Genomic DNA, 57,469 nt, shown 5'->3' with positions numbered 1-57,469 from the left:
ATCAACCCGCACGTGGACGCTTCCCGGGAGTACGTCGTCCGCTGGTCCCACGAGTTCGGCCTGCTCGACCCGGAACCCGGCGTCCCCGCCTCCGACATCTGGACCGAACAGAAGCTCCGCGACTACGACTTCCCGCTCTGCGCCGCCGGCATCGACCCCGACGGCACCGCCGCCGAACTCGACCTCAGCTCGGCCTGGCTGACCTGGGGCACCTACGCCGACGACTACTACCCCCCGGTCTTCGGCGCCCCCCGCGACCTGGCCGGCGCGAAGCTCGCCAACGAGCGGCTGTACGCGCTGATGACACTCGACGGCAGCCTCCCCTTCGAGCCGCGCAACGCCCTCGAAGCCGGCCTCGCCGACCTCTGGCAGCGCACCATCGTGCCCTTCTCCACCGCCGCCCGGGCCAAGTTCCGCAAGGCCGTCGGCGACATGATCGACAGCTGGCTCTGGGAGCTCGCCAACGGCGCGCAGAACCGGATCCCCGACCCCGTCGACTACATCGAGATGCGACGCGCCACCTTCGGCTCCGACCTGACGATGAGCCTGTCCCGGCTCGGTCGCGGCGAGACCATCCCCGACGAGGTGTACCGGAGCGGCACCATGCGGGCGATCGAGAACTCCGCGGCGGACTACGCCTGCCTGGTCAACGACCTGCACTCGTACCAGAAGGAGATCGAGTACGAGGGCGAGGTCCACAACCTGGTCCGGGTGGTGGAGAACTTCTTCTCCTGCGACTACCCCGTCGCCGTGGACATCGTCGCCGACCTGATGGGCTCCCGCCTGAGCCAGTTCCAGCACGTCGTGCAGGGAGAACTGCCGCTGCTGAAGCAGGACTTCGCCATCGACGGCGAGGCGTCGGAGGCGCTCGACGGGTACGTCCACGAGCTGGAGGACTGGATGGCCGCCGTCCTCCACTGGCACCAGCAGTGCCGGCGGTACTCGGAGGACGTGCTCAAGCGCCACTTCGCCCCGGAGGTCCCGGTGACGGCGGAACTGGGGATGTCGGCGATGCGGATCCTGGCAGAGCTCAGGGCGTGAACGGACAGGGGCGCGTGGGATACCCCCACGCGCCCCTGGTTGCAAGCCCTATTCGGACAGGTGCGGGTGATGGTGGTGCGGCCGGTGCCCGCGCGGGTGGCGGGTGAGGGTGTAGCCGAGGACGCCGGCGAGGGCGGCGAGGATGCCGCCGGCGACGGTCCACCACCAGCGGGTGTTCCAGCCGGAGAAGAGATCCGAGTACCAGTGGGTCTCTTCGGCGACGGGGGCGGCCGCGTAGGCGGCGCTCGAACTGGGGGCCGGGGTCGCGGCGGAGCCGCTCGCGGTGGATCCGGCGTTGACCGGCGGCACCAGCGGGGCCTTGAGCGAACCGCCCTCGGGCTGGGCGTCGTTGACGCCGCCCTTGGCGGCGACGTGCACGTGGACCTGGGAGGCGAGGCCGAGGTCCTGCTGCGGGATGTCGCTGGTGGAGAGCCGGATGTAGTAGGTGCCGGGCAGCGGGTCGCCGGACCAGGGCTCGGCCCAGGAGCGGATCTGGCGGAGCGTGCAGCTGAGGGCCACGGTGGTGGCGCTGTCCGCGGCGGTGCCGTTCTGCGGGCCGGAGGTGCAGGCCTGGCGGCGCCGCAGGCCGTCGAAGAGTTCGACGGTCCAGGTCTGCGGGCCGTGCCGGTCGGCGGCGTCCGGGAGGGTGACCTTGACCTCGACGGTGGCGGTCTGGCCCTCGGAGGCCGGGAACGCCCAGTACAGGTAGTCACCGGTGGAGACGGGGACGTCCGCGTCCTGGCCGGCGGCCAGCGTGGTGGCGGTGAGGAAGCTGGTGCCGACCGAGTTGAGCACCGGCTTGGCGGTGCCGCTCGCGGACGGCGACGGCGAGGCCGCCGTCGCGGTCGGGGCCAGCAGGAGCAGGCCGGTGAGCGCGGCGGCCGGGGCCGCGAGGGCGAAGAGCTTGCGCATCGTCAGTTCTCCCGCCAGACGGCGATCCGCCAGCGTGCCAGCCAGCCGAAGATCAGACCGGCGAGCAGGCCGGCCAGGGTGAGCACACCGAGCAGGATCCAGCCGCGGCCCAGGCCCATCGCGGGGCCGTCGGGCGCGGGGGAGGCGGCGGCGACGTCGACGGTCAGCTCCAGCGGCAGGCCGGCGTCGGCCTGGACGCCGGCCTGGCCGGCGAAGGAGTTGCTGACGATCAGGCAGACGGTGCGGTCGGTGCTCGCCGCGGCGCCGGAGGTCGGCGAGGGGGTGGCGGACTCGGTGCCCGGCGCGGACCAGCGGACGCCGGTGGACGCCACGTCGGTGCGGCCGGAGCCCGCGTCGCTGCCGCGGACCAGTTCCTGGCCGCTGCTGTCGGTGGCCTGCAGCAGGACCCCGTAGTCACGGGCGACGGCCCGGTCGGGGGTGACGCTGACCGAGGCGCGCAGTTCCTGGCCGGCCTTCACCGGCACCCGGTAGACGCGGTGCTCGGAGAACTTCTCGCGGTCGCTGTACACGCCGGGGGTCAGGATCGGCGCGCTGCTGCACTGCTCGGCGCCGGTCACCTTCGCGGGGGTGACGGTGTGGGTGTCCTGGGCCCGGGTGACGATCTGCTTGACGCGCTGGGTCAGCTGGTCCTGGCTGCGGACGTCGGTGAAGGTGCCGCCGGTCGCGTTGGCGATGCACAGCAGCTGCTGGCGGGTCTTGTCGTCGTGCGCCAGGCCGAGGGTGTCGATCACCAGGTGGATGCCCTGGCTGGCGAGTTCGCGGGCCACGTCGCACGGGTCCGGCGGGGCGCAGGTGTCCTCGCCGTCGGTGATCAGCACGATCCGGCGGGTGGTCGGGCCGGTGCCGAGGTCCTGGGCGGCGGCGCGCAGCGCCACGCCGATCGGGGTCCAGCCGGTCGGGCGGACGGTGGCGACGGCGGTCTTGGCCTCGACCTTGTTGGTCCTGCCGACCGGGAAGAGCTGCTTGGTGTCCTTGCAGCCCTCCTTCTGGTCGTTGCCCGGGTAGGTCGCGCCGAGGGTGCGCAGGCCGAACTCGGTCTCGGCGGGCAGCGCGTCGATGACCTCGTTGATGGACTGCTGGGCGACCGCGATCCGGCTCTTGCCCTGGATGTCGGCGGTCCGCATCGACCCCGACCCGTCCAAGATGAGGTCGACCTTGGGCGCTTCGGTCGCGGCGGGCGGTGCCCCGGGCTCGTCGGCGTGCGCGGGCAGCGTGCCGAGCACGGTGCCGGCGACTATTGTCAGCGCCCCGAGCAGGGCGGCTCCGCGGGCCGTCCGTCGTTTCTTGGTATGGGTGATCACTGCCGCATCCTAGGGACCGTCAGTTCCAATCGCCCAATGCGGGTGGTGAGCGCGACGTACCCTGAACTGGTCGACGGAGCAGGCGGGGAGAGCGCATGACGGTGCGTCTGGCGGGCGTCGGGAAACGCTACGGACGCGGGGGTCCGTGGGTGCTGCGGGAGGTCGAACTGACGCTCCGTCCGGGCGGCCTGGTGCGGATCGAGGGGGCCAACGGCAGCGGCAAGTCGACGCTGCTGAAGCTGCTCGCCGGGATCGAACGCGCCGAGCGGGGAACGGTCGAGGCGCCGGACGGCCGGGCGTACGTCCCGGAGCGGTTCCCGCCCGCGCTGCCGTTCGACGTCCGCGACTACCTGTGCCACCTGGGCCGGATCCGCGGCCTGGCTGCCGGGGAGGCGCGGCGGCGGGCCGACCACTGGCTGGAGCGGTTCGGCATCACCGGGTACGCGGGCACCCCGATCGGGCGGCTCTCCAAGGGCACCTGCCAGAAGGTCGCGGTGGCCCAGGCGCTGCTCGCCGAGGCCGAGTTGCTGCTGCTGGACGAGGCGTGGACGGGGCTCGACCAGGCCGCCCGCGGCGAACTCGACGGCGCGGTCGCCGAACGCGCCGCGGCAGGCGCCCTGGTGGTGTTCGTCGACCACGACCCGACCCGGCTGGCGGGCCTGACCACCGCCGTCCACCGGGTCGACGGCGGCACGCTGCACGAGGTCCCGCTGCCGGCCGCCGACGGCGACGGCCCGCGCACGGCGCTGGTGGTCGAGGCCGAGACGCTCCCCGAGTGGCTGCCGGGCCGGCCCGAGCGCAAGCCGCTGGCCGACGGCGCCACCCGGCTGGACGTGCCGGCCGCGCACTCCGACGCGCTGCTGCGCCGACTGCTGGCCGCGCACCCGCCGGTGCACATCAGGTCCGTCCAGGAGGAGGCGTCATGACGGTGCGGACGCTGACGCGCTACCACCTCGAACTGCTGCTGCGCTCGCAGCGCTGGCTGCCGCCCGGGCTGGTGTACCTGGTGCTGATGGGTCTCGGGGTGTCCGGCGGCGACGACGCGCTGTCGGCGGCGGCGTTCTCGGCGGGCCTGCTGGTGCCGGTGACGGGCTGGCTGGTGCGGGCGGCGGTGACCGCGGAGCCCGCGCAGTCCCGGGCCTGCCTGGTGGCGGCCGCGGGCTGGCGGCGGGTGCACCTGTCGGCGCTGGTGGCGGCCGCGCTGGCCGGGCTGGCCCTGGGCGTGGCGGGCCTGGCCGGGGTGCTGCTGGTGGGCAGCGGCGGTGGCGGCGGGGCGGTGGCGGCCGGCCTGTCGGCCACCGTGGTGTGCGTGCTGACGGGCGCGGCGGTGGGCGCGGTGTGCAACCGTCCGGTGGTGACGGGCGCGCAGTACGCGGTGCCGCTGGGGCTGGGCGCGATGGTGCTGGTGCTGCTGCTGCCGGGGTCGCCGGCGAACGCGGTGGTGCGGGCGCTGGTGCTGGGTTCGCGGCACGGCGCGACGGCCGTGCCGTGGTGGACGCTGCCGGGCGCGGCCCTGCTGGCGGGGGCGGCCGGGTGGGCGGCGGTGGCGGTCGCGGTGCGCCGCGGGGAGTGAGCGGCGGGGAACCGGACACACCGCAGGAGATGGGAATAAATATGGCGAATCCTGGCTAGGGTGCTGGGGGACGTGCCCGAAGCCCTGCTGGAAGGAACCCCCGCCGTGAGCAACCTGTTTGCGATCGCCTACCCCGATGTCGCCACCGCGCAGAAGGTCCGGGACGAGCTGATCGGCCTTCAGAAGCAGCGGCTGATCGACCTGGAGGACATCGTGGTGGTCGAGCGCCGCGAGGACGGGAAGATCAAGCTCCACCAGGCGGTCTCCAACACCGGTCTGGGCGCGGCCTCCGGCGCGCTGTGGGGCGGCGTGATCGGCCTGCTGTTCCTGATGCCGGTGATCGGCGCGGCGATCGGCGGCGCGACCGGCGCGGCCGTCGGCGCCTCCACCGACACCGGCGTGGACGACGACTTCATGCGGAAGGTCGGCGAGAAGCTGGCCCCGGGCTCCGCCGCGGTGTTCGCGCTGGTGCGCACCGCCACCCAGGACAAGGTGATCCCGGCGGTCGCGCAGTTCGGCGGCGAGCTGCTGCAGACCTCGCTCAGCCACGAGGAGGAGGAGCACCTGCGGGAGATCGCCCGGGCGGCGAACCCCGCGTCCACGCTCTGACGCCCCCTCAGGCAGTACTGGGCGGGGTGCCGGCCGGCACCCCGCCGTCCCTGCCCCATCGGGCCGGCGAGGACGGGAGGACGGCTGGTGGCCACTGACTCCGCGACCCGTGCGGCGGCCTGGACGCCCGGCGCCCGGCGGCCCCGGCGGTGGACCGAACTGGTGCTGGTGGTGGCCGCGGTGGGGCTGGCCGTGTTCGGCTACGTCGAGGTGGGCGTCGACATCGACGGCAAGGCGCCGCCGGACGCCGCCCAGTACGGCGCCGCGTTAGGGGTCCTGGCGCTGCTCGCGCACGGCGCGGTGCGCTGGCGGGCGAAGTGGGCGGACCCGCTGCTGCTGCCGATCGCGGTGCTGCTGAACGGCATCGGACTGGTCGTCATCTACCGGCTGGACCGCAACACCCCGCACCACGAGGCCGCCCCCACCCAACTGTTGTGGTCCACCCTCGGAGTGGGCCTGTTCATCGCGGTGCTGCTCCTGCTGCGCGACCACCGCCGGCTCCAGCGCTACGCGTACGTCGGGGCGTTCGTGGCCCTCGTCCTGCTGGTGCTGCCGGTGTTCTTCCCGCCGGTGTACGGCTCGCGGATCTGGATCACGCTGGGCCCGTTGTCCTTCCAGCCCGGCGAGTTCGCCAAGGTCCTGCTGGCGATCTTCTTCGCCGCCTACCTGGCGCGGCACCGGGACGCGCTCGCCCTGACCGGCCGTCGGGTGCTGTGGTTCCAGCTGCCGCTCGGCCGGGTGCTCGGGCCGGTGCTGCTGATCTGGGCGGCGTTCGTCGGCGTGCTGGTGCTGGAGACCGACCTCGGCACCTCGCTGCTGTTCTTCGGCCTGTTCGTGGTGATGCTGTACGTGGCCACCGCCCGCACCGGATGGATCGTCATCGGCCTGCTGCTGTCGGCCGTCGCCGCAGTCGGGGTGGGCTGGCTGTCGCCGCACGTGCACAGCCGGGTCACCGACTGGCTGCACCCGCTGGCGTCGATCCGGGCCGGGCAGGGCGCCAACCAGATCGCCCAGTCGCTGTTCGCGTTCGCCTGGGGAGGCCAGCTCGGCACCGGCCTGGGCCTCGGCCACTCCGCGCTGATCGGCTTCGCCACCAAGTCCGACTTCATCCTGGCCACCATCGGCGAGGAACTCGGCCTGACCGGCCTGCTCGCGGTGTTCCTGCTGTACGCGCTGTTGGTCTCCCGCGGCTTTCGCACCGGCATCGCGCTGCGCGACCCGTTCGGACGGCTGCTCGCCATCGGCCTGGCCGCGCTGGTCGCGATCCAGGTGTTCGTGGTGGCCGGCGGCGTCCTCGACCTGATCCCGCTGACCGGCATGACGCTGCCGTTCATCGCGCAGGGCGGGTCCTCGGTGGTCACCAACTGGATCATCGTGGCGCTGCTGGTGCGGATGAGCGACCTCGCCCGGCGTCCCGACCCCGGGGAGGCGGCGTGAGGTTCACCCGGCCCGAGGGCGCCAACGGCGGGCCGCAGGGCCTGCCCGGCATCTCCACCACCGGCCGGCGGGCCGCCACCTTCTGCATGCTGCTGATCATCCTGCTGGCCGTCCAGGCCACCCGGGTGCAGGTCTTCCAGAAGCAGGAGCTGGACCACAACAGCGCCAACCAGCGCGCCACCATCCAGCGGTACGCGCAGCCGCGCGGCAACCTGATCGCCGGTCAGCCCGTCACCGGCTCGGTCGCGACCGGCGGCCGCCTGGCGTACCAGCGCACCTACACCGACGGCCCGCTGTACGCCGCCGTCACCGGCTACTCCTCGCAGATCTACGGCAACACCCAGCTGGAGGGCGTCTACGACGACCTGCTCACCGGCACCGACCCCCGGCTGACCGGCTGGGCGGTCTGGGACGCCATCACCCGCAACCAGCAGCCCGGCGGCGACGTGGTCACCACCATCGACCCGGCCGTGCAGCGCGCCGCCATGCAGGGGCTCGGCGGCCAGCAGGGCGCCGTCGCCGCGATCGAACCCGCCACCGGCCGGATCCTCGCGCTGGCCTCCACCCCCAGCTACGACCCCGGCGCGATCGCCGGCGCCGGCGCCGCCGACCAGGCCGCCTGGGAGAAGCTGCAGGCCGACCCCGACCAGCCGATGCTCAACCGGGCGCTGCGGCAGATCTACCCGCCCGGCTCGACCTTCAAGGTGGTCACCGCCGCGGCCGCGCTGGCCAACGGCACGGTGACGGACATCCAGGCCCCCACCGGCGCGCCCTTCCCGTACGTGATGCCCGGCACCACCACCACGCTCAACAACGACACCAGCGCCTGCGACCGGGAGGGGCTGTCGCTGGACGAGGCGATGACGCTGTCCTGCAACAGCGTGCTGGGCTGGCTCGGCGTGCAGACCGGCCTCGACCCGATGGTCGCGATGGCGAAGAACTTCGGCTTCGACGACGCCAAGCTCGACGTCCCGGTGCGGGCCGCCCGCTCCAACTTCGACACCAGGATGAACAGCTCGCAGCTGGCGCTGTCCTCGATCGGCCAGTACAACACCGCCGCCACCCCGCTGGTGATGGCGATGGTCGCCGCCGGGGTCGCCGCCGACGGGCGGGTGATGCATCCGCAGCTGGTGGACCGGCTCACCAAGGCCGACGGCACCCAGGTCCAGCTGATGCGCCCCGCCCTGTACCGGCAGGCGTTCGGGCCCGGCGTCGCCGCCGAGCTGCGCCGGCTGATGGTGAACGTGGTGAACAACGGCACCGGAGGCAACGCGCAGATCCCGGGCGCCGAGGTCGGCGGCAAGACCGGCACCGCCGAGCACGGCGTCGACAACAGCGGCACCCCGTACGCCTGGTTCATCGCCTGGGCCCGCCCCGCCGGGTCCACCGCGACCCCGCCGGTCGCCGTCGCGGTGGTGGTGGCCGACAGCACGGCCACCGACGTCACCGGGGGACGGCTGGCCGCGCCGATCGCCAAGGCCGTCATGCAGGCCGTCCTCGACCGGTGACCGCCGGACCCGCGACCAAGATCTCATAACTATGCATATCGGCGTATTTGATACAGTCCGTGCCTGATCCCCACCAGAAGGACGACCGATGAGCACCACCCGCCTGCTGCGGCGCAAGCCCGTGGACACCCTGATCGCCGAAGCGGGCGGAACCGGAGCCGGACACCTGCGCCGATCCATCGGGCTGTGGCAACTCTCCGCCATCGGCATCGGCGCCACCGTCGGCACCGGCATCTTCTTCGTCCTCACCACCTCCGTCCCGGTGGCCGGGCCGGCCGTGGTGGTGTCCTTCGTGATCGCCGCCGTCACGGCCGGCCTCACCGCGCTCTGCTACGCCGAACTCGCCTCCGCCATCCCGGTGGCCGGCTCCTCCTACTCGTACGCGTACGCCACCATGGGCGAGCTGGTCGCGTTCGGCGTCGGCGTCTGCCTGCTGATGGAGTACGGCGTCTCCGCGTCCGCGATCGCCGTCACCTGGGGCCAGTACCTCGACCAGTTCGCCGACCTGGCGTTCGGCCTGCACCTGCCTGCGGCGCTCACCGCCCCGCCCGGCGAGAACGGCGTCTTCAACCTGCCCGCCGTGGTGCTGGTCGCCCTGGTCACCGTGCTGCTGATCCGCGGCGTCGGCGAGTCCGCCAAGGTCAACGCCGTGATGGTGACCATCAAGCTGGCCATCCTGGTGCTCTTCGTGGCCATCGGCCTGACCGGCTTCCACGCCGGCAACTTCACCCCGTTCGCCCCCAACGGCTGGGGCGGCGTGCAGACGGCCGCCTCCACCATCTTCTTCTCCTTCATCGGCCTGGACGCCGTCTCCACCGCCGGCGAGGAGGTCCGCGAGCCGCGCCGCACCATGCCGCTGGCCATCCTGATCTCGCTCGGCGTGGTCACCCTGCTGTACATCGCGGTCGCCGTCACCGCGGTCGGCGCCCAGCCCTGGCAGCAGTTCGACGGACAGAAGGCCGGCCTCGCGCAGATCCTCCAGGACGTCACCGGCCAGTCCTGGCCCGCCCTGGTGTTCGCCGGCGGCGCGATCGTCTCGATCTTCTCCATCACCCTGGTGGTGATCTACGGCCAGACCCGGATCCTCTACGCGATGGGCCGCGACGGCCTGCTGCCCCGCCCCTTCACCCGGGTCTCCCCGCGCACCGGCACCCCGGTCTGGAACACCGTCGTGGTCGGCGCCGCGGTCGCCCTGCTGGCCGCCGTCTTCCCGCTCAGGCTGCTGGCCGACATGACCTCGATGGGCACCCTGGTGGCGTTCACCGCCGTGTCCGTCGGCATCGTCGTGCTCCGCCGCACCCGCCCCGACCTCCCGCGCGGCTTCAAGGTCCCGTTCTACCCGGTCACCCCCGTGCTCAGCGCCGGCTTCTGCGTCTACCTGATCACCAAGCTGCACCGCGACACCTTCATCGCCTTCGCGATCGCCCTGGCCCTCGCCGCCGTCCTCTACTTCACCTACAGCGCCAAGCACTCCCGCCTGGCCGCCCCCCGCACCGAGGAGCCCGCCGACCCCAGCTGACCGGGGGTTCCGTCGAGGCGGTCAGTGCCCGCTGGTAGCTTCCGGCTGCCCTGATCAACGGATCGGTGGCGAAGGACCATTACCCGGGGGGTATTTCTCATGGCATCACGTCGTGCACTGGCGGCAGTGTCCGCCGCCGCGATCGCGGGCGCGCTCGTCCTGACCGGAGCGCCGGCCGCCCTGGCGGACGGCGCCGGGATCATCGTCCAGTCCGCCCACAACGACTGGACGAACAACGGCAAGCTGGTGGTCGAGCTCTCGGCGCCGAGCGCGATCAGCAACGTCAAGGTCAGCCTCTACTCGATGGACACGCAACAGACCGTCGCCACCCTGACCAACCTGGAGCTGACCGGCGGCACCACCACCAGCGGCAGCTGGAGCAACCGCGGCCGGGTCCAGTTGCCTGCGCTCGGCTCGTACCGCATGGACGTCTCGGCCACCGACGAAGGCGGCGACACGTTGAACACCACCGGTGTCGGCTACTTCGCCTACTCCGTCTCCACCAACCTCGACGACGCCACGGTGGACCGCACCACGGTCGACTACGAGCACCGCACCGTGACCATCGGCGGCCACCTGATGGGCCGGCTGCCAGGCACCGGAGAGGTCGTCCCGATGGGCGGTCTCGCCGTGGACGTCACCTCGTACGCGGAGTACACCCGGGTCACCACGGCGGACGACGGCAGTTTCAGCGCGACCCTGCCGGTCACCGACCAGTACCAGAACACCATTTTCGCGAAGTTCAACTACGACCCGAAGCACGTCTTCTACGACCAGTCGGAGACGAAGTTCTTCCCGATCCGGATCAAGAAGACCGCGACGAAGATCGTGGCGAACCCGAGCACCCGCAAGGTGCCGTACAAGGGCGTCGTCGACTCCACCAGCGCCACCCTGCTGTGGAACTCGCCGACCGCCGGCTGGCAGCCGCTGGCAGGCCGGACGATCGAGTCCAACTCCTTCGGGGACCACGTCCGGCGCACCACTGACGACCAGGGCAACGCGGTCTTCCCCGCCACCATGCCGCTGTACGGCAACTACCGGATCGGCGTCGGCTGGAGCGCGGACGACCTGTTCCTCGACAGCACCTCGGCCGAGGCGGCGATCACGGTCGTCCAGCCCGCCGCGTTCAACGCCTTCTCCGCAGCCCGCGCCGACGGCGGCAACGTCGAGGTGAGCGGCTCGATGGCGTTCGACGGCAACATGAGCCCCGGCACCATCCCGGTGGACATCCAGTACTCCGCCACGGGCAAGGGCGGCTGGACCACCGTCGCCACCACCACCCGGCTGCAGTGGAACGGCCAGGGCGAGGGGTTCACCCTCACCGTTCCGGGTGCGGCTGCGGGCTTCTGGCGGGCGTCCTACACCGGAGCCCCGCAGTTCGAGAACGCCCGCAGCACGGTCGTGTACGTTTCCGCCTCCTGAACCGCGGCTGCGGAGCGCCGGTCGGCCGTCGGCTGACGCTCCGTAGGCCGAGCGGTGTCGAAATCCGGGCAGAACCGATAAAACGGGCCCGAATCCCGCGACAGGGCGTGGCTTTCGCCCTAGCCTTCGAGCCATGGCGAGCACCCGACGGGCCCTGCGTGTGCTCGGACATCCGGTGGCGCAGGCGGGCGGGTGGGTGGCGGCTGCGGGCTGGGCGGCGGCGTTCCCGCTGATGTCGCACCTGGCCAACCAGGCCGCCTGGGGGCGCTTCGCGGCGCCCGGGTACCTGCTCGCCGCGGTGCTGACGCTGACGCTGCCGTGCGGGCTCGCGGCGCGGGCGGCCGGCGCGGCGGCGGCGCTGGGCGCGGCGCTGCTGCCGCTCGGGGCGCTGGCGCTGACCGGGCACCACCAGTCCGAGGTGACGGTGGTGGAACGGTCGGCGGCGCTGCTGCTGCACACCGGCAGCCCGTACCTGACCGAGACGCCGCACGTCGTCGACTACAACCCGTACCTGCCCGCGATGGCGCTGTTCGGCCTGCCCCGGGTGGTGCTCGGCGAGGCCGGTCCGGCGGCCCGGGTGCTGGGCGACGCCCGGCTGTGGTTCGCGGCGGCGTTCCTGGCCTGCCTGCTGACCGGGTGGCGGCTGCTGCGCCCCGGCGGCCCGCTGCGGGCGTCGGTGCTGCCGCTGACGGTGCTCACCGCCTCGCCGCTGGTCGCGCTCGCGCTGGCCGTCGGCGGCGTCGACCTGCCGCTGACCGGCGTCTGCTGCCTGGCGATGGCGCTCGCCGAACGCGGCCACCCGCTGCGCACCGGCCTGGTGCTGGCGCTGGCCTGCACGCTGAAGTGGACGGCCTGGCCGGCGCTGCCGGTCGCGCTGCTGCTGCTGCACCGCCGGCACGGCCCGCGGTCGGCGCTGCGGGCCGCCGTCCCGGCGCTGGCCGTCGGCGGGGCGGTGCTCGGCCCGGTCGCGGCGCTCCACCCGCACGAACTGTACGAGCAGGTGGTGCGCTTCCCGCTGGGCCTGACCGCCGTCCACACCCCGGCCGGCAGCCCGCTGCCGGGCAAGGTGCTGGCCGGTCTCGGCCCGTACGGCCACACCCTGTCGCTGACCCTGCTGGCCGTCGGCGCGCTGGCCGTCGCGGCGTGGCTGCCGACCCGTCCGCCGGCCACCGCGGTCGCCGCCTGCGACCTGCTGGCGGCGGGCCTGACGGTGGCGTTCGCGCTGGCCCCGGCCGGCCGGTTCGGCTACCTGGCGCTGCCCGCCGTGCTGGTGGTGTGGCCGCGGCTGGCGACCGCGCCCGGGCGGCCGGTTCCGGTGCCCCGGCGGAGGCCGACGCACCGCCGGGCGGCCGACGTGCCTATGGTGTCCCGGGACACCGTACGAACACGGGAGTGATCTTGGGCGCCACCGGACGACGCCGCTTCCTGGGCCTGGCCGCCGGCGCGGCCGCCTCGCTCACCGCCTGCGGCCCGGGCGGCCCGGGCCGCACCGCCGCCGGCTCCGCCGCACCCGGCGGCAGCGCCGCGGCCGCCGCGCCGAGCCCCGCGCCGTCCGCCGCCGCGGCGGAGAACGCCAGACCGGGCAACGCCGACTGGGCGATCACCAACGCCGGCCCGGCCGGTGCGATCGAGGGCTGGGCGGACCGGGCCAGCGTGCTGCCCGGCGAGCAGGTCGGCCTGCACGTCTCCACCACCGCGCCCGGCTTCACCGTCACCGCCTACCGGATGGGCTGGTACGGCGGCGCCCGGGCCCGTCAGGTGTGGAGGTCGGGGCGGCTGCCCGGCGCCAAGCAGCAGCCGTTCACCGTCGACCAGGCCACCCGCATGGTGATCACTTCCTGGTCGCGCTCCACCGCCGTCGACACCACCGGCTGGCCGGAGGGCTGCTACCTGCTGCGGCTGGACGCGGAGGGCGGCGCCGGGCAGCGCTACGTGCCGCTCACCGTGCGTTCGCGCAGCACCGCCGGCACCACCGTGGTGGTCAACGCGGTCGCCACCTGGCAGGCCTACAACGAGTGGGGCGGCTACAACCTGTACAACGGCCCGTCCGGCGGGCTGCCCACCCGCTCGTACCAGGTCAGCTTCGACCGGCCGTACCAGTACGACGACGGTGCGGGCCTGTTCCTGGTCTACGAGGCCCCGCTGGTCGCGCTCGCCGAGAAGCTCGGCATCCCGCTGTCGTACGCCACCTGCATCGACGTCGCCGCCGACCCGAACCTGCTGCGCGGCGCCAAGGCGGCGCTCTCGCTCGGCCACGACGAGTACTGGTCGCCCGAGCAGCGCGCCCACTTCACCGCGGCCCGCGACGCCGGCACCCACCTGGCGATCCTGGGCGCCAACTGCTGCTTCCGGCGGGTGCGGTACGAGCCGTCGCCGACCGGCCCGGACCGCACCGTGGTCTGCTGGAAGGGCGCCTGGAAGGACGACCCCGGCTACCGGGCGGGGCACCCGGCGACCACCGACTTCCGCTCCCCGCCCGGTGCCGACCCGGAGTCCTCGCTGCTCGGCGTGATCTACGACGGCTACCCGGTGGACGCCCCGTACGTGGTCACCGCGCCCGGCCACTGGCTGTTCGCGGGCACCGGCGCGAAGGCCGGCGACAGCTTCCCGCACCTGGTCGGCGTCGAGTACGACCGGGTCAACCCGTCCTACCCGACGCCGCAGGGCATCGAGGTGCTCTCGCACTCCCCGGTGGTCTGCGAGGGCCGGCACTCGTTCGCCGACACCGCGCTGTACCCGGCGGGCAGCGGCGCGCTGGTCTTCGCCACCGGCACCATGCGGTGGGTGGAGTCGCTGGAGGCGACCGGCCCGGCCGGCGGCAGCGCGATCCACGGCATCGACGGCCGGGCGGGCGCGTTCACCCGCCAGGTCACCGAGAACCTGCTGCGGCGCTTCGCGCAGTGAGACGCGGACGGGGCCCCGCTCCCGGGGCCCCGTCCGCCTGCGTCACTTGCGGTTGCCCACCGCCAGCACCTTGGACGAGGCCGGTCCGGCCGCCGCCGAGCCGTGCCCGGCGCCCTGGAACTCGGCGGCGACCGCCAGGTCGCCCGAGTAGGCGGTGAACCAGGAGTTCGCGTCGGTGCTGTTGTCGACCTCGGCGGTGCCGGTCTTCGCGCCGGAACCGGCCGGCAGGGCCGGCTTCACGGCTGCGGCGGTGCCGGACTTCACGGTCTGCGTCATCAGCGACCGCAGGCTGGAGAGCACGTCGGGGGAGAGCGTCCGGGCAGCCTTCACCTGGTCCATGCCGGGCACCAGGATCGGCTGCTTGAACACCCCGGACTGCACGGTCGCGGCGATCGACGCCATGCCCAGCGGGTTGGCGCGCACCTTGCCCTGACCGATGAACTCGCTGGCCGCGCCCGCCATGCTGGTCTCGACCGGGATGTCGGTGTCGAAGTTCGACAGGCCGGTCTTCCAGACCAGCCCGATGCCGAACACGTCCTTGGCGAGCGAGGGCAGCGAGTTCGCCTTGAGGACGTCCTTGCCCTTCTCGATGAAGGAGGTGTTGCAGGAGTTGATGAACGCGTCGGTGAGCGTGTACTCGGGGTGCGCGCCCTTGAAGTCGTTGGCGATGGACTTGCCGGTGACCATGGTGGTCTCCGGGCAGGGCATCGAGGTGGTCGGCGTGATCCCGGCCTCCAGCAGCGCGGCGGCGGTCAGCACCTTCAGGGTGGAGCCGGGCGCGGTCGCCCCGGAGAACGCCCGGTTCTGGCCGGTGGTGGGGGAGAAGGCATAGGCCAGGATGCCGCCGGTGCTGGGCTCGATCGCCACCAGCGAGCCCGGCTTGCCCTGGGCGGCGACCGCGGACTCGGCGGCCGCCTGGAGGTCCGCGTCCAGGGTCAGCTTCAGGTTGGGGACGGGCTTGGGCTCCTTCAGCGTGAAGACCTTCTCCGCGGGCCCGTTGCCGGACGCGGGGGAGATCACCACGGCGGTGCCGGCGTCCTCCGGGCTGCCGCCCTGCGGGGCGGCGGCCTTCAGCTGGTTGAGCAGGCCGGTGAGCGAGGCGTAGCCGGCCAGCGGCTTGCCCTTGCGGTCGGTGACGGCGGCGGGCGCGGCGAACACCGGCTTGACGCCGATGGTCTCGGTGGCGTCCAGCTTCGGGTGGATCACGGTGGGCGCCCAGTGCACGGCGGCGGTGCCGTCGCTCATCTTCACCACCCCGAGCACGCCGTCGTAGTTCCACGGGGAGCCGGCCTCGGCGAACTCCAGCGAGGCCTTGAAGCTCTCCAGCACCCCGGTCGGCCCGGCGGCGGCCGTCGAGGACGCCGACGCCGACGCGGACGGCGCGGCGGACTTGGACGCGGCCGGGCTGGGCGCGGTGGTCGGGCCGCCGACGGTGAGGTGGACGGCGGAGGGCTTCACGTTGTCGTGGAAGGCCTGCAGCGCGGCCTGCGCCTTGTCCGGGTCGTCGGTGAGCTTGGCGGCGGCGGACAGGTCGCCCTTGGCCCAGGCGTCCAGGAAGGCCTTGGCGCCGGACGCGGCGAGTTCGGGGCCGGGGGGCTCGGCGACCACGGTGCGCGGCTTCTTGGCGGCGTCCTTGCCGGCGGAGTCGCCGGAGACCAGGGCGTAGGCACCGTAGCCGCCGGCGAGCAGCAGCACCGTGGCGGCCGAGGCGATGCCGATCTTCGCGCCGTTGTTCACGTCGAGTCCCCCCTGGTGTGTCGTGGCCGCCAGGAATCAGCGGCCACGACACCATAGGCAGACACCATCCGTGCACTCACGACACGCCGCCGGTTTGTGACAGATCCGGTACACGCTCTCCGGTGTGGATCAGATCCACGTACTGAGCCACATCCGGCCGTTCCAGTCCGACATTGGGATCGTCTGACCGGTGAAGATCGGATAGAAGTACAGGAAGTTCCACATGATGCCCACGACCAGCAGTCCCGCGCCGGTGGCGCCCGCCAACCTGCGGTCCGGCGAGGCGTGGGCCGGGCCCAGCATCGCGCCGATCATCATGGTCACCGCCAGCACCAGGAACGGCACGAAGCACACCGCGTAGAACAGGAAGATGGTGCGCTCCTGGTACTGGAACCAGGGCAGGTAGCCGGCCGCCAGGGCGGCCAGCAGCGCCCCCGCCCGCCAGTCGCGGCGCATCAGCCAGCGGTACAGGCAGTACAGCAGCGCGGCGATGCCCGCCCACCACAGCAGCGGGGTGCCGATCGCCAGCACCTCGCGGGCGCAGTCGGAGGTGGTGCAGCCGGCCTGGCCGTTCTTCGGCGACTCGTAGAAGAACGACACCGGGCGGCCGAGGAGCAGCCAGCTCCACGGGTTCGACTGGTAGGTGTGCGGGCTGTGCAGGTTGGTGTGGAAGTCCAGCATCGTGGAGTGGTAGTGCCACAGGCTGCGCCACCAGTCCGGGCCGAACCCGCCCGGGTGCTGCACCGCCCAGTCGCGGAAGTAGCCGCCCTTGCCGGGCTCCGTCGAGGACATGATCCAGCCGGTCCAGCTGACCAGGTAGGTGACCGCCGCGGTGAGGCCGAGGGAGGCCGCCGAGCAGACCCAGTCCACGCAGTGCCGCAGGATCCGCAGGCCCTCGACGATCGGCTGCCCGCCCGGGCCGCGGATCCCGCCGACCATCCGGCGGGCCGAGGTGTCCCAGAAGGCGACGAGCAGGACGAAGACGGCGATCGCCGGGCCGCCGCTCCACTTGGTGGCCGTCATCAGGCCGAGGCTGACGCCCGCCGCCAGCCGGTAGGGCCGCAGGCCGAGCTGCCACCAGTCGGTGCCCAGCCCGGCGTCCAGCCGCTTCGCGATCAGCGCCCGGGTGCGGTCCCGGTCGATCAGCAGCAGGCCGAACGCGGCCAGGAACCAGAACATCACGACCAGGTCGAGGATCGCGGTGCGGCTGAGCACGAAGTGCAGGCCGTCGACCGACATCAGCAGCCCGGCCACGCAGCCCAGCAGCGTCGAGCGGAACAGCCGCCGTCCGATCCGGGCCAGCATCAGCACCGACAGGGTGCCGAGCACGGCCATCATGAACCGCCAGCCGAACGGGTTCATGCCGTAGATCTGCTCGCCCAGGCCGATGATCCACTTACCGACCGGCGGGTGCACGATGTACGCCGGGTCGGTGCGGAACGGGACGGTCGGGTTCGGCGCGGTGATCAGGCCGTTGGCGTCGTCCGCCCAGTTGGTCTCGTAGCCGACCTGCCAGAGCGCGTACGCGTCCTTGGCGTAGTACGTCTCGTCGAAGATCAGCGCGTGCGGCCCGCCGAGGTTCACGAAGCGCAGCACGCCCGCGAAGACCGCCACCGCGATCGGGCCGAGCCAGCCGGACCAGCGGCACAGCCACGACCACAGCGCGTCCGGCAGCCGGATGCCGAGCCGGGCCAGCAGCGGCGACGGCGGGACCACGTCCGGGGTGACGCCGGGGCCGTCCGGCATCGGCGGCACCAACTGCTCGTCCAGGGGCGTGCGCCGCGGCGCGCGGTAGCCCGCGCCGGACAGCGCCCGGGCCCACCGGGAGGCCGGTTCGGGATCGGCGCGCGGCCTCGGAACGGCGGCCGGATCGGCCGATTCCAGCACGGTCACGCCACCCCGCTCGGGGTGGTCCACACCACTGTCCATGTCGCCGCTCACGGGCCACATCGTAGGGGCAATGGCTGAAGTCACAAGGGGTCCCCGCACGGCTCGCACCGCACCGGGCCGCGTCCGTCCCGGTGAGGACCCCCGCCGGTAGGGGAGGATGGTGCCGTGACTGGTGTTCTCGTACTGGCAGGTACCCCCATCGGCGACGTCGAGGACGCGCCGCCCCGACTGCGCGCCGAACTCGCCGAGGCGGACGTCATCGCCGCCGAGGACACCCGGCGGCTGCGCCGGCTCACCCAGGCGCTCGGCGTGACGCCGACCGGCCGGGTGGTGTCCTACTTCGAGGGCAACGAGGTCGGCCGCACCCCCGAACTGGTCGCCGCGCTCCAGGGCGGGGCCCGGGTGCTGCTGGTCACCGACGCCGGCATGCCCTCGGTCTCCGACCCCGGCTACCGGCTGGTCGACGCGGCCGTGGCCGCCGGGATCAAGGTGACCGCGGTGCCCGGCCCGTCCGCGGTGCTCACCGCGCTGGCGCTGTCCGCGCTGCCGGTGGACCGCTTCACCTTCGAGGGCTTCCTGCCCCGCAAGGCCGGCGACCGCTCCCGGCAGCTCGCCCAGATCGCCGCCGAACCGCGCACCATGGTGTTCTTCGAGGCCCCGCACCGGATCGCCGAGACCCTCGCCGCGATGGCCGAGGCGTTCGGCGCCGAGCGGCCCGCAGCGGTCTGCCGCGAGCTCACCAAGACCTACGAGGAGGTCAAGCGCGGCCCGCTCGCCGAACTCGCCGCCTGGGCCGCCGACGGCGTCAGGGGCGAGATCACCGTGGTGGTGGCCGGCGCCCCGCCCGCCGCCCCCGAGGAGGTCGGCCCCGCCGAGCTGGCCCGCCGGGTCGCCGCCCGCGAGGAGGCCGGCGAGCGCCGCAAGGAGGCGATCGCCGCGGTCGCCGCCGAACTGGGCCTGCGCAAGTCCGTGGTCTTCGACGCCGTGGTGGCCGCCAAGCACGCCGGCTGACCCGTCGAGTGCCCATGGCCGGATTCGGTCGTACGTTGGAATGAGCAACCCCAGCGGAGGGCCAATTCGGAACCAAGACTTGGCAAGCCGGGCATCGGACGGACCCTCCCGGGCATTCCCTGGGATGGAAAGACCCGCGCCGGGCCCGCCAGGTCGGGCGACGGGCTCCGAGCGAAGCGAGGTGGCGCATGAGCGACACGATCGACAGCCCCCTGGACGGTGGAGCGCCCAGCGGCCTCGGGCTGACCACCCGACCGCGCATCCCCGTGGAGACGGTCCGCGAGGCCTACTCCTTCGTCTGCCTCAACTGCGGCTACGGCTGGGAGCAGGCGTACGACATCGAGCACCACACCGGCCGCGACGGACACACCGTGGTCGAGTACAAGGCGAACGGGGTCAAGGTCCCGTCCCCGCTGCGTGAACTGGTCTGCCCCGGCTGCGGCGGCGAACGGGTCCGGATCATGCGGGCCGGCCGGGTCGCCGAGGTGGCCGCCGGCGTCGCCCCCGGCTACGCCCCCACCGCCGAACCCGAGGGCCCGCAGAAGCCCCGCAAGCCGCGCGTCCTGCACTGGTGGAACCGGTTGTTCCGCCGCCACCGCGCCGCCTGACCCCGCTCCGACGCCCGCACCGGCCCCGGACCGCCGCCGCGGTCCGGGGCCGCGGCGCGCCCGGCGACTAGGATCCCCGCTATGGCGGCCTTCGCAGAGCACCCCAGCACCGACGCGTACTACGTCACCACGCCGATCTACTACGTGAACGACCGCCCCCACCTGGGCCACGCGTACACCACCGTCGCGGGCGACGTGCTGACCCGCTGGCACCGCCAGCGCGGCGAGGACGTCTGGTACCTCACCGGTACCGACGAGCACGGCCAGAAGATCCTGCGCACCGCCGAAGCGCACGGCGTCACCCCGCAGGAGTGGTGCGACCGGCTGGTCGAGGAGGCCTGGAAGCCGCTCTGGCAGCACCTGGAGATCGCCAACGACGACTTCGTCCGGACCACCCAGGCGCGGCACACCGACCGCGTCCAGGAGTTCGTCCAGGACCTGTACGACAAGGGCGAGATCTACCGGGGCAGCTACACCGGCCCCTACTGCGTCGGCTGCGAGGAGTACAAGCTCCCCGGCGAACTGCTGCCCGGCGCCGGCGAGGACGAAAAGCTCTGCCCCGTCCACAAGCGCCCGGTCGAGTGGCTGGAGGAGGAGAACTACTTCTTCAAGCTCTCCGCGTACGGCCCGAAGCTGCTGGAGTTCTACGCCGCCAACCCCGGCTTCATCCAGCCCGCCGCCGCCCGCAACGAGGTGCTGCGCTTCGTCGAACAGGACCTCAAGGACCTGTCGATCTCCCGCTCCACCTTCGACTGGGGCGTGCCGCTGCCCTGGGACGACAAGCACGTCCTGTACGTGTGGGTCGACGCCCTGCAGAACTACATCACCGCCGCCGGGTACGGCGCCGACCCCGAACGGTTCGCCCGGCTCTGGCCCGCCTCCGTGCACCTGGTCGGCAAGGACATCCTGCGCTTCCACGCCGTCATCTGGCCCGCCATGCTGATGGCCGCCGGGCTGCCGCTGCCGAAGCGGGTGGTCGCCAACGGCTGGCTGATGGTCGGCGGCGAGAAGATGTCCAAGTCCAACCTGACCGGCATCGCGCCCACCGACCTCACCTCGCACTTCGGCGTCGACGCCTACCGCTACTACTTCCTGCGGGCCATCCCGTTCGGCACCGACGGGTCGTTCTCCTGGGAGGACTTCACCGCCCGCTACACCTCCGAACTCGCCAACGACTTCGGCAACCTGGCCTCCCGGGCCGCCGCGATGGTCGGCAAGTACTACGACGGCGTGCTGCCCGCGGCCGCCGCCCACGGCGAGGCCGAGCAGGCCGTCGCGGACGCCCTGGTCCGGGCCGCGGAGGAGGCCGACCGGAGGATCGGCGAAGAGCTGGACTTCGCGGGCGGCATCGCCGCGATCTTCGAGTTCATCAAGACCGTCAACGGCTACCTGACCGCGCAGGAACCCTGGAAGATCGCCGGATCCACCGCCGAGGACGACCGGGCCCGGCTCGCCACCGTCCTCTACACCGCCGCCGAAGCGCTGCGGGCCACCGCCGTCCTGCTCAACCCCGTGATGCCCGCCGCCGCGGCCAGGCTCTGGGACTCCCTGGGCGCCGAGCCCGCGCTCGGCCCGCTCGCCGACCAGCGCATCGCCACCGTCGCCGACTGGGGACGCCTGCCCGCCGGCGTCCTCGTCACCAAGGGCGACGTCCTGTTCCCCCGCCTCGAAGAGAAGACCGCCTCCTGATGGCCGCCAACGCCAAGAAGAACGACGACCGCTCGACCCCGCCGCCGCTGCCCGAGCCGCTCGCCGTCCCCGTCGCCGACTCGCACACCCACCTCGACATGCAGTCCGGCACCCCCGCCGAGGGGCTGGCCCGCGCCGCGTCCGTCGGCGTCACCACCGTCGTCCAGGTCGGCTGCGACGTGCCCGGCTCGCAGTGGGCCGCGGACCTCGCCGCCGAGTACGAGCAGGTGCACGCCGCCGTCGCCCTGCACCCCAACGAGGCCCCCCGGATCTTCCTCGGCGACCCTGGGGGCACCTCCCAGCCCCCTGGGGCTGGGGGAGGCTGGTCCGGGCAGCGGCGCACGCCCGGCGGCCGGGCCGCGCTCGACGCCGCCCTCGCGGAGATCGACCGCCTCGCCGCCCTCCCGCACGTCCTCGCCGTCGGCGAGACCGGCCTCGACTACTTCCGCACCGGCCCCGAGGGCGTCGACCTGCAGAAGGAGTCCTTCCGCCGCCACATCGAGATCGCCAAGCGCCACGGCAAGGCCCTCGTCATCCACGACCGCGAGGCCCACGAGGACGTCATCGCCGTCCTCCTCGAAGAGGGCGCCCCCGAGCGCACGATCTTCCACTGCTACTCCGGCGACGCCGCCATGGCCAGGACCTGCGCCGAGCACGGCTGGTACCTCTCCTTCGCCGGCCCCGTCACCTACAAGGCCAACCACCCCCTCCGCGAGGCCCTCACCGCCACCCCCCTCGACCGCGTCCTGATCGAGACCGACGCCCCCTTCCTCACCCCCCACCCCTACCGCGGCCGCCCCAACGCCCCCTACCTCATCCCGGTCACCCTGCGCGCGATGGCGGCCCATCTGGCCCTGGAGGAGGACGTGTTGGCGACGGCGATCGCGGCGAACACGGCACGGGCGTTCGGTTACTGACCGTGCCGGTCCGGCTACGATGAGGGCGGGTGGAGCAAGTGGATGAACGCGCCCTCGCGCGGTTGGACCGGCGACGAGATCGGTGACGTCGAGTTCCCGTTCAGCTGGGAGCTGGTGGACGGGGTGATCACCCCGGTGCCGCCGAACGACATGTGGCACTGCCGGGTGCGGGACCGCCTGACGGTGGCCACGGACCGGCAACAGGTGCAACCGCTGGTCGTGATGGGCTCCGCAACGCTCGTGTTCGACCCGCGCAACTGGGTTCGACCCGACGCGGTGGTGTACGACAAGTCCGGGCTCGATATCCGCACCATGGACACCCTGCCGCTGCGGTCGGTGCTGCTCGCCGTCGAGGTGGTCGTTCCGGCCACTCGCACCGCCGACCGTCTCCGCAAACCGGCGCAGTACGCCGAGGCCGGCGTTCCGTCCTACTGGCGCATCGAACGGGGCGAGGACGACATCCCTGTCGTGCACGAGTTCCGGCTCGACCGGGAGCAGGGCGGCCACCTGCGGGTCGCCGTGCACGAAGGACGGCTCCGCACCGACCTGCCGTTCCCCGTCGAGATCGATCTCAAGCAGTTGGTGGAACTCTGATCCCCGTATCCTTGGCGGGTGAGCACCACCGAACCCACCTCCGACGGCCACCTGCTGGGCGCTGCCGACATCCGCGCGCTGGCTGAGGCGTTCGGCGTGAAGCCGACCAAGCAGCGCGGGCAGAACTTCGTCATCGACGGGAACACCGTGCGGCGGATCGTGCGGGCGGCGGAGGTGACGGAGCAGGACGCGGTGGTCGAGGTCGGGCCGGGGCTCGGGTCGCTGACGCTGGCGCTGCTGGAGGTGGCGCGGCACGTGACGGCGGTGGAGATCGACCCGGTGCTGGCGCGGCACCTGCCGGACACCGTCAAGGGCCGGATGCCCGGCAAGGCCGACAACTTCGACCTAGTGCTGAGCGACGCCATGGACGTCACCGAGCTGCCCGGCCCCGAGCCGACCGCGCTGGTGGCGAACCTGCCGTACAACGTCGCCGTGCCGGTGCTGCTGCACATGCTGGAGACGTTCCCCAGCATCGAGCGCACGCTGGTGATGGTGCAGAGCGAGGTCGCCGACCGGCTCGCCGCCAAGCCCGGCAACAAGGTCTACGGCGTGCCGTCCGTGAAGGCCAACTGGTACGCGGACGTGAAGCGGGCCGGCGCGATCGGGCGGAACGTGTTCTGGCCCGCGCCGAACGTCGACTCCGGACTGGTCTCGCTGATCCGCCGCGACCCGCCGTCCACCACCGCCACCCGCCGCGAGGTGTTCGCCGTCGTGGACGCCGCGTTCGCGCAGCGCCGCAAGACCCTGCGGGCCGCGCTGGCGGGCTGGGCCGGCTCGCCGGCCGCCGCCGAGGAGGCGCTGCGCGGGGCGGGCATCGACCACACGCTGCGCGGCGAGATGCTGACGGTGGAGCAGTTCGCCGCGATCGCCGAGCACAAGCCGAAGACTCCGGAGCAGTGATGGTCACCGTCCGCGTCCCCGCCAAGGTCAACGTCCAGCTCGGCGTCGGCGGGGTCCGCCCCGACGGCTACCACGACCTGGCGAACGTGTTCTTCGCCGTCGCCCTCGGCGACGAGGTCACCGCGACGCCCGGCGACGGCGTCACCCTGACCTGCACCGGCCCCGACGCGGACGCCGTCCCGCTGGACGACACCAACCTGGCCGCCCGCGCCGCCCGCCTGCTCGCCGCCCACCACGGCCTGCCCGCCCCCGGCGTCCACCTGCACATCGCCAAGGCCATCCCGGTGGCCGGCGGCATGGCCGGCGGCAGCGCCGACGGAGCGGCCGCGCTGCTCGCCTGCGACGCCCTCTGGGGCCTCGACACCCCCCTCGACACCCTGCTGGAACTCGCCGCCGAACTCGGCTCCGACGTCCCGTTCGCACTGCTCGGCGGCGTCGCCCTGGGCCGCGGCCGGGGCGAGATCCTGGAGGCGCTGCCCGTCTCCGGCACCTTCCACTGGGTGTTCGCGGTCGCCGACGGGGGACTCTCCACCCCGGCGGTGTTCCGCGAGTGCGACCGGCTGCGCGAGGAGTCCGGCACCGGCGCCACGATCGAGGACGTTCCCACCCCCGACGCCGACCCCGAGCTGCTCGCCGCCCTCGCCGACGGCGACCCCGTCGCGCTGGCCGCCGCCCTCAGCAACGACCTGCAGGCCGCCGCCGTCTCGCTGCGCCCGTCCCTCGCCGACACCCTGCACGCCGGCACCGAGGCCGGCGCCCTCGCCGCCCTGGTCTCCGGCTCCGGCCCGACCTGCGCCTTCCTGGCCAAGGACGCCGACGCCGCCGCCCACATCGCCGCCGCCCTCCGCGCCTCCGACACCTGCCGCACCGCCCACGCCACCCACGGCCCGGTGCCCGGCGCGCAGGTGGTCAGCGCACCCAGGCCTTGAACGGCTCGGTGTCCAGGCTGATCCCGACCGGATCCGGCAGCGCGACGGTCTTGCCGAACGGACGCCGGATGAGGCTCACGTACTGACCGTCCTCGGGTTCGCTGTGGACCAGCACCTCGCAGCTGTCCCGGTCGACCAGGAGGTAGACCGGGATGCCGGTCTCCGCGTAGGCCCGCGGCTTCTCATTCCGGTCGCGGCGATCGGTGTCGGTGTCGTACGAGGTCACCTCGACCACCATGACGGCCCGGTCGGGGTCGGCCCATTCGCCCTGGCCGGCGAAGCTGCCCTTCGGAACGAGCACGCCGTCCGGCTTGGCGTGGCCCTTGCGGTAGGTCTCCACCCGCAGCCCGCGTTCGGGGTACAGCCACAGGTCGGGGCGCTGCTGCATGCACTGCTCCATGACCCAGCGGATGATCTCGTCGTGGTCGCCGTCGGGCACTGCCTTGACTCCGATCCGCCCGTGGATGAACTCCATCCGCACGCCCTCACGCTCGGCCGCCAGGGCGATGCGTTCGAACTCCTCGACCAGCATCTGCGGCCGGTCCTCCACTGCCGTCATCGCACACCTCCCGCTCTCCGCTTCGCCGTTGTGCTCTTCGCACGGTACCGCTCCGCACGAGCGGGCTGGGAGCTTACGGGCGCTCGCCGTGCGCCGTGCGGTGGTACGGCGCCGCCACGCGCCCTCGCAGGTCGGTGCCGGGGGCGCAGGTGGTTCAGACCTCTGCTTGACCTGGAGCGCGCTCCGGGTTCCAGACTCCTGTTCGCGGCCCGCACCGGGCGGGCTGCGAGACGAGGGGAACCCGGATGCGCAAGCGCACCATTGGAACCGACCCGCGCACCCGTCGCGAGGTGAGTGTGCTCAGCCTCGGCGCGATGCTGTTCGGCACGCTCACCGACGAGGCCACGTCCTTCGCGGTGCTGGACCGGTACGTCGAGGCCGGGGGCACGTTCATCGACACCTCCAACAACTACGCGTACTGGCAGGACGGCAGCCAGGGCGGCATCAGCGAAGAGGTGCTGGGCCGGTGGCGGGCCAGCCGGGGGATCACCGACGAGGTGGTGATCGCGACCAAGCTCGGGGCGCGGCCGAAGGCCCCCGGCACCGGGTTCGTCGAGAACGGCGAGGGACTGTCCGCCGAGGTGGTCCGGGCGTCCTCCGAGGCCAGTAGGAAGCGTCTCGGCGTCGAGAAGCTCGACCTGCTGTACGCGCACGTCGAGGACACCGAGGCGCCGCTCGCCGAGACCGTGCAGGCCTTCGGCGAACTCGTCGAGGAGGGGACGGTCGGGCTGCTCGGCGTCTCCAACCACTGGTCCTGGCGGGTCGAGCGGGCCCGCAACCTCGCCGCGCAGGCCGGGCTGCCCGGGTACGAGGTGCTCCAGTACGGCCACACCTACCTGCGGCGGCGCGGCGACTGGCCCGGGCTGCTCAACCAGGACGGCGACCAGGCCGCCGTCCAGGGCGACCTGATCACCTACCTCAAGGAGAGCCCCGAACTCACCCTGGTCGCCTACTCCCCGCTGCTCGGCGGCGGCTACGTCCGCGACGACAAGCCGCTCGGCCCGTCCTTCGACCACGCGGGGACGCCGGCCCGCCTCGCCGCGCTCGATACGGTGGCCCGCGAGACCGGGGCGACGCGCAACCAGGTGGTGCTGGCGTGGCTGCTCGGCGGCGAGCTGCCGGTGATTCCGCTGGTGGGGGCTTCGTCGGTGGCGCAGCTGGAGGAGAGCCTGGGGGCGCTGGACCTGGAGCTGACGGCGGAGCAGCGGGCACTGATGGACGCGGCCAGGTAGCGGCGCGGCCGGGCGGGAACCGCGGGTGGGTGCGAGGACGTGGGCGCCTTCCGCTGCGCGCACCCCGCGGCCGCTGGTCGTGTGCGCTCCCCGGTTTCGCACCGCCACTAGGCTGGGGGTGTTCTTCCCCCTTTCCCCAGGAGCGCAGCTTCGTGGCCGTCAACCTCGCCACCATCGAGTCCGTCACCAAGGTGTACGGCACCAGGGCCCTGCTGGACGGGGTGAGCCTCGGCGTCAGCGAGGGCGACCGGATCGGGGTGGTGGGCCGCAACGGTGACGGCAAGACGACGTTGATCCGGATGCTGGCGAAGCTGGAGGAGCCGGACAGCGGGCGGATCACCTGGTCCGGGGGGCTGCAGCTGGCCGTGCTGACGCAGCACGACTCGTTGGACCCGAAGGCGACCATTCGGCACGAGGTGATCGCGGACCGGGCCGACCACGAGTGGCTGGGCGACGCCCGGATCCGGGACATCATCCAGGGGCTGTTCGGCGGGCTGGACCTGCCGGGGTTCGCGGACGGCCTGGACACCGTGATCGGGCCGCTCTCGGGCGGTGAGCGCAGGCGAATCGCGCTGGCCAAGCTGCTGCTCGGCGAGTGGGACCTGATCGTGCTGGACGAGCCCACCAACCACCTGGACGTGGAGGGCATCGCCTGGCTGGCGAAGCACTTGCAGGGCCGCCGTTCGGGGCTGGTCTGCGTCACCCACGACCGGTGGTTCCTGGACCAGGTCTGCACCCGGATGTGGGACGTCCAGCGCGGTGAGGTCCGGGAGTACGAGGGCGGCTACTCGGACTACGTGTTCGCCCGTGCGGAGCGCTCGCGGATCGAGGCGACGGAGGAGCAGAAGCGGCAGAACCTGGCCCGCAAGGAGCTGGCGTGGCTGCGCCGCGGCGCCCCGGCCCGGACGTCCAAGCCGCGGTACCGGATCGAGGCGGCGAACGCGCTGATCGCGGACGTGCCGGAGCCGCGCGACAAGTCCGAGCTGATGAAGTTCGCCAACGCGCGGCTGGGCCGGACGGTCTTCGAGCTGGAGGACGTGACCGTCAAGGCGGGCGAGAAGCTGCTGCTGGAGCGGCTGACCTGGCAGCTCGGCCCGGGTGACCGGATCGGTCTGCTGGGCGTCAACGGCGCGGGCAAGACCTCGCTGCTGCGGGCGATGCAGGCCGCGTACGCGACGGACGGGGACGTGCAGCCGGCGGGCGGTGTGATCAAGGTCGGCAAGACGGTGCGGCTGGCGTACCTCTCGCAGGAGGTGGCCGAGCTGGACCCGACCACCCGGGTGCTGCAGGCGGTCGAGCAGGTCCGCGGCCGGGTCGACCTCGGCAAGGGCCGGGAGATGAGCGCCGGCCAGCTGTGCGAGCAGTTCGGTTTCGGCAAGGACAAGCAGTGGACGCCGGTCGGCGACCTGTCCGGTGGCGAGCGCCGCCGGCTGCAGCTGCTGCGGCTGCTGATGGACGAGCCCAACGTGCTGTTCCTGGACGAGCCGACCAACGACCTGGACATCGAGACCCTCAACCAGCTGGAGGACGTGCTCGACGGCTGGCCGGGCTCGATGGTCGTGATCAGCCACGACCGGTTCTTCATCGAGCGGACCACCGACACCGCGTACGCGCTGCTCGGCGACCGCCGGATGCGGATGCTGCCGAACGGCGTGGACGAGTACCTGGAGCGCCGGACCGCGATGGCGGAGGCCGCCGCCGCGGCCGCGGCCGCGCAGGTTCCGGCCGTCGGTCCGGAGACCTCCGGGCTGTCGGCGGGGGACCTGCGGGCGGCGAAGAAGGAGCTGCAGAAGCTGGAGCGGCAGATCGCCAAGCTGGACCAGCAGGAGTCCAAGCTGCACGCCCAACTGGCCGAGCACGCCGCCGACTTCTCCAAGGTCGCCGAGCTGGACGCGCAGCTGCGCAAGGTCCGCGAGGAGAAGGAGGAGCTGGAGCTGGCCTGGCTGGAGCTGGCCGAGCAGGTCTGAGCACGGCGAGGGCCGCGCACCACGGGTGCGCGGCCCTCGGTGTGACGGCGGGTCAGCCCTTGCGGAGCGACACCGTGACGGTCTTGGTGTCGCTCACCGTGACCTGGTAGTCGGGGTCGACGGCGCCGGCGTTGGCGACCACCGCGACGTCGCCCTTCTGGAACGGGGTGGTGCCGGTCGGGTCGGCCTGGGCGGTCCAGGCCACCGGAGCGCCCGGGGTGCAGTTGACGCTGGTGCTGTAGGCGCCGCGGATCAGGGTCTTGTGGGCGACCTGGGTGACCTGGCCGCTGACCGACACCGGGACGGCCTTGTTGCAGGTGACGGTGCCCTGCACGGTCGCCTTGCCGTCGAGGGTGCCGGCGGTGCCCGTCACCGCGACGCCGACGCCGAGGCCGAGCTCCGCCGGGGCCGGCGGGTTGGCGATGTGGATCTCGCCGCGCAGCGCGGGGGCCATGCCCTCGCAGTGCTGCTCGTAGCTGGCGTCGAAGGCCTGCACGTAGCCGTGCGGGCCGAACACCGCGTTGGTGACGGTGAAGGAGCCGGTCAGGGTGTTGCAGCCGCGGCCGTCGCCGGTGATGTCCAGCCCGGGCTCGGTCGGGCCGGAGAACGGGGCGCGGGTGGCGCCGGTGTACGTGCCGACGGCCAGCGTGGAGTTCTCCGGCGCCTTGAAGTCGAGGTACCACCAGTTGCCGTGGGCGCCCCAGACCGAGACGTTCAGCGAGCGGTGGTCCTCCGACGCGGTGACGTTCAGCTGGTCCTGGGCGGCGGTGGAGTAGCTGTGCGGCTGGCCGAGGCTGATGTAGTCGCCCGGGTCGCCGGTGAAGTCGACGGAGCCGGTGGTGACGGTCTGCGCGTGTGCGGCGGTGCCGGTGAACAGGGCCGTTCCGGCGGCGAGCGCGAGCGCCAGGCCGAGGCCGGCCGCTCCCCGTCCGAAGGCCCGGGCGTTCGGTCGAAGTGCCATGGTTCTTCCCCCCAGTCGAAGACATGCACGAGCTGCCCCGACCGGAGTGCTCCGGCGGGACGAGGAGAAGCCTGGCACCGGCCCGTGACGCTGCCAATCCCTTTTTCGTACGAGCTTTCGGTACGAACGAGCCGGTGCTGGGGCGTCAGTCGAGCAGGACGTCCAGCTCGTCCGCGGCGCGGGCCAGGGCGCTGCGGGTCGGGTCGTGCGGCCCGGTCGGGCGGGCGGCGCGGCCGGAGGGCGGGTGGTGCGCGCGGGCGGCGTCGGTGAGGCGGTCCAGTGAGTGCAGCACCCGCTCGATCACCTCCGGTTCGGGCTCCCGTCCGCCGTAGCGGAGCTGGGCGGCGTACGCGGCGACCGCGCCGGACAGGCGTTCCAGGGCGGCGGTGGCGGGCAGCCACTGCTCGGCGAGGCGGCCGGCCGGCGGCGGTTCGGTCAGGCCGAGCTGGACCTGCTTCCGGGCGTCGGCCAGCGCCCGGTAGGCGGTGCGGCGCAGCCAGACCTCGGCGACGGGTTCGACCCGGGCGACGGAGGCCAGGTAGGCGCGGACGGTGGTGGCGGCCGTGACGATGCCGGGCTCGATCCGGTGCGGGGCGCGTTCGGGCCACAGCAGGTAGCCGAAGACCAGCACGATGGCGCTGGCCAGCGTGGTGTCCAGCACCCGGGGCCAGAACTCGGCGGCGCCGCTCCCGCCGCCGAGCTGCACCAGGATCAGCGCCACCGGCGTCATCACCGCGGTGTTCAGCCCGTAGTGGGCGGCCGTCGAGTACGGCAGCAGCGCCACGCACAGCGACACGGCGACGCTCAGCGCCCAGGACTCGGTGGTGACGGCCAGCAGGGCCGCGGTGACGGCGATGCCCAGCACGGTGCCCAGCACCCGGCTGACGGCCCGCTGGAACACCGAGCCCAGGTCCGGCTTGAGGACGAACGCCACCGTCAGCGGCACCCAGTAACTGCGGCTCAGCGTCAGCGCGTTGACGGCCGCCTCGGCGACCGCCACGCACAGCGCGACCCGCAGGCCGTAGCGCACCGAGCCGCGGGAGAGCAGGCGGGCGCGCAGCCGCCACGGGTCGGGCGGGGGCGGGGCGGCGGTGTCCAGCGGGGCCCAGCGGCCGGCGACGGTGTCGGCGGCGGCCCGCAGCGCGGTGTCGAACGCCGTCCGGGACGGGGTGTCGGGCTGCCAGTCGGGGTAGGCGGGCTCGGGGCCGCCGGTGATCTGCCGGGCCAGTTCCGCGGGGAACCCGGCGATCCCGGGCGGCACCGGACGCCACGCCCAGAGCAGTCCGGCGGCGGCCTCGGTGGCGCCGAGCGCGGCCTCGTAGGAGCGGCGCAGCCACCGCAGCCGCTCCGACTCGTGGCGGCCCGGGCGGGCCGGCGGCAGCAGGTCCTGCATCTGGTTGAGGCGCGCCGTCAGCACCTGCCGGGCCGCTGCCCCGTCCGGCGTGCCGAGGGCGGCCAGCATGCCGCCGAGCGCCCGGTAGGCCTCGGCGAGGGCGACGGTGCGCGGGTCGGTCCGGACATCGGTGCGGTAGCGCAGGCCCAGCAGCAGGACCAGCGCCGCGCCGCACGGCATCATCGCGGGCGCCGCCCACCACGGGTGCGGGAGCGCCATGCCGCCGCCCAGCGAGGCGGACACCAGCAGCAGCATCCCGGCCGCCGAGCCGCGCGGGCCGGTCGCGGACAGCGCGCCGCCGACGAAGCCGATCAGGGTGAGGGCGACGCCGACCGCCGGCCCGCCCGCGCCGTGGTGCTGGAGCGCCGCGCCGATCAGCATGCCGGTGGTGGAGGCGGTCAGCGCCAGCGCGATCCGCGGGGCGCGCAGCCGCAGCGGCTCGACCCGGTCGTTCATGGTCGCGTGCATCGCGCCGAGCGCGGCGAAGACCCCCAGGTCCAGCCGTCCGGTCAGCAGGCCGGCCGCCAGCGGCACCGCCATCCCGACCGCCGCCCGCACCGTCTGCCGCCACGGCACCGGCGGCCGGGCCGGCCGAAACGCCAGGGCCCACCAGGAGGATCGGTCGCCGGTTCGGCGGCTGCGGCCGGGGGCTGACACGGGATCACGCGCCTTTGCTGCACGAGAGCTTCGCGGCTGCTGGGCGACATTGCACGGCAGATCGGGTCTTCTCGGGCAGTTTAGCCCTCTGACCGGCGCAGAGCCGATTTCCCATGGGGTCCGCGGACCATGTAATGTCTTCCTCGTCGCAAGGGGAACCGCAAGGGACCCGGAGCAACAAGCCCCTATAGCTCAGTCGGTAGAGCGTCTCCATGGTAAGGAGAAGGTCTGCGGTTCGATTCCGCATGGGGGCTCAGCAGACGAAGGCCCCGCCACTCGGCGGGGCCTTCGGCGTTTCCGCGGGTTTCCCAACTCTTCGCCAAACCGGGGGTCGGCCCGGTACGTCCCCTGGCGGCCCGCGCACGGATGCGCTGTGATGGTGCGTCTGTCGGCCGGACCGGGGAGGGACGGATGAGCGTGCGGCTCGTGGTCGCGGACGATCACCGGCTGATGGCCGAGGCCCTCGGCACAGCCCTGCAGCAGCGCGGCCACCGGGTGCTGGGGGTGGGATCGCCGTGCGGTGCGGTGCTGGACCTGGTGATCGGGCGCCGTCCGGAGGTGTGTCTGCTCGGGACGGCGGGCGGGTCGGACGATTCGTTCGACGCGCTGCGCCGGTTACGCCGGGAGCGGCCGGAGATCTCCGTGGTGGTGCTGGGTCCGCTGGGCGCGCCCGGCCGGGTGGCGGCCGCGTTCGCGGCGGGCGCGGCGGGCTACGTCCGCAGCGACGAGCGGATCGAGGTGGTGGACCGGGCGATCGCGCGGGTCCGGGCGGGGGAGGCCGCCGTCGCGGTGGAGGTCCTGCGCGCGGCGTTCGAGCACCTGCTGTGGCCGGTCGCCGAGCCCGACGACGAGGCGGTGCGGCTGCTGCGGCTGCTGACCCGCCGTGAGGTGCAGGTGCTGGCGAGGATCGCGGACGGGGAGGACACCGCGGCGATCGCCGCCGCGATGCGGATCGCCCCGTCCACCGCGCGCACCCACGTCCAGCGGGTGCTGACCAAGCTCGGCGCCCGGTCCCGGCTGGAGGCCGCCGCGCTGGCCGCCCGGACCGGGATGCTGGACCAACTCGCCTGAAGGCCAAGGGCGTTCGGCGGGCCGTGCGGGGCGGGACGCCGACGGTGCGGGTGAACCCGCGCATCGGGCGGGCGGGGTCGCGGCAGCCGGGGCCGGCGGCGGTCCGGGCCGGTCCGCTCAGCCGAGTGCCCTATGCTCCGAACGAGGAACACCCGAGTGTGTGCGGAGGTCGAGGGCATGAGCAAGTACCTGGTCACGGGCGGAGCCGGCTACGTGGGCAGCGTGGTGGCGGCGCACCTGCTGGAGGCAGGCCACCGGGTGACGGTACTGGACGACCTGTCGACCGGTTTCGCGGAGGCCGTGCCGGACGGCGCGGAGTTCGTCCGCGGTCGGATCCAGGACGCCGGCGACGTGCTCGACGCGTCCTTCGACGGTGTGCTGCACTTCGCCGCGTCCTCGCAGGTCGGTGAGTCGGTGGCGGACCCGGAGAAGTACTGGCGCAACAACGTGGCCGGCTCGCTGGAGCTGGTGTCGGCGATGCGCAAGGCCGGGGTCGGCAAGCTGGTGTTCTCCTCCACCGCGGCCGTGTACGGCGAGCCGGAGGAGGTGCCGATCAAGGAGACCGCGCGCACCTCGCCGACCAACGCCTACGGCGCCACCAAGCTCGCGGTGGACCACCTGATCACCTCCGAGGCGATCGCCCACGGCCTGGCCGCGGTCAGCCTGCGCTACTTCAACGTGGCCGGGGCGTACGGCCGTTACGGCGAGCGCCACGAGCCGGAGTCGCACCTGATCCCGCTGGTGTTCCAGGCGGCGCTGGGTCAGCGCCCGTACATCTCGGTGTTCGGCGAGGACTACCCGACGCCGGACGGCACCTGCATCCGCGACTACATCCACATCGCCGACCTGGCCGCCGCGCACCTGCTGGCGCTGGACGCCGCCAAGCCGAGCGAGCACCTGATCTGCAACCTCGGCAACGGCACCGGCTTCTCGGTGCGCGAGGTGATCGAGTCGGTCAAGCGGGTCACCGGCCGGGAGATCCCGGTGCAGGCGGCCGGCCGCCGCCCGGGCGACCCGGCGGTGCTGGTGGCCGCCGCCGACCGGGCCCGGGAGGCCCTCGGCTGGACGCCGCTCCACCCGGAGCTGGACCGGATCGTCGCCGACGCCTGGGAGTTCACCCTCGCCCACCGCGCCTGACCAGCCCCGCTCCGGGCCCGACTTCCACCTCTGAAGTCCCTGCGTACAGGAACTTCACCAAACCCCCACGCGTCACCGGCGGCCGCCCGTACGCTGAGTGAGGCACCGGTGGGGGTCGGGCCACGAGCAGGGGGGCAGGACGATGGGGCGGATTCGCGTCCTGGTGGTCGACGGCCACCGCATTTTCGCCGAGGCGCTCGCCACGGCACTCGCCGCCGAACCCGACGTGGACGTCGGGGCGGCCGGCAGCGCCGTGGCGGCCGAACGCGCGCTGGAACGGGCGGCGGCCGAACGCCGCCCCTACGACGTGGTGCTGGTCGACGCCGACCTCGGCGCCGCTCCGCCGCCACCGGCCCGCGGCGGCCCGCCGCATCCCCGCCGTGTCCCCGTGCCGTCCCAACACCGGCCCGCCGCCGGGCAGTTGACCCGCCCGCCGATCGCTCCGGCCCGGCCGTCCGCCGACCCGGCGCGGCCACCGGGCGACGGGATCGCCCTGGTCGGCCGGGCCTGCCGGGCCCACCCGGCGCTGCGCGCCGTCATGCTGGCCGCCGCCGACGACCCGCAGCGGGCCGTCCGCGCCCTGCAGGCCGGAGCCACCGGCTGGGTGGCCCGGGAGAGCTCGCTGGGCGCGCTGATGGCCGTGATCCGCGGCGTGCTGCGCGAGGAGACCCACCTGCCGCCCGCCCTGCTGACCGGCGTGGTCCGCGAACTCACCTCCGCCCGGCGGGACCGCTCGGAGAGCGAACGCCTGGTCGCCGCGCTCACCCCGCGCGAGGAGGAGGTGCTGCGCTGCATGGTCGCCGGCCTGGGCAGACAGGCGGTGGCCGAGCGGCTGTTCCTGTCCCCGCACACCGTCCGCACCCACATGCAGAACGTCCTGGGCAAACTGGGGGTGCACTCCACGCTCGCGGCGGTCGCGGTCGCCCGCCGGGCCGGGATCGCCCCCTCGGAACCGCCCGGGCCGCTCGCCGTGCCCGCCCCCGCCCCACCGCCGACCGTCGCCTCGACCGCAGGCCCCGGCGCGGGCTGAACGAGCCCCGCCTTCCGAGCAGGTTCCACTCCGTGAGTCAGCGAGACCGGAGGTCTGATGTCGCCGAACCGCACTTCCGCACGCCTGCAGGCAGCCCGCACCCGCATCCCCGAGCAGCGCGCCGACTCGTCCGGCCTGCGCACCCTGGTCGTCGGGGCCGGCGCGGCCGGCACGGCCCTGGTCCGCGACCTGGACCGGACCCCGGAGTTCGGCCTCATCCCCGTCGGGGTGCTGGACGACGACCCCGCCAAGGCCGGCCGGGACGTCTCCGGCAGCCCCGTCCTCGGCCCGCTCGCCGATCTCACCGCCCTCGCCCTCGCCCACCACGCCCAGGTGGTCGTCCTCGCCATCCCCGGCCTCCCGCACCAGCGGGTCCGGGAACTCGCCACCGCGGCGGCGGCGGCCGGCGCGGCCGTCCGCTACCTGCCGTCCTTCCTGTCCGCGCTGCGCCGCGAAGTCGTCGGCTCCGACCTGCGCACCCTGGACGTCAACCGGCTGATCGGCCGCCAGGAGGTGCACGTCGTCTCGCCCGACGTCCGCACCGTGATCGAGGGCCGCCGCATCCTGGTGACCGGCGCGGGCGGTTCCATCGGCAGCGAACTCTGCCGCCAGGTCCAGGCGTTCGGGCCGGCCGAGCTCTACATGCTCGACCACGACGAGTCCAATCTGCACCGGCTCCAACTCGACATCTGGGGCGAGGCGTTGCTCACCGACGAGTCCCTGGTGATCGCCGACATCCGGGACCGCCCGCGGATCCAGCAGATCTTCCGCGACCTGCGCCCCGAAGTGGTCTTCCACGCCGCCGCCCACAAGCACCTGCCGCTGCTGGAGCGCCACCCCAGCGAGGCCGTCAAGTCCAACGTCCTCGGCACCGACCACCTGGTCGAGGCCGCACTCGCCACCGGCGTCGAACGCTTCGTCCTCATCTCCACCGACAAGGCCGCCGACCCCACCTCCGTCCTCGGCGCCAGCAAGCGCCTCGCCGAGCTGATCGTCCAGGCCAACGCCCGCGACGCCCGCAACCTCGGCACCGGCGTGTTCGCCGCCGTCCGTTTCGGCAACGTCCTCGGCTCCCGCGGCTCGCTGCTCTCCGTCCTGGAGGAACAACTGCGCAGCGGCGGCCCGGTGACGGTCACCCATCCCGACGTCACCCGCTTCTTCATGACCATCGAGGAAGCCGTCGGACTGGTTCTGGAAGCCGGCCGGATGGCCGAGGGCGGCGAGGTCTTCGTCCTCGACATGGGCGAACCGGTGCGGATCGTCGACCTGGTCCACAACTTCGCCGAGCAGGTCCAACTGGGGGCGGACGAGGTCGAGATCCGCTACACCGGGCTGCGGGCGGGGGAGAAGCTCAACGAGGCGCTGTTCTCCGACACGGAGGAGCGGCTGCCCACCGCCCACCCGCGGATCTACGCCACCGCGGCGAACGCCACCGGCGTCGAGGATCTGGCGGGGGGTCTCACGGCGTTGTACGGGGCGGCGACCGGGAACGCCGACCCCGTCGTCCGCGACTGCCTGGCGGCGCTGCTCCCCGGCTACCAGAGCGCCCCGACACGGCCTCCGGCCCTGGCCACCCCGTACCCGGACGGCTTCTAGCTGTCAGGGTGCGAAAACAGGGGGCCTCCCCGGCGCGCTCACCCGCCGGCGCGGTCGAACGGGATGACCAACTGCCGTAGCAGGGAGGCGAGTTCACCGCGCTGGGTGGGCGCCAGCCGGGCGAGGATCTCACGTTCGTGGGCGAGGAGGCCGGCCAGGGCCTGGTCGGCCCTGTCGCGGCCGGCGTCGGTGAGGCGGACCAGGACGCCGCGGCGGTCGTCGGGGTCGGGGAGGCGGACGACCAGGCCCTTGGTGGTGAGGCGGTCGATCCGGTTGGTCATGGTGCCGGAGGTGACCAGGGTCTGGGTGAGGAGCTGGCCGGGGGAGAGCTGGTAGGGGTCGCCGGCCCGGCGCAGCGCGGTGAGGACGTCGAACTCCCAGGGTTCGAGGCCGTGCTCGGCGAACGCGGTGCGGCGGGCGCGGTCCAGGTGGCGGGCGAGCCGGCTCACCCGACTGAGGACCTCAAGGGGCTCCACGTCGAGGTCGGGGCGCTCTCGGCGCCATGCTGCGACCAGGCGGTCGACCTCGTCCTCCATGACGATCAGTGTATCGGGGGATGTGTCGATGTGAAGTCTCTTGACATCAAGAGATAACAAAGGAACGCTCGGCGCTCGAAAGATATCTTGACGTCGAGATACCTCTGGAGGTCCGCCGTGTCCGCCGACTGGGACGCCCGCCAGTACCTGCGCTACGCCGAGGAGCGCATCCGTCCGCTGAACGAACTCCTCGCCCGGGTCCCCGAGCTCCCGGACCGCCCCACCGTGCTGGATCTCGGCTGCGGCCCCGGCAACTCCACCGCCGTGCTCCGCCGCCGCTGGCCCGACGCCCGTCTGCTGGGCCTGGACACCTCGCCCGCCCTGCTGGAGACCGCCCGCACCGCCGGGGAGCCCTCCGCCGAGTACCGGCAGCAGGACGTCACCGGGTACGACCCGGCGCCCGAGCGGCCCGACCTGATCGCGTCCAACGCCGCCCTGCACTGGATGGACACCCCGACCGCCGACCACCTCGCCCTGCTGCCGCGCTGGGCGGCGGCGCTGCGCCCCGGCGGGGTGATCGCCTTCCAGTTGCCCGGCAACTTCGCCGCCCCCAGCCACACCCTGCTCGCCGAACTGCGGCACGGCGCCCGCTGGCGCGGGCGACTGGGCACCGTCCGCCCGGACGCGTCCTGCCACGCCCCGGCCCGCTACCTGGAGGTGCTGCTGGCCGCGGGCTGCACCGCCGACGTCTGGGAGACCACGTACCTGACGGTGCTGGAGGGGGCGGACCCGGTGCTGGAGTGGGTCAAGGGCAGCACGCTGCGCCCGGTGCTGGAGCGGCTGCCGGACCCGGACGAGCGGGCGGAGTTCCTGGCGGACTACGGGGCGCTGCTGCGCGAGGCGTACCCGGCGACCGAGCACGGCACGGTGTTCCCGTTCCGGAGGGTCTTCGCGGTCGCCGTGAAGAACTGAGCCGGGACGGAGCGGAACTGACGGGCCGTCACTTCGTGCCGGGCAGGGCCGGGTGCCGGCCCAGCACCACCACGCCGACCACGATCGCGGCCATCCCGGCGCTCTGCCAGGCCAGTGCGGCGGGGGTGATCCGGACCCGGTCGCCGAGGAAGCCGACCGCGCAGGCGATGCCGGCCAGCGGCTGGGCGGCGGTGAGGGCGGGCAGGGACATCCGTAGGGGGGCGGCTTCGAACGCGGACTGGACGAGGAGCAGTCCGACCACGCCGATGCCGATCACGGTGTACGGCTGCCAGGAGACGAACGCGGCGGTGGCGCCGTGCTGGTCGATCAGGTCGAAGGTGGCGCGGGTGAGGGCGTCCTGCAGGCCGTAGAGCAGGCCGGCGGCCAGGGCGAGCAGGGTGGCCTCCTCGAACAGCGGGAGGCGGCGGGCCACCGAGACCAGCGCCAGGGCGAGGCCGGCGACGGTGCCGATGACCAGCCACTGGCGCAGCGGGCCGACGCCGGGGCCGCCGCCCTGGGGCTGGCCGGCGGCGATGAACGCGGTGACGCCGAGGGCGATCATCGCGACGCCGATCCAGCCGGAGCGGCCGAGCCGGGTGCCGGTGATCCGGCGGGCCAGCAGCATCGCCCAGACCAGGTTGGTGGCCAGCAGCGGTTCGACCAGGGTGACTTCGCCCTGGCTGAGCGCCAGTGCGGACAGCACCTGGCCGGCGATCATGAACGCGATGCCGAGCAGCCAGTCGGGCATCCGCATCAGGTCGAGCAGCAGCCGCCAGCGCAGCATGTCGCCCTTGGGGGCGCGCTGGGCGGCGTGCTGCTGCAGGACGAAGCCGAGTCCGAGGCAGCAGGCCGCGCCGAGGGCCAGCAGGAAGACCGCCAACGGGTTCCCCTGTCGTGCGTGTCGGCCCGGCGGCCCCGGTGGCGGGGCCGGGCCGGTCAGTTCTTGCGGTCGCCGACCAGTTTGGGGTGCCGCTCCAGGCCCTCCAGGCCGTGCCAGGCGAGGTTGACCAGGTGGGCGGCGACCTCCGCCTTGGCGGGCTTGCGCACTTCCAGCCACCACTGGCCGGTCAGCGCCACCATGCCGACCAGCATCTGCGAGTACATCGGCGCCAGCCTGGCGTCGAAGCCCCGGGACTTGAACTCCAGGCCGAGGATGTCCTCGACCTGGGTGGCGATGTCGCTGATCAGCGAGGCGAACGAGCCGGTGGACTGGGCCACCGGCGAGTCCCGGACCAGGATCTTGAAGCCGTCGGTGGAGGTGTCGATGTAGTCCATCAACGCGAACGCGGCCTGCTCCAGCAGCTCCCGGGAGTGTCCGCCGGTGAGTGCGCCGGTGACCATGTCCAGCAGGAGCTGCATCTCGCGGTCGACGACCACCGCGTACAGGCCCTCCTTGCCGCCGAAGTGCTCGTAGACGACCGGCTTGGAGACCCCGGCGCGTTCGGCGATCTCCTCCACCGAGGTGCCGTCGTAGCCGCGTTCGGCGAAGACCGACCGGCCGATCTCCAGCAGCTGCTCGCGACGCTGCTTGCCGGTCATCCGCACCCGGCCGCCGCTCCTCCTGCCGCCGGCCCCGCCGCGCTGAGAAGGCTGCTGATGGCCGGCGCTGTCTCCGTTGGTCCCGTTCACCCCTCCATCATGCTGTAGGCGCTGCCTCATGCGGCGCGGCGGGCGGCGATCCGCTCCGCACCCGGCCAGCGGACGTCGGTGGCCCAGCCCGCCTTCTCGAACCAGCGGATGACGCGCGCCGAGGAGTCGACCTGGCCGGGCAGTACGCCGTGCCGGGCCGAGGTCGGATCGGCGTGGTGCAGGTTGTGCCAGGACTCGCCGCAGGACAGCACGGCCAGCCACCACACGTTGCCGGACTTGTCGCGGGACCTGAAGGGGCGCGAACCGACCGCGTGGCAGATCGAGTTGATCGACCAGGTGACGTGGTGCAGCAGCGCGACCCGGACCAGCGAGCCCCAGAAGAAGGCGGACAGCGCGCCCTGCCAGCTCCAGGTGGCCAGGCCGCCGATCACCGCGGGCAGGGCCAGCGACAGCGTCGTCCAGAGCCAGAACAGCCGGGAGATGCGCCTTATGGCCGGGTCGCGGACCAGGTCGGGCGCGTACTTGAGCTGCGGGGTCTGCTCCTCGTCGAACATCCAGCCCATGTGCGCCCACCACAGGCCCTTGAGCAGGGCGGGCAGGCTCTCGCCGTAGCGCCACGGGGAGTGCGGGTCGCCCTGCTTGTCGGAGAACCGGTGGTGCCTGCGGTGGTCGGCGACCCAGCGCACCAGCGGGCCCTCGACGGCGAACGAGCCGAGCACGGCCAGGCCCAGGCGCAGCGCGCGGTTGGCCTTGAACGCGCTGTGGGTGAAGTAGCGGTGGTAGCCGACGGTGATGCCGTGGCAGGTGAGGAAGTACATGGCGACGGCGATGCCGGCGTCCAGCCAGGACAGCCCCCGGCCCCAGGCCACCGGGACGGCGGCCAGCAGGGCGAGGAACGGCACCGCGATGAACAGGGCGAGGGTGAGGCGTTCCAGGGGGCCCTGTTTCTCGCCGCCCCTGGTGGCGGACAGTCGGGGGATGAGGTCCTCGGCGGCGCTCGGCGGCGCCTGCCCGGCCTGGATGGTCATGGCGCGTCCCGGGGGGAGGAGGGTGGTGCCAGCGGATACCTACGTTTCCGTAACCTACGGCATCGTAGGTACCGGACCCGGGGAGGCGGAAGGCTCCTGCGCGGACGTGTCGCGGTGTTCGCCCGCCGGATCCCCCTCGGACGGCCGCCGGGGGCCGGGGCGTCGTTCGTGTGCTTCGCGGAAGGTGGTGGAGCTACGGGCCGTCAACCCGTAGGCTGTGCTGGGCGCGGCAACCGCGCTTTTCCGCCGTGGTGTAATGGCAGCACAGGGCCCTTTGGAGGCCTTTGTCTGGGTTCGAATCCTAGCGGCGGAGCCCTTCCCGACCGTTTCGGTCGCATTCCGTCCATCTCGTCTCGGTATTCTCGGTGCACCCTCACCCCGCATCGACCGAGGAGTCTTCCCGCGTGAGTGCAAACCAGCCCGCTGCCGTGATCGTGCTCGCCGCCGGGGGCGGTACGCGGATGAAGTCCAAGGCCCTGCCGAAGGTGCTGCACGAGATCTGCGGTCGCTCGTTGGTGGGCCACGCGGTGTCCGCCGCCGAGGAGTTGACGCCCGGTCAGCTGGTCGTGGTGATCGGCCACCTGCGCGAGCTGGTGCAGGCGCACCTGGCCGAGCACTGCCCGGCGGCCCGTCCGGTCGTGCAGACCGAGCAGCTCGGCACCGGCCACGCGGTGCGCACCGCCCTGCAGGCGCTGGCCGCCGACGGCGTGGAGCTGGACGGCACCGTGCTGGTCACCACCGGCGACGCCCCGCTGCTGACCGGCGGCACGCTGCAGGCGCTGGCCGCCGCGCACGCCGAGCAGGGCAACGGCGTCACCGTGCTGACCGCGCTCGTCCCGGACGCCACCGGCTACGGCCGGATCCTGCGCGAGGCGGACGGCGCGGTCGCCGCGATCGTCGAGCACAAGGACGCGAGCCCCGCGCAGCTGGCGGTCTCCGAGATCAACTCCGGGGTGTTCGCGTTCGACGCCAAGCTGCTGGCGCACGCGCTGTCGCTGGTCGGCACCGACAACTCGCAGGGCGAGGAGTACCTGACCGACACCCTGGAGATCCTCCGCCGGGAGGGCCACCGGGTGGGCGCGGTGGTGGCCGCCGACCACCGGGAGATCGTCGGCATCAACGACCGGGTGCAGCTGGCCCAGGCCCGCCGGCTGCTCAACGACCGGCTGCTGGAGCGGGCGATGCGGGCCGGCGTGACGGTGGTCGACCCGGCCTCCACCTGGCTGGACGTCCAGGTCACCTACGAGCCGGACGCACTGGTGCACCCCGGCACCCAGCTGTACGGCGCGACCCACCTGGGCGAGGGCTGCGAGGTCGGCCCGAACTCCACGCTGACCGCCACCGCGGTCGGCGCGGGAGCCCGTGTGAGCAACACCACGGCGGAGCGCGCGGAGATCGGCCCGGAGGCCTCGGTCGGCCCGTACGCGTACCTGCGGCCGGGCACCGTGCTGGCCCGGAAGGCGAAGGTCGGCGCCTACGTGGAGATCAAGAACTCGGAGCTCGGCGAGGGCGCCAAGGTGCCGCACCTGTCGTACATCGGGGACGCCACGATCGGCGAGGGCAGCAATGTCGGTGCGGCGTCGGTCACAGTGAACTACGACGGGGTGAAGAAGCACCGGACGGTCATCGGGGCCCACTGCCGCACGGGTTCCGACAACATGTTCATCGCCCCGGTGACGGTGGGTGACGGCGCCTACACCGCCGCCGGATCCGTGATCACCAACGACGTTCCGGCCGGTTCGCTGGCCGTCGCGCGGGCCCAGCAGCGCAACATCGCGGGCTGGGTTGAGCGGAAGCGGCCCGGTTCGGCGTCCGCCCGCGCGGCCGCCGAGGCGTCCTCCGCGGAGTAGTGGGACGCGGCGGCCGGGGGCCCTGAGGACAGGTCCCCGGCCGTCGGTCGCGGTCCGGGGCGCGTAACCTGAAGTACATACGTGCGCCATCGGGCCTGCTGGGCCGTGCCTCGGCGTACTCACCCTGAGTGGCAATAACACGAGGAGACGGTGCAGTGAGCGGGATCACGACCTCCGGTGAGAAGAAGCTCAAACTCTTCTCCGGTCGAGCCCACCCCGAACTTGCCGAGGAGGTCGCCCGCGTCCTGGGCACCGAACTCGTCCCGACCAAGGCCCTGGACTTCGCCAACGGCGAGATCTACGTCCGCTTCCTGGACTCCGCGCGCGGCGCCGACTGCTTCGTGATCCAGAGCCACACGGCTCCGATCAACCAGTGGATCATGGAGCAGCTGATCATGATCGACGCGCTGAAGCGCGCGTCGGCCCGCAGCATCACCGCGATCCTCCCGTTCTACGGCTACGCCCGGCAGGACAAGAAGCACCTCGGCCGCGAGCCCATCTCGGCCCGCCTGGTCGCCGACCTGCTGCGCCAGGCCGGCGCCGACCGCCTGATGGCCGTGGACCTGCACACCGCGCAGATCCAGGGCTTCTTCGACGGCCCGGTGGACCACCTGTTCGCGCTGCCGATGCTCGCCGACTACGTGGGCGACCGGGTCGCCGACCGGTCCAAGCTGACCATCGTCTCGCCGGACGCCGGCCGCGTGAAGGTCGCCGACCAGTGGTGCGACCGGCTGGACGCCCCGCTGGCGATCATCCACAAGCGCCGCGACATGACGCAGGCCAACACCATCCTCTCCGCCGAGGTGGTCGGTGACGTCCGCGGCCGCACCTGCGTGCTGGTCGACGACATGATCGACACCGCGGGCACCATCTGCGCCGCCGCCGACGCGCTGTTCGACGCCGGCGCCGCCGACGTCATCGTGGCCGCCACCCACGGCGTGCTCTCCGGCCCGGCCGCGGACCGCCTGAAGAACTCCCGGGTCAGCGAGTTCGTGTTCACCAACACCCTGCCGACCCCGGCCCAGCTCCAGCTGGACAAGATCACCACGCTGTCGATCGCCCCGTCGATCGCCGCCGCCGTGCGCGAGGTGTTCGAGGACGGCTCGGTCACCAGCCTGTTCGAGGGCGTGCACTGACCCGAAAGGGCCCCGACCCCTCGTCGGACCCTTGATCGGCCCCCGGTTCCGCACTGGAACCGGGGGCCGATTTCACGTCCGCGCCACCGCCCGGTTAGTCTGGGGAGACTGCTCGGCGAGGGATGCCCGTTTTCGGTGCTCCGTGATCGACGCGCGAGAACGATGCGCTTTGATCGAACCGCCGAGTGTCCCCCCAAACGTACTTGAGGGTGTGGCCCGGCGGTTCTGTCGTTCCTGCACCCCTTCGCATTTTCGAGGAGTGCAGTCGTGTCCGAGATCCGCATCGCCGCTGAGTCCCGTACCGAGTTCGGCAAGGGTGCCGCCCGTCGCGCCCGCCGCGCCGGCTTCGTCCCCGGTGTCGTCTACGGCCACGGCCACGCCCCGGTTCACCTGAACCTGCCCGGCCACGACCTGATGATGGCCCTGAAGACCCCGAACGCCCTGCTGGTCGTCCCGATCGACGGCAAGGACGAGTACGTGCTGCCGAAGGCCGTCCAGCGCGAGGCCATCAAGCGCTCCATCGAGCACGTCGACCTGCTGCTGGTCAAGCGCGGCGAGAAGGTCACCGTCGAGATCCCGGTCCACACCGAGGGCGAGCTGGCCCCCGGCGGCAACCTGATCGAGAACGTGCTGAACGCCCTCCCGATCGAGGCCGAGGCCACCCACCTGCCCGAGTCGGTCACCGTCTCGGTCGAGGGCCTGGAGGCCGGCGCCGCCATCACCGCCGGCGACATCGCCCTGCCGGCCGGCGTCACCCTGGCCGTCGAGGCCGACGCCGTCGTCCTGCAGGTCATCGGCGCCCAGGCCCCCGAGGCCACCGAGGAAGAGGCCGCCGAGGCCGTCGAGGGCGAAGAGGCCGCTGTCGAGGCCTGATCCTCGCGATCTTTTCCCGCCGCTGCCCCGGCCGCCCCGCTTCCCAGCGGGCGGCCGGGGCAGCGGCGTGTCCGGGATGATGGACGACGCAACGACACCCGCGTGAGGAGCGGCATGAGCGAGTACGACGGCCCCTGGCTGGTGGTGGGCCTCGGCAACCCCGGCGACGGCTACGCCCGCAACCGGCACAACATCGGCTTCATGGTGGTCGACCTGCTGGCCCAGCGGATGGGCGCCAAGTTCAAGGCGCACAAGAGCCGCGCCCAGGTCGCCGAGGGGCGGCTCTCCGGCAAGCGGGCGATCCTGGCCAAGCCGATGAGCTTCATGAACCTCTCCGGCGGTCCGGTCACCGCGCTGCGCGACTTCTACAAGGTGCCCGCCTCCGCGATCGTCGCCGTCCACGACGAGCTCGACCTGGACTACGCGGCGCTGCGGCTCAAGCTCGGCGGCGGCGACAACGGCCACAACGGCCTGAAGTCGATCACCAAGTCGCTCGGCCCCGACTACCACCGGGTGCGCTGCGGCATCGGCCGCCCGCCCGGCCGGATGGAGGTCGCCGACTTCGTGCTCAAGGACTTCTCGTCCACCGAGCGCAAGGACCTCGACTGGTTCGTCGACCGCTCCGCGGACGCCGTCGAGGCGCTGCTCGCCGACGGCCTGGAACGCGCCCAGCAGAACTACAACGCCTGACCTGCTTCGACCACCCTCCGTACACAACATTCATACAACGCTTGCCTCGTGGAAGCTGACTGATGGTCAGAACCCGCGCGGAATCGGATACCGTCGGTCCCGATCCACAAGGGTTGAAGTGCCGTCACTGGGGGTATGGAGCGTGATCCGCTCGAAGCGCGTGGGCAAGGTCGTCGGTGGCACCGTGCTGTGCCTGGCCGCCGGGGGGTTCGCCGCCTCGCCGGCGCTGGCCGCCGAACCCGTCGGCTCCGTCACCCCCGAGCCGGCCGCCGCCAAGCTCGCCCCGCCCACCGGCTCCGTCGGCTCGGCCGGCGTGTACGCCGTCGGCGGCGGCCTGGTGGTGGTGGCAGGCGGCGCGGCGACCTGGCTGCGCAAGCGCAAGAAGGCCTGACGCCCTTCCGGGCACCGTACGGACGAGGTCCGCCCCGCCGGGGATTCCCCCCCCCGCGGAGCGGACCTCGTCGTGCGTCCGGGCCCGGCCGGTCAGCCGGTGTTGCGCAGGCCGGCCGCGATGCCGTTGACGGTCAGCAGCAGGGCGCGGGCCCGCAGCGGGTCCTCGGGGCGGCCGAGCGCCACCTCCTCGCGCTGGCGGCGCAGCAGCGCCACCTGCAGGTAGGAGATCGGGTCGAGGTAGGCGTCGCGGACGGTGAACGTCTGCTTCAGGACCTCGTTGTGCTCCAGCAGCTCCGACTCGCCGGTCAGCCGCAGCACCTCACGCATCGTCAGGTCGTGCTCGGCGACGATCTGGTCGAACACGTGCCGCAGCTCGCCCGGCACCAGCTGCTCGACGTAGTGGCGGGCGATCCGCAGGTCGGTCTTGGCCAGCGTCATGGCGACGTTGGACAGGAAGTTGCGGAAGAAGTGCCAGTTCCCGTGCATCTCGTCGAGCACGTCCGACAGGCCCGCCGCGCGGGCCGCCGCCAGGCCGGAGCCGACGCCGTACCAGCCGGGGACGATCTGCCGGGACTGGGTCCAGCCGAACACCCACGGGATGGCCCGCAGGCCGTCCAGGCCCGCGCCGCTGTCGGGGCGCCGGGACGGGCGGGAGCCCAGGTGCAGCGAGGCCAGCTGGTCGACCGGGGTGGAGGCGAAGAAGTACTTCGGCAGGTCCTCCTGCTCCACCAGCCCGCGGTACGCGGTGTGCGCGGCCTCCGAGACCCGGTCCATCGCCGCGTCCCAGCGGGCCAGCTCCTCCGGGGCCTGCCGCGGCGCGGTGTGCAGCGCGGACGCGGCCAGCGTGGCGGAGAGGGTCAGCTCCAGGTTCTCCCGGGCCAGCGACGGCAGCAGGTACTTGTCGGAGATCACCTCGCCCTGCTCGGTGACCTTGATCTCGCCCTCCAGGGTGCCCCACGGCTGGGCGAGGATCGCCTCGTGCGAGGGGCCGCCGCCGCGGCCCACGGTGCCGCCGCGGCCGTGGAACAGCCGCAGCCGGATCCCGTACCGGTGCGCGACGTCGCGCAGCCGGCGCTGGGCCCGGTGGATCTCCCACTGCGAGGTGGTGATGCCGCCGAACTTCGACGAGTCCGAGTAGCCGAGCATGACCTCCTGGACGTCGCCGCGCAGCGACACCAGCAGCCGGTACGACGGGTCGGCCAGCATCTCCTCCAGGATCCGGTCGGCCTGCTGGAGTTCGTCGGTGGTCTCCAGCAGCGGCACGATGCCGATCTTGGCGATCCCCGCGTGCAGGTCGATCAGCCCCGCCTCGCGGGCCAGCACCACGGCCGCGAACACGTCGTCCGCGCCCTGGCACATCGAGATGATGTACGACTCGACGATCTCGTCGCCGAACCGCTCGAAGCCCTGCCGGATGGTGCTGAACACGCCCAGCGTCTTGGCGCCCGCCGGGTCCAGCGGCGCCGGGGTCGGGGCCAGCGGACGGCGCGAGCGCATCTCCTTCGACAGCAGGCGCTGGCGGTACTCGCGCGGCATGTCGGTGTAGCGCCACGCCTCCTCGCCGAGCCGGTCGAACAGCTGGCCCAGCGCGTGGTGGTGCGCCTCGGCGTGCTCCCGGACGTCCATGGTGGCCAGCTGCAGGCCGAACGCCTCGATGGTGCGGATCGCGCGGGCCAGGCGGCCGTCCGCGATCAGGCCGCCGCGGTGGGCGCGCAGCGAGTCCTGGATCCGCTTCAGGTCGGCGATCAGGTCCCGGGTGCCGACGTAGTCGCGGCCGACCACGTGCGGCGTGCCGGCGGCCAGCCGGTCACGGGTGTTCTCCAGCTTGATCCGGATGCAGGTGGCCTTCAGCCGGTACGGCTCCTCGGCGTTCATCCGCTTGTACCGCGGGCTCAGCTCCGGAAGGTGCGTCAGATCGGCCTCCAGCGAGGCCAGCAGCTCCGCCGACGCGCCCGCCAGCCGCACCGACGTCGACAGCGACGCCCGCAGGTCGTCGATCGCCGCCAGCGCGTCCTTGATGCCGTACTCGTGCTGGAGGTTCAGCACGTCCCAGGTGACCTGCGGGGTGACGTTCGGGTTGCCGTCGCGGTCGCCGCCGATCCAGGTGCCGAAGGTCAGCGGGCGCACCCCCTCCGGCAGCGTCAGCCCGATCCGGGCGAGCTCCTCGTGCAGCTCCTCCAGCACGGCCGGCACCGCCTCGCGGTACAGCTCGTCCAGGTAGTAGACGGCGTTGCGGGCCTCGTCGGTCGGCTCCGGGCGGGCGATCCGCAACTCGTCGGTCTGCCACAGCAGATCGATCACCTCGGCGAGGCGGCGGTCCGCCTGCCGGCGCGCCGACGTCTGCCGCGCCGAATCCACCTGGCCGGTCGCCGCCTGCTCGCGGTGGATCCGCTCCAGCAGCTCGCCGACCCGGCGCAGCTTGTTCAGCACACTGCGACGCGCCGCCTCGGTCGGGTGCGCGGTGAACACCGGACGCACCGCGAGGTTCGCCAGCGTGTCCGACAGGTGCTTCGGGTCCGCCTCCTGCAACTGGTCGACGGTCTGCGCCAGCACCGAGCCCTCGCGGGCCCGACGCGACGCGAACTCCCGGCCGCGGTGCACCTGTTCGGTGACGTTCGCGAGATGGAAGTAGGTCGAGAACGCGCGCACCAGCTTCGCGGCGGTGTCCAGATCGATCGACGCCAGCAACTGGGCCGTCGCCTCGCCGTCCGTCCGGCTCAGCAGGCGCACCTGTTCGACCAGGCCCAGCAGTTCCGGGCCCTCCTGACGCACGAGAGTCTCTCCGAGCAGGTCGCCGAGGCGGCGGATGTCCGCACGCAGCGCGGCATTGTCTGCCGGGTCGGCGATCGGGGATGGGTTGTCCGCCGAAGTGGGGACCGGAGCGGTCACGGCTGGCTCCCTGTGGTGGTGGGGTGTTCGGCAACGGCTCTGCCATCACCGCAGTGCGGGTGACGGGTGCGGACCGCGCTGTCCGACGGGCAACAGCATAGGTGGCACCCGGTGCCAGAACGGAGAGGTGGCCGGATGGCGGACACGGAGCGGGAGCAGGTGCCCCCACGAGCCCCTGTGCGGCATCCCGCACTGCGTATGGTGTTCCCATGAGTAAGAAGCCGGCGGGGGACGGCCTGTGGTGGTGGGCGCGGAGGCGCAGCGCGGCGTTGGACGTGGCGTTGGCGCTGGCGGCGGCGACGGAGTGTGCGGCCGGGGCGTACGGGCTGGTCCGGGTGCGGTTGGACCTGGGCCTCGGGGCAGCCGTGGCCGGGGTGGTGCTCGGCGCGCTCGCCGGCCTCTCGCTGCTGGTGCGGCGCCGGTGGCCGGTGCTGCCGGTGGTGGTGGCGCTGGTGTTCGTGCCGGGGTTCTTCGGCGTGGTGCTGCTGGTGGTGTCGCTGTACACGCTGGCGGCGACCTGGGAGTGGCCGTCCCGGCGGGCCCGGGTGATCGTGCTGTCGACGGTCGCCGCGGCGGAGACGTTCGGCATGGTGGTGCTGGCGATGTTCGCGCCGAACCCGTCGCCGCCGCGGGAGCCGCTGCCGCCGGGGTGGGTGCTGGTGATCGTGTCCGCGTTCGTGGCGGTGGGCATGGCGGTCGCCCCGGTGGTGACCGGCCTGTACATGGGGGCGCGGCGCCGCCTGGTGGTGTCGTTGCGGGACCGCGCGGAGGGCCTGGAGACGGAGTTGACGCTGCTCGCCGAGCAGGCCCGGGAGCGGGCCTGGCGGGCCCGGGTCGAGGAGCGGACGCTGATCGCCCGGGAGATGCACGACGTGGTCGCGCACCGGGTCAGCCTGATGGTGGTGCACGCGGCGGCGGTGGAACGGATCATTCCGAAGGACCCGGCGAAGGCCCAGCAGTCGGCGAACCTGATCGGCGAGGTCGGCCGGCAGGCGCTGGACGAGCTGCGGGAGATCCTCGGGGTGCTGCGGATGACCGAAGCGCAGGACCAGGTGGAGGCGCCGGTCGGCGGCCTCGGGGAGCTGCCGGAGCTGGTGGAGCAGTCCCGGGCGGCCGGCATGGCGGTCTCGCTGACCGTCAGCGGCGAGCACCTGGTGTACGTCGCGGAGGCCGAGCAGACCGCGTTCCGGGTGGTGCAGGAGGGGCTGACGAACGCCCACAAGTACGCGGGCGGGGCGCGGGTGGCGGTGCTGCTGGCGTACGTGCCGAACGGGGTGCGGGTGTCGGTGACCAACGACTGCCCCGGTGGTGCGGCCGTGCCGGTGGCGCTGCCGAGCGGCGGCAACGGGCTGGTCGGGATGCGCGAGCGGGTGCTGGCGCTGGGCGGGATGTTCCACGCCGGGCCGGAGGACGACGGCGGCTTCCGGGTCGAGGCGGTGCTGCCGTCCCGGCTGCGGCTGGCCGTCGAGCCGCTGAACTGACCTGGCGTCAGCTCTCGGCGGTGCGCAGCCGGTGCGGGGCCAGGCCGAGCACCAGGGTGGCCAGCGCCTGGTCGACGCTGTGGCCGAGGAACCACTCGCCGGTGTGGTCGAGGCTGTAGACCCGGCCCTGCTCGTCGATGGCCAGCAGGGCCTGCCCGTACAGCTCCTCGCCGAGCGGGGCGAGCCGGGTGTCCAGGGCGCGGCCGAGGTCGACGAAGGTGCGCGCGGCGTGCAGGCCGCAGCGCGGGTCGAGCAGGAACGGGGTCCGGGCCAGGGTGCGGCCGGGGCCCGGGACGTCGAAGGCCAGGCCGCCGAACTCGGCCCAGGCCTCGATCGCGGCGGGGAACACCGAGTGCTGCGGGTCCTGCGGACCGCCGTGCGCGACCATCGCATCGGCCCACTGCTCGGCCTGACGGATCTCCCACCGGCCCGGGTGCCAGCCGGCCTGCTTGAGGGCGGCGGCCACGTCGGCCGGGAAACGGGGCTGGGTGCGGACGGTGCTGGCGTTCAGGACGTGCTCCGGTGGTTCGGGGACGGGGACGAGGGGCGGGTTCAGCGGCCGGGCGGCGCGACCGCGACGACGGTCACGTTCAGATGATCCAGCAGCGGAGCGCAGGAACGGCACGGCGGCGCGTGCGTGCCGTGCGCGGGATCGCCCTCCTCGCGGATCCGCACCGTGGTCATCCGGGCCCCCTTCAGTGCCTTGCGGGCCTCCTGCACCGTCATCGGCTTGCGCGAGGCCCGCTTCGAGCGGGACCCGTCGACCTGCCCCAGGTACTGCGACAGCAGCGCCGGCTCCGGGCAGCGGCCGAGGAAGCGCTCGCGCTTGTCGACCGGCAGCGCGGCCAGGAACTCGCCGACCAGCGGGTGCAGCATCGGCGCCAGGTCGGACTTCTCCCCGGCGAGCGTGTGCACCTCGCCGCCGCGCAGCATCAGTGCCGCGGCCACCGCGGGCAGCAGGCTGTCGCGCTGGTGACGCAACACGGGCGGCGGGCCCGACCGTTCCATGACTGCTCCTCGACGTTGTGCGGCGCACCGGCAGTTCTCCGCTGCCGGGGGTCTGCTGACGGACGGTGAATCCTCACCCCGAAGCGTCCAGCCTGCCAAACCGATCCGTCATTCGCCGCGCCGGGGTGCGACACGGGGGCGCACTGGGGTGTACGGAGGGCCGAACTGCCGTACCGCACGCCCCTGGTGGCGTTCACCGGTTTTTCCGATTGTGCCTCGACGGGCCCGGCCGGGCCGGTACCGTTCGAGCGACGCGGCGGCAAGGGGGGTCTTGCAATGGGGTCGAACGTCGTGGCGCACGAGGCGCCTGGGGAACACGTGCCCACACCGGGCAGCACCGACCGAGCACCCGACCGGCGGATCGGACTGGCCGTCGTCGGAGCCGGCTACTGGGGTCCGAACCTGGTCCGCAACGCCCAACAGACCGCCGCCCTGCACCTGCACTGGCTGTGCGACCTGGACGAACAGCGCTCCCGCAAGGTCCTCGGCGAGTACTCCACCGTCGCCGCCACCACCTCCTTCGAACAGGTGCTGGCCGACGACCGGGTGCAGGCCGTCGCCATCGCCACCCCCGCCGCCGCCCACCACCGCCTGGCCCGGGCCGCCCTGGAGGCCGGCAAGCACGTCCTGGTGGAGAAGCCGATCACCACCACCGTCGAGGAGGCCGCCGACCTGGTGGCCCTCGCCGAGGAGCGCGGCCTGGTCCTGATGTGCGACCACACCTTCTGCTACACCCCCGTGGTGCGCCGCATCCGCGAACTGGTCCACGCGGGCGAGATCGGCGACGTCCAGTTCTTCGACTCGGTCCGGATCAACCTCGGACTCGTCCAACCGGACGTCGACGTGCTGTGGGACCTCGCCCCGCACGACCTGTCCATCCTCGACTTCGTCCTGCCGCCCGGCGTCGAACCCGTCGGCGTCAGCGCCCAGGCCGCCGACCCGATCGGCGCGGGCCGCGCCTGCGTCGCCTACCTGACGCTGCGCCTGTCCAACGGCGCGCTCGCCCACTGCCACGTCAACTGGCTCTCCCCGACCAAGGTCCGCACCACCCTGATCGGCGGCTCCCGCCGCACCCTGGTCTGGGACGACCTCAACCCGCAGGCCCGCCTGGCGATCCACGACCGCGGCGTCGACCTCACCCCGCCCGACGAACTCACCGACGCCATCCGGCACCGCGCCCTGATCTCCTACCGGGTCGGCGACATGGTCGCCCCCGCCCTGGTCGAACAGGAAGCCCTGCGCAACGTGATGACCGAGTTCGCCGCCGCCATCGACGAGGGCCGCCGCCCGCTCACCGACGGCCGGGCCGGCCTGCGCGTGCTGCGCCTGCTGCACGCCGCCTCCCTCAGCCTCGAACTCGGCGGCGCGACCGTCCCCGTCCCCGTCACCGATTTCGCCCAGGAGAGGGCCGCAGTCCGATGAACGCCGCCGTTCCGCTCGAAGGATCCCGCTGCCTGGTCACCGGCGGCGCCGGAACCATCGGCTCCACCGTCGTCGACCAACTGATCGAGGCCGGCGCCCGCGAGGTCGTGGTGCTCGACAACTTCGTCCGCGGCCGCACCGAGAACCTGGCCCGCGCCCGCGAACTCGCCGCCCCCGGCCAACTGATCGTGGTGGACGGCGACATCCGCGACCGCGCCCTGCTGCGCGAACTCCTCGCCCCCGGCACCGACGCGCTGTTCCACCTCGCCGCGATCCGGATCACCCAGTGCGCGGCCGAACCCCGGCTCGCACTGGAGATCATGGTGGACGGGACCTTCGACGTGGTGGAGGCCGCGGCCGAGACCGGCGTCCGCAAGGTCGTCGCCTCCTCCACCGCGTCCGTCTACGGCCTGGCCGACGTCTTCCCGACGCCGGAGAGCCAGCACCCGTACCACAACGACACCCTGTACGGGGCCGCCAAGGTCTTCAACGAAGGCCTGCTGCGCAGCTTCCACGCCATGTACGGCCTGGACTACGTCGCCCTGCGGTACTTCAACGTGTACGGCCCCCGGATGGACGTGCACGGCCGCTACACCGAGGTCTTCATCCGCTGGATGGAACGCATCGCCGCCGGACAGCCGCCGCTGATCTTCGGCGACGGCGCCCAGACCATGGACTTCGTCTACACCGAGGACATCGCCCGCGCCAACCTGCTCGCCGCCACCGCCCCCGTCACCGACCGGGTCTACAACATCGCCTCCGGCACCGAAGTCTCCCTGCGCGGCCTCGCGGACGCGCTGCTGGAGGCCATGGAGTCGAGCCTCCACGTCGAGCACGGGCCCGCCCGCGACACCGCCGGCGGCGTGGTCCGGCGGCTCGCGGACATCTCCGCCGCCGAACGCGATCTCGGCTGGAAGCCGGAGCTGGGGCTGACGGACGGGCTGCGGAGGCTGGTCGGCTGGTGGCAGGGCGAGACAGCGGGGGCGCGGAGCGGAAGGAACCTGCCGGAAAGCTCGCCGCCGAGCGAGTGACCTGACCGTGGGCGCGATCCAGCGAAGGAGCAACCCGATGTCCACCATCCCCGTCATGATCCCGTGGCTCGGCGAGGAAGAAGCCCGGGCCGCCGCCGAAGCCGTCCGCTCGGGCTGGGTCGCGCAGGGCCCTCGCGTCGCCGAGTTCGAGCGGGCGTTCGCCGCGGCCGTGGGCGTGCCGCACGCCGTCGCGGTCTCCTCCTGCACCACCGCCCTGCACCTGGCGCTGGTGGGCGCCGGCCTCGGTCCCGGCGACGAGGTCGTCGTCCCGTCGCTGTCCTTCATCGCCACCGCCAACGCCGTCACCTACGTCGGCGCGACCCCCGTCTTCGCGGACGTCGACCCGGCCACCGGCAACCTCACCCCCGAGACCGTCGCCCCGCTGCTCACCGGCCGCACCCGTGCGGTGATCGCCGTCGACCAGGGCGGCGTCCCCGTCGACCTGGACGCCATCGAGGAGCTGGCCCGGCCGCGCGGCATCGCGGTGATCGAGGACGCCGCGTGCGCCGCGGGCTCCGTCCGCCGCGGCCGCCCGGCCGGGGCGGACGCGGACCTCGCCGCGTTCTCCTTCCACCCGCGCAAGCTGCTCACCACCGGCGAGGGCGGCATGGTCACCTGCCAGGACGGCGAACTCGCGGCCCGACTGCGGCGGTTGCGGGAGCACGGCATGAGCGTCTCGGCCGCGGACCGGCACGCCGGGACGGGCGGGGCGGCCGTGCTGGAGACGTACGACGAGATCGGCTTCAACCACCGGATGACCGACGTCCAGGCGGCGATCGGGCTGGTGCAGCTCGGGAAGCTTCCGGCGATGGTCGCTCGACGGCGCGAACTCGCCGCTGGGTACCGGGAGTTGCTGGGGGCGGAGCTCGCAGGGCGGCTGGTGGCCGAGCCGACGTACGGCACGTCCAACTTCCAGTCGCTGTGGCTGCTGCTGCCGGACGAGGCGCCGGACCGGGGGCAGGTGCTGGCTGCGATGGCGGCGGAGGGGGTCTCGGCGCGGCGGGGGATCATGGCCGCGCATCTGGAGGCGCCGTACAAGGGGGCGGCGAGGGCGCCGTTGCCCGTCACGGAACTGCTGACCTCGCGGACGTTGATCCTGCCGCTGTTCCACTCGTTGACGGCGGAGCAGCAGGAGCGGGTCGTCGCCGCGCTGAAGGGAGCGCTCTGACCGCTCGCGGCGCCCGCACGTGCAAGTCGTCCTCTCCGGCGCGATCTTCCGACATCGGTCCGCCGGCTTCTCGCAGTTCTCCCCCAGCCCCGGCGGGCTGGGGGTGTCCCCCGAGCCCCTGGTGGTGAACCCAGTGAACGACATTCCCCTGGTCGATCTGCACGCCTCCCACGCCGAGATCGCCGACGAGGTCCGTGCGGGCTTCGATGCGGTGCTGGCGAGTGGGGCCTACATCAAGGGGCCCGAGGTGGCCGCATTCGAGCGGGAGTTCGCGGGGTTCTGCGGGGTCGGGCATGCCGTGGGGACGGCGAACGGGACGGATGCGCTCGAACTTGCGCTGCGGGCGCTGGAGTTGGAGCCCGGGGGCGGGGTGGTGCTGCCGGCGAACACGTTCGTGGCGACGGCGGAGGCGGTGGTGCGGGCGGGGCTGACGCCGGTGCTGGTGGACGTGGACGAGGAGCACCTGCTGATCGACGTCGAGCAGGCAGCCGAGCGGGTGCGGGGGGCCGTCGCGGTGATGCCGGTGCACCTGAACGGTCAACTCGCGCCGATGGAGCGGGTGCTGGAGGTCGCGGACGGGCTTCCGGTGGTGGAGGACGGGGCGCAGTCGCAGGGGGCGGCGCGGCACGGGCGGGCGTCGGGGAGCTGGGGGCGGATCTCGGCGACGAGTTTCTACCCGGGGAAGAACCTGGGCGCGTACGGGGACGCCGGCGCGGTGGTGACGGACGAGGTCGAGCTCGCCGAGGCGGTGCGGCTGATCGGGGACCACGGCTCGGCGCGGAAGTACGTGCACGAGCGGTTCGGGTTCAACTCGCGGATGGACACCCTGCAGGCGGTGGTGCTGCGCAGCAAGTTGCGGCGGCTGCCGGCGTGGAACGAGGCCCGGCGGACGGCCGCCGAGCGGTACGACAAGCTGTTGGGCGGGCTGGAGGGGGTCGCGTTGCCGCGGACGCTGCCCGGCAACGAGCACGTCTGGCACCTGTACGCGGTGCGGATCGAGCGGGACCGGGACGGGGTGCTCGCGGAGTTGCAGCAGGCCGGGATCGGAGTGGGCGTGCACTACCCGGTGCCGGTGCACCTGCAGCCGGCGTTCCGGCAGCTGGGGTACCGCGAGGGCGCGTTCCCGGTCACCGAGCGGGCCGCCGGGCAGCTGCTCACGCTGCCGATGTTCCCGCAGCTCACCGAGGGGCAGCAGGTGCGGGTGGCGGAGACGTTGGCCGCCGCGGTGCGCCGTCGCTGACGTGGCGTCGGTACCCGGCCGGGCGGGCTTCGGTCGGGTACCCCCGTGACCCCGAACGCGGACGGTCGTTGCCCTACCCTGGTCTCCGAGGATTTCGGCTTCTGCTGTGGGGGACCCCAGATGACGACAGGTCGGCCCGGCACCGCCGCCGTGCCCAACGCGGCCTACGCGGGCCAGGTGGTGCAGTTCCCGGACCCGGTCCGGGCCGAGCGGCACCCCGGGGGCGTGCGGGTCGACGAGCACGGGTACCCGGACTTCTCGCCGTACGCGGCCGCCGCCGCCGAGGTCGCCGACCCGCCGGAGGGCTTCGGCGTGGACGAGCTGCGGCTCACCGACTACGTGTCGGCGAACGCCGCGCTCTACACCCGGGGCCACGAGCTGTGGGCCGACCTGGACACCGCCGTCGCCACCCCGCCCGGCTGGACGTGGCACCACGTGGTCGGCCGCGCCCCCGCGGGCTGGCGGCGGATGGAGCTGGTCCCGGTCGAGGTGAAGGCGCTGCTGCGGCACCACGGCGGCCTGGCGATCTCCACCGCCGACCACACCCGGCGCGGCACCCGCCCGCTCCAGGAGCGCCGCGCCGTGCACTTTCCGCTGGCGAAGGACGGCGGCGACCCGCTGGTCGTCACCGAGGACCTGGTGCAGCGCGCCGAGCAGCGCCTGGGCCACCCGCTGCCGCCGGTGTACCGCGACTTCCTGAAGCTGGCCGGCGGCCGCGGCCCGGTCGGCGCCGCGCTGGACGTCGACCTCGGCCTGCTGGTCGACCAGCCGTTCCTCACCCTCAGCGAGGAGTACGGCGTCCAGGACCTGGTGTACGCCAACAAGTGCCTGCGCGACCACCTGACCAAGGACTACCTGGCGGTCGCCTACCAGCAGGGCGGCCTGCTCGCCCTCAAGGTCCGCGGCGAGCAGACCGGTTCGGTCTGGTTCCTGCCCTACGACGACGCCCGCGACGAGGGCGCGGACGAGTCCCCGGAGCAGCGGGTGGCCCGGCTGCTGCTGCCCTGCGGCGACAGCTTCGACGCCTTCCTGCTGCGGCTCGCGGGCAGCCCCCCGGAGCTGGAGACCGTCGCCGAACTCATGGTGGACGGCGGCTTCGCGCGCGCCGTCCCGGTGAACTGACCGAACGACAGGGGTGGGACGAGACGTGGTGACCACGTACGCGCAGGCGCAGGAGACCGCCGAGGACTGGATCAACGCCGGTGTGCCGCGCTCGCTCCAACGCGAGGTGCGGGTCCGGGAGTTCGACCTCGGTTACGTCTGTTGGGCGGTGGACGGCAGCGAGCACGCCGGTGGGACCGGCAGCTCGCCGCGGCTGGTGATCGCCCGCGACAGCGGCGTCAGCATGCTCTGGCCGCCGCTGCCGATCAACGAGGTGGTCCGGCAGTTCGAGGAGCTGTACGGGACGCCCGCCGAGCCCAACCCGGCCGGTGCCGCCAAGCCGGTGCGCGGGGCGGTCGAGGCGACGTCCTTCCTGCTCAGCCCACCGCAGTGGCTTCAGGACGCGGGCGCCGCCGCGGTGGCCGCCGAGGCCGCGCAGCTGTCCGCGCCGCCGGTGCCGCCCGCGCCGATGGCGGCTGCCGCCGGCCCGGGGGAGGGTCCCGACCACTTCCCGCCGGCCGGTACGCCCGCCCCCGGCACGCCCGTGCCGCCGCCGTTCCCGGTGGGCGGCTCGTCGACCCCCGTGCCCGGGGTGCCGGTGCCGCCGCCCGGCCCGGTGTCCGGGATGCCGGTGCCGCCGCCGATGCCCGCGCCGGTCGGGGCGACGCCGCCGTTCCCGGTGGGCGCTCCGTCGACTCCGGTCCCCGGCACGCCCGTTCCGCCGGACGCGCCCGCGCCGTCGATCGACTACGCGCCGACCATGCTGGCCACCGACGGCCCGCCCGGGCTGATGGGGCTGCCCGGTGCGCCCGGCACGCCCGCGCAGGGGGTGCAGCTCGGCCGGTCCGGCCCGACCGCTCCGCCGCCGCCCCCGCCGAACGACCTGCTGCCCCCGGGCGGCGGCCCCGTGCCCGTCGGGCTCGGCCGGTCCGGTCCGACCGCTCCGCCGCCGCCCCCGCCGAACGACCTGCTGCCCCCGGGCGGCGGCCCCGTGCC

The 57,469-nt window shown here is 73.2% G+C and carries 49 protein-coding genes, 2 tRNA genes and 1 pseudogene (1 of these 52 cut by a window edge); 38 read left to right on the top strand and 14 right to left on the bottom strand.

The genetic code is table 11. The annotated features are described in order from the left end of the window. On the top strand, positions 1-1,041 hold the end of the coding sequence (locus CG736_RS18985) for a terpene synthase family protein (protein WP_100587393.1). Its footprint begins 1,152 nt before the window's first position; 1,041 of the gene's 2,193 nt are visible here — the last part of the coding sequence; the start codon falls outside the window, past its left edge; it ends in the stop codon at positions 1,039-1,041. Positions 1,042-1,089: 48 nt separating this feature from the next. Here the strand turns inward: CG736_RS18985 and CG736_RS18980 are convergent, their stop codons facing one another. After that, positions 1,090-1,953, bottom strand: a complete 864-nt coding sequence (locus tag CG736_RS18980; RefSeq protein ID WP_100587392.1) for a peptidase — start codon at positions 1,951-1,953, stop codon at positions 1,090-1,092. A 2-nt stretch (positions 1,954-1,955) separates the two neighbouring features. Continuing rightward, entirely contained in the window at positions 1,956-3,275 is a 1,320-nt protein-coding gene (locus CG736_RS18975; RefSeq protein ID WP_100587391.1) for a VWA domain-containing protein, read from the bottom strand. Positions 3,276-3,370: 95 nt separating this feature from the next. Between CG736_RS18975 and CG736_RS18970 the strand changes: the two genes are divergently transcribed. The 9 genes from CG736_RS18970 to CG736_RS18930 all read left to right on the top strand — a co-directional run bounded on the left by CG736_RS18970 (position 3,371) and on the right by CG736_RS18930 (position 14,247). Then, positions 3,371-4,201, top strand: coding sequence for an ATP-binding cassette domain-containing protein (locus tag CG736_RS18970; RefSeq protein ID WP_100587390.1), 831 nt, complete (start codon positions 3,371-3,373; stop codon positions 4,199-4,201). After that, positions 4,198-4,848 carry an ABC transporter gene (locus CG736_RS18965; protein ID WP_100587389.1) on the top strand — a complete coding sequence of 217 codons (651 nt, stop codon included), beginning with the start codon at positions 4,198-4,200 and terminating at the stop codon, positions 4,846-4,848. The genes CG736_RS18970 and CG736_RS18965 overlap by 4 nt, the downstream gene beginning before the upstream one ends. Before the next feature lie 105 nt (positions 4,849-4,953). Beyond that, complete coding sequence (locus CG736_RS18960) at positions 4,954-5,457, top strand: DUF1269 domain-containing protein (protein WP_100587625.1); 504 nt, start codon at positions 4,954-4,956, stop codon at positions 5,455-5,457. Positions 5,458-5,544: 87 nt separating this feature from the next. Then, entirely contained in the window at positions 5,545-6,894 is a 1,350-nt protein-coding gene (locus CG736_RS18955; protein WP_100587388.1) for an FtsW/RodA/SpoVE family cell cycle protein, read from the top strand. Between the two features lie 86 nt (positions 6,895-6,980). Then, positions 6,981-8,402: a penicillin-binding transpeptidase domain-containing protein gene (locus CG736_RS18950; protein WP_100587624.1), complete on the top strand. Its 1,422-nt coding sequence runs from the start codon at positions 6,981-6,983 to the stop codon at positions 8,400-8,402. Positions 8,403-8,490: 88 nt separating this feature from the next. Then, positions 8,491-9,921, top strand: coding sequence for an APC family permease (locus CG736_RS18945; protein ID WP_100587387.1), 1,431 nt, complete (start codon positions 8,491-8,493; stop codon positions 9,919-9,921). A 99-nt stretch (positions 9,922-10,020) separates the two neighbouring features. Beyond that, positions 10,021-11,343, top strand: a complete 1,323-nt coding sequence (locus tag CG736_RS18940; RefSeq protein ID WP_157815636.1) for a hypothetical protein — start codon at positions 10,021-10,023, stop codon at positions 11,341-11,343. 133 nt (positions 11,344-11,476) lie between these two features. After that, a complete protein-coding gene (locus CG736_RS18935; protein WP_157815635.1) occupies positions 11,477-12,739 on the top strand; it encodes a glycosyltransferase 87 family protein in 1,263 nt (420 codons plus the stop codon). Beyond that, the gene (locus CG736_RS18930) at positions 12,736-14,247 is read left to right on the top strand and encodes a N,N-dimethylformamidase beta subunit family domain-containing protein (protein ID WP_369880221.1); all 1,512 of its coding nucleotides are present in this window, start codon (positions 12,736-12,738) and stop codon (positions 14,245-14,247) included. The genes CG736_RS18935 and CG736_RS18930 overlap by 4 nt, the downstream gene beginning before the upstream one ends. A gap of 42 nt (positions 14,248-14,289) precedes the next feature. On the opposite strand, the gene CG736_RS18925 is transcribed toward CG736_RS18930, so the two are convergent. Together CG736_RS18925 and CG736_RS18920 are read right to left on the bottom strand one after the other, a co-directional pair. Next, a complete protein-coding gene (locus CG736_RS18925) occupies positions 14,290-15,984 on the bottom strand; it encodes a penicillin-binding transpeptidase domain-containing protein (RefSeq protein ID WP_100587383.1) in 1,695 nt (564 codons plus the stop codon). A 129-nt stretch (positions 15,985-16,113) separates the two neighbouring features. Continuing rightward, entirely contained in the window at positions 16,114-17,934 is a 1,821-nt protein-coding gene (locus CG736_RS18920) for a dolichyl-phosphate-mannose--protein mannosyltransferase (protein ID WP_369880220.1), read from the bottom strand. Positions 17,935-18,039: 105 nt separating this feature from the next. Between CG736_RS18920 and rsmI the strand changes: the two genes are divergently transcribed. The 7 genes from rsmI to CG736_RS18885 all read left to right on the top strand — a co-directional run bounded on the left by rsmI (position 18,040) and on the right by CG736_RS18885 (position 24,522). After that, positions 18,040-18,885, top strand: coding sequence for a 16S rRNA (cytidine(1402)-2'-O)-methyltransferase (rsmI, locus tag CG736_RS18915; protein WP_100587382.1), 846 nt, complete (start codon positions 18,040-18,042; stop codon positions 18,883-18,885). A 188-nt stretch (positions 18,886-19,073) separates the two neighbouring features. Further along, positions 19,074-19,493, top strand: a complete 420-nt coding sequence (locus tag CG736_RS18910; protein WP_100587381.1) for a hypothetical protein — start codon at positions 19,074-19,076, stop codon at positions 19,491-19,493. Positions 19,494-19,574: 81 nt separating this feature from the next. Then, positions 19,575-21,182: a methionine--tRNA ligase gene (gene metG / locus CG736_RS18905; RefSeq protein ID WP_100587380.1), complete on the top strand. Its 1,608-nt coding sequence runs from the start codon at positions 19,575-19,577 to the stop codon at positions 21,180-21,182. Continuing rightward, positions 21,182-22,099 (top strand): TatD family hydrolase, encoded by a 918-nt coding sequence (locus CG736_RS18900; RefSeq protein ID WP_100587379.1) that lies wholly within the window; start codon positions 21,182-21,184, stop codon positions 22,097-22,099. Before metG ends, CG736_RS18900 begins: the two co-directional genes overlap by 1 nt. Before the next feature lie 42 nt (positions 22,100-22,141). Then, the gene (locus tag CG736_RS18895; protein ID WP_100587378.1) at positions 22,142-22,693 is read left to right on the top strand and encodes a Uma2 family endonuclease; all 552 of its coding nucleotides are present in this window, start codon (positions 22,142-22,144) and stop codon (positions 22,691-22,693) included. Between the two features lie 18 nt (positions 22,694-22,711). Next, entirely contained in the window at positions 22,712-23,593 is an 882-nt protein-coding gene (gene rsmA, locus CG736_RS18890) for a 16S rRNA (adenine(1518)-N(6)/adenine(1519)-N(6))-dimethyltransferase RsmA (protein WP_100587377.1), read from the top strand. Next, positions 23,593-24,522: a 4-(cytidine 5'-diphospho)-2-C-methyl-D-erythritol kinase gene (locus CG736_RS18885; RefSeq protein WP_100587376.1), complete on the top strand. Its 930-nt coding sequence runs from the start codon at positions 23,593-23,595 to the stop codon at positions 24,520-24,522. Before rsmA ends, CG736_RS18885 begins: the two co-directional genes overlap by 1 nt. Here the strand turns inward: CG736_RS18885 and CG736_RS18880 are convergent. Continuing rightward, entirely contained in the window at positions 24,503-25,081 is a 579-nt protein-coding gene (locus tag CG736_RS18880) for a Uma2 family endonuclease (protein WP_100587375.1), read from the bottom strand. The genes CG736_RS18885 and CG736_RS18880 overlap by 20 nt on opposite strands. A 245-nt stretch (positions 25,082-25,326) precedes the next feature. Between CG736_RS18880 and CG736_RS18875 the strand changes: the two genes are divergently transcribed. Both CG736_RS18875 and CG736_RS18870 read left to right on the top strand, forming a co-directional pair. Beyond that, positions 25,327-26,313, top strand: coding sequence for an aldo/keto reductase (locus CG736_RS18875; RefSeq protein ID WP_100587374.1), 987 nt, complete (start codon positions 25,327-25,329; stop codon positions 26,311-26,313). A 152-nt stretch (positions 26,314-26,465) separates the two neighbouring features. Beyond that, positions 26,466-28,280 carry an ABC-F family ATP-binding cassette domain-containing protein gene (locus tag CG736_RS18870; RefSeq protein ID WP_100587373.1) on the top strand — a complete coding sequence of 605 codons (1,815 nt, stop codon included), beginning with the start codon at positions 26,466-26,468 and terminating at the stop codon, positions 28,278-28,280. Between the two features lie 52 nt (positions 28,281-28,332). Here the strand turns inward: CG736_RS18870 and CG736_RS18865 are convergent, their stop codons facing one another. Beyond that, on the bottom strand, positions 28,333-29,241 hold the full coding sequence (locus CG736_RS18865; protein WP_100587372.1) for a hypothetical protein: 909 nt from the start codon (positions 29,239-29,241) through the stop codon (positions 28,333-28,335). A 145-nt stretch (positions 29,242-29,386) separates the two neighbouring features. Then, positions 29,387-31,174, bottom strand: a complete 1,788-nt coding sequence (locus CG736_RS18860) for an FUSC family protein (protein WP_157815634.1) — start codon at positions 31,172-31,174, stop codon at positions 29,387-29,389. A gap of 298 nt (positions 31,175-31,472) precedes the next feature. On the opposite strand from CG736_RS18860, the gene CG736_RS18855 reads away from it, so the two are divergent. From CG736_RS18855 to CG736_RS18835, 5 genes are all read left to right on the top strand, one after another. Continuing rightward, positions 31,473-31,545 (top strand) — tRNA-Thr (locus tag CG736_RS18855). A gap of 157 nt (positions 31,546-31,702) precedes the next feature. Then, a complete protein-coding gene (locus tag CG736_RS18850; protein ID WP_100587370.1) occupies positions 31,703-32,362 on the top strand; it encodes a LuxR C-terminal-related transcriptional regulator in 660 nt (219 codons plus the stop codon). A gap of 177 nt (positions 32,363-32,539) precedes the next feature. Next, on the top strand, positions 32,540-33,499 hold the full coding sequence (gene galE, locus CG736_RS18845) for a UDP-glucose 4-epimerase GalE (protein WP_100587622.1): 960 nt from the start codon (positions 32,540-32,542) through the stop codon (positions 33,497-33,499). Positions 33,500-33,641: 142 nt separating this feature from the next. Then, positions 33,642-34,529, top strand: a complete 888-nt coding sequence (locus tag CG736_RS18840; RefSeq protein ID WP_100587369.1) for a response regulator transcription factor — start codon at positions 33,642-33,644, stop codon at positions 34,527-34,529. A gap of 57 nt (positions 34,530-34,586) precedes the next feature. Beyond that, positions 34,587-36,125 carry a nucleoside-diphosphate sugar epimerase/dehydratase gene (locus tag CG736_RS18835; RefSeq protein WP_100587368.1) on the top strand — a complete coding sequence of 513 codons (1,539 nt, stop codon included), beginning with the start codon at positions 34,587-34,589 and terminating at the stop codon, positions 36,123-36,125. A 38-nt stretch (positions 36,126-36,163) separates the two neighbouring features. Here the strand turns inward: CG736_RS18835 and CG736_RS18830 are convergent, their stop codons facing one another. Next, positions 36,164-36,661, bottom strand: a complete 498-nt coding sequence (locus tag CG736_RS18830) for a MarR family winged helix-turn-helix transcriptional regulator (protein ID WP_100587367.1) — start codon at positions 36,659-36,661, stop codon at positions 36,164-36,166. A gap of 117 nt (positions 36,662-36,778) precedes the next feature. Between CG736_RS18830 and CG736_RS18825 the strand changes: the two genes are divergently transcribed. After that, positions 36,779-37,573 (top strand): methyltransferase domain-containing protein, encoded by a 795-nt coding sequence (locus tag CG736_RS18825; RefSeq protein WP_100587366.1) that lies wholly within the window; start codon positions 36,779-36,781, stop codon positions 37,571-37,573. Between the two features lie 28 nt (positions 37,574-37,601). On the opposite strand, the gene CG736_RS18820 is transcribed toward CG736_RS18825, so the two are convergent. From CG736_RS18820 to CG736_RS18810, 3 genes are read right to left on the bottom strand one after another with little or no spacing between them, the layout of a single operon-like run. Beyond that, positions 37,602-38,453, bottom strand: a complete 852-nt coding sequence (locus CG736_RS18820) for a DMT family transporter (protein ID WP_100587365.1) — start codon at positions 38,451-38,453, stop codon at positions 37,602-37,604. 56 nt (positions 38,454-38,509) lie between these two features. After that, positions 38,510-39,202, bottom strand: coding sequence for a TetR/AcrR family transcriptional regulator (locus CG736_RS18815; RefSeq protein ID WP_100587364.1), 693 nt, complete (start codon positions 39,200-39,202; stop codon positions 38,510-38,512). 26 nt (positions 39,203-39,228) lie between these two features. Further along, positions 39,229-40,191 carry an acyl-CoA desaturase gene (locus CG736_RS18810; RefSeq protein WP_100587363.1) on the bottom strand — a complete coding sequence of 321 codons (963 nt, stop codon included), beginning with the start codon at positions 40,189-40,191 and terminating at the stop codon, positions 39,229-39,231. Positions 40,192-40,433: 242 nt separating this feature from the next. Here CG736_RS18810 and CG736_RS18805 point away from each other — a divergent pair. The 6 genes from CG736_RS18805 (at position 40,434) to CG736_RS18780 (ending at position 45,131) form a co-directional block, all read left to right on the top strand. Further along, positions 40,434-40,504, top strand: a tRNA-Gln gene (locus tag CG736_RS18805). A 91-nt stretch (positions 40,505-40,595) separates the two neighbouring features. Continuing rightward, the gene (glmU, locus tag CG736_RS18800) at positions 40,596-42,041 is read left to right on the top strand and encodes a bifunctional UDP-N-acetylglucosamine diphosphorylase/glucosamine-1-phosphate N-acetyltransferase GlmU (RefSeq protein WP_100587362.1); all 1,446 of its coding nucleotides are present in this window, start codon (positions 40,596-40,598) and stop codon (positions 42,039-42,041) included. 155 nt (positions 42,042-42,196) lie between these two features. Further along, complete coding sequence (locus CG736_RS18795) at positions 42,197-43,177, top strand: ribose-phosphate diphosphokinase (protein WP_043915753.1); 981 nt, start codon at positions 42,197-42,199, stop codon at positions 43,175-43,177. Positions 43,178-43,444: 267 nt separating this feature from the next. Continuing rightward, the gene (locus tag CG736_RS18790; protein WP_100587361.1) at positions 43,445-44,050 is read left to right on the top strand and encodes a 50S ribosomal protein L25/general stress protein Ctc; all 606 of its coding nucleotides are present in this window, start codon (positions 43,445-43,447) and stop codon (positions 44,048-44,050) included. A 114-nt stretch (positions 44,051-44,164) separates the two neighbouring features. After that, positions 44,165-44,740 (top strand): aminoacyl-tRNA hydrolase, encoded by a 576-nt coding sequence (pth, locus tag CG736_RS18785; protein WP_043915755.1) that lies wholly within the window; start codon positions 44,165-44,167, stop codon positions 44,738-44,740. 142 nt (positions 44,741-44,882) lie between these two features. Then, positions 44,883-45,131, top strand: a complete 249-nt coding sequence (locus CG736_RS18780) for a hypothetical protein (protein ID WP_043915756.1) — start codon at positions 44,883-44,885, stop codon at positions 45,129-45,131. Between the two features lie 92 nt (positions 45,132-45,223). Here the strand turns inward: CG736_RS18780 and ppc are convergent, their stop codons facing one another. Next, complete coding sequence (ppc, locus tag CG736_RS18775) at positions 45,224-48,022, bottom strand: phosphoenolpyruvate carboxylase (RefSeq protein ID WP_198520548.1); 2,799 nt, start codon at positions 48,020-48,022, stop codon at positions 45,224-45,226. Positions 48,023-48,231: 209 nt separating this feature from the next. Between ppc and CG736_RS18770 the strand changes: the two genes are divergently transcribed. Continuing rightward, positions 48,232-49,503 carry a sensor histidine kinase gene (locus CG736_RS18770; RefSeq protein WP_100587360.1) on the top strand — a complete coding sequence of 424 codons (1,272 nt, stop codon included), beginning with the start codon at positions 48,232-48,234 and terminating at the stop codon, positions 49,501-49,503. A 7-nt stretch (positions 49,504-49,510) separates the two neighbouring features. Here CG736_RS18770 and CG736_RS18765 read toward each other — a convergent pair whose 3' ends face one another. Next, positions 49,511-49,969 carry an SUKH-3 domain-containing protein gene (locus CG736_RS18765; RefSeq protein ID WP_100587359.1) on the bottom strand — a complete coding sequence of 153 codons (459 nt, stop codon included), beginning with the start codon at positions 49,967-49,969 and terminating at the stop codon, positions 49,511-49,513. An 86-nt stretch (positions 49,970-50,055) separates the two neighbouring features. Next, a complete protein-coding gene (locus tag CG736_RS18760) occupies positions 50,056-50,511 on the bottom strand; it encodes a YwqJ-related putative deaminase (protein ID WP_100587358.1) in 456 nt (151 codons plus the stop codon). A gap of 318 nt (positions 50,512-50,829) precedes the next feature. Between CG736_RS18760 and CG736_RS18755 the strand changes: the two genes are divergently transcribed. The 6 genes and pseudogenes from CG736_RS18755 to CG736_RS18725 form a co-directional block, all read left to right on the top strand. After that, positions 50,830-51,933 (top strand): Gfo/Idh/MocA family protein, encoded by a 1,104-nt coding sequence (locus CG736_RS18755; protein WP_100587357.1) that lies wholly within the window; start codon positions 50,830-50,832, stop codon positions 51,931-51,933. Beyond that, positions 51,930-52,964, top strand: a complete 1,035-nt coding sequence (locus CG736_RS18750; RefSeq protein ID WP_100587356.1) for an NAD-dependent epimerase/dehydratase family protein — start codon at positions 51,930-51,932, stop codon at positions 52,962-52,964. Before CG736_RS18755 ends, CG736_RS18750 begins: the two co-directional genes overlap by 4 nt. 37 nt (positions 52,965-53,001) lie before the next feature. Then, positions 53,002-54,132, top strand: a complete 1,131-nt coding sequence (locus CG736_RS18745; protein WP_100587355.1) for a DegT/DnrJ/EryC1/StrS aminotransferase family protein — start codon at positions 53,002-53,004, stop codon at positions 54,130-54,132. 133 nt (positions 54,133-54,265) lie between these two features. After that, complete coding sequence (locus CG736_RS18740) at positions 54,266-55,372, top strand: DegT/DnrJ/EryC1/StrS aminotransferase family protein (RefSeq protein WP_100587620.1); 1,107 nt, start codon at positions 54,266-54,268, stop codon at positions 55,370-55,372. A 120-nt stretch (positions 55,373-55,492) separates the two neighbouring features. After that, positions 55,493-56,494 carry an SMI1/KNR4 family protein gene (locus CG736_RS18735; RefSeq protein WP_100587354.1) on the top strand — a complete coding sequence of 334 codons (1,002 nt, stop codon included), beginning with the start codon at positions 55,493-55,495 and terminating at the stop codon, positions 56,492-56,494. 25 nt (positions 56,495-56,519) lie between these two features. Then, positions 56,520-57,469, top strand: a pseudogene (locus CG736_RS18725) (hypothetical protein); the annotation flags it as partial.

It is taken from the genome of Kitasatospora sp. CB02891 (assembly GCF_002803145.1).
Classification (GTDB): Bacteria; Actinomycetota; Actinomycetes; order Streptomycetales; family Streptomycetaceae; genus Kitasatospora; species Kitasatospora griseola.
Note: the sequence above shows the minus strand (reverse complement) of the source record. Positions and strands in the feature narration are given on the sequence as shown.

Excerpts from the sequence above, each read along its gene's own strand:
- CG736_RS18865 (WP_100587372.1), bottom strand. The coding sequence starts at position 29,241 with ATGGCACTTCGACCGAACGCCCGGGCCTTCGGACGGGGAGCGGCCGGC.
- CG736_RS18920 (WP_369880220.1), bottom strand. The coding sequence starts at position 17,934 with ATGTGGCCCGTGAGCGGCGACATGGACAGTGGTGTGGACCACCCCGAG.
- CG736_RS18895 (WP_100587378.1), top strand. The coding sequence starts at position 22,142 with ATGAACGCGCCCTCGCGCGGTTGGACCGGCGACGAGATCGGTGACGTC.
- CG736_RS18810 (WP_100587363.1), bottom strand. The coding sequence starts at position 40,191 with ATGACCATCCAGGCCGGGCAGGCGCCGCCGAGCGCCGCCGAGGACCTC.
- CG736_RS18830 (WP_100587367.1), bottom strand. The coding sequence starts at position 36,661 with ATGGAGGACGAGGTCGACCGCCTGGTCGCAGCATGGCGCCGAGAGCGC.
- galE (WP_100587622.1), top strand. The coding sequence starts at position 32,540 with ATGAGCAAGTACCTGGTCACGGGCGGAGCCGGCTACGTGGGCAGCGTG.
- CG736_RS18840 (WP_100587369.1), top strand. The coding sequence starts at position 33,642 with ATGGGGCGGATTCGCGTCCTGGTGGTCGACGGCCACCGCATTTTCGCC.
- CG736_RS18770 (WP_100587360.1), top strand. The coding sequence starts at position 48,232 with ATGAGTAAGAAGCCGGCGGGGGACGGCCTGTGGTGGTGGGCGCGGAGG.
- CG736_RS18980 (WP_100587392.1), bottom strand. The coding sequence starts at position 1,953 with ATGCGCAAGCTCTTCGCCCTCGCGGCCCCGGCCGCCGCGCTCACCGGC.
- CG736_RS18735 (WP_100587354.1), top strand. The coding sequence starts at position 55,493 with ATGACGACAGGTCGGCCCGGCACCGCCGCCGTGCCCAACGCGGCCTAC.
- CG736_RS18900 (WP_100587379.1), top strand. The coding sequence starts at position 21,182 with ATGGCCGCCAACGCCAAGAAGAACGACGACCGCTCGACCCCGCCGCCG.
- CG736_RS18750 (WP_100587356.1), top strand. The coding sequence starts at position 51,930 with ATGAACGCCGCCGTTCCGCTCGAAGGATCCCGCTGCCTGGTCACCGGC.
- CG736_RS18910 (WP_100587381.1), top strand. The coding sequence starts at position 19,074 with ATGAGCGACACGATCGACAGCCCCCTGGACGGTGGAGCGCCCAGCGGC.
- CG736_RS18885 (WP_100587376.1), top strand. The coding sequence starts at position 23,593 with ATGGTCACCGTCCGCGTCCCCGCCAAGGTCAACGTCCAGCTCGGCGTC.
- metG (WP_100587380.1), top strand. The coding sequence starts at position 19,575 with ATGGCGGCCTTCGCAGAGCACCCCAGCACCGACGCGTACTACGTCACC.
- CG736_RS18880 (WP_100587375.1), bottom strand. The coding sequence starts at position 25,081 with ATGACGGCAGTGGAGGACCGGCCGCAGATGCTGGTCGAGGAGTTCGAA.
- CG736_RS18835 (WP_100587368.1), top strand. The coding sequence starts at position 34,587 with ATGTCGCCGAACCGCACTTCCGCACGCCTGCAGGCAGCCCGCACCCGC.
- CG736_RS18935 (WP_157815635.1), top strand. The coding sequence starts at position 11,477 with ATGGCGAGCACCCGACGGGCCCTGCGTGTGCTCGGACATCCGGTGGCG.
- CG736_RS18940 (WP_157815636.1), top strand. The coding sequence starts at position 10,021 with ATGGCATCACGTCGTGCACTGGCGGCAGTGTCCGCCGCCGCGATCGCG.
- CG736_RS18965 (WP_100587389.1), top strand. The coding sequence starts at position 4,198 with ATGACGGTGCGGACGCTGACGCGCTACCACCTCGAACTGCTGCTGCGC.
- CG736_RS18850 (WP_100587370.1), top strand. The coding sequence starts at position 31,703 with ATGAGCGTGCGGCTCGTGGTCGCGGACGATCACCGGCTGATGGCCGAG.
- CG736_RS18745 (WP_100587355.1), top strand. The coding sequence starts at position 53,002 with ATGTCCACCATCCCCGTCATGATCCCGTGGCTCGGCGAGGAAGAAGCC.
- CG736_RS18970 (WP_100587390.1), top strand. The coding sequence starts at position 3,371 with ATGACGGTGCGTCTGGCGGGCGTCGGGAAACGCTACGGACGCGGGGGT.
- CG736_RS18950 (WP_100587624.1), top strand. The coding sequence starts at position 6,981 with ATGCTGCTGATCATCCTGCTGGCCGTCCAGGCCACCCGGGTGCAGGTC.
- pth (WP_043915755.1), top strand. The coding sequence starts at position 44,165 with ATGAGCGAGTACGACGGCCCCTGGCTGGTGGTGGGCCTCGGCAACCCC.
- CG736_RS18945 (WP_100587387.1), top strand. The coding sequence starts at position 8,491 with ATGAGCACCACCCGCCTGCTGCGGCGCAAGCCCGTGGACACCCTGATC.
- CG736_RS18860 (WP_157815634.1), bottom strand. The coding sequence starts at position 31,174 with ATGGCGGTGCCGCTGGCGGCCGGCCTGCTGACCGGACGGCTGGACCTG.
- CG736_RS18760 (WP_100587358.1), bottom strand. The coding sequence starts at position 50,511 with ATGGAACGGTCGGGCCCGCCGCCCGTGTTGCGTCACCAGCGCGACAGC.
- CG736_RS18875 (WP_100587374.1), top strand. The coding sequence starts at position 25,327 with ATGCGCAAGCGCACCATTGGAACCGACCCGCGCACCCGTCGCGAGGTG.